The sequence below is a fragment of the Acetobacter oryzoeni genome (assembly GCF_004014775.2).
Taxonomy (GTDB): Bacteria; Pseudomonadota; Alphaproteobacteria; order Acetobacterales; family Acetobacteraceae; genus Acetobacter; species Acetobacter oryzoeni.
The window spans coordinates 2657501-2715171 of record NZ_CP042808.1 but is presented as its reverse complement, the minus strand read 5'-3'; the positions used below and the strand labels follow the sequence as shown (position 1 = coordinate 2715171).

Sequence of the window (57671 nt, the reverse complement as noted above, 5' to 3'; positions counted from 1 at the left end):
GAAATTGACGCTGTTGGTCGCCACCGTGGCGCTGGCATGGGCGGCGGCAATGACGAGCGCGAGCAGACATTGAACCAGATGCTGGTTGAGATGGACGGCTTTGAAAGCAATGAAGGCGTGATCCTGATTGCTGCCACCAACCGCCCAGATGTGCTGGATCCGGCTTTGCTGCGTCCCGGCCGTTTTGATCGCCAGGTTGTGGTGCCAAATCCTGACGTGTCTGGTCGTGAAAAAATTCTGCGTGTGCATATGCGTAAGGTGCCGCTGGCATCTGATGTAGACCCACGCATTATTGCCCGCGGCACGCCGGGTTTCTCCGGGGCTGATCTTGCTAATCTGGTCAACGAAGCCGCGCTATCTGCCGCACGTCTGGGGCGCCGCACTGTTTCTATGCGTGAGTTTGAAGACGCAAAAGACAAGGTGCTGATGGGTGTTGAGCGTCGCTCTCTTATTATGAGCGATGATGAAAAGCGGCGCACAGCTTACCATGAAGCAGGGCATGCCATTACAGCTGTTCTGGTTCCCGAAAGTGAACCTATTCATAAGGCAACCATCGTTCCGCGTGGCCGTGCATTGGGCATGGTGATGCGCCTGCCAGAAGATGATCGCCTGTCCATGAGCAAGAAAAACGCATTCGCGCATCTTGTGGTGGCTATGGGTGGCCGTGTTGCGGAAGAGGTTATCTACGGTAAGGACAACGTCTGCAACGGCGCAATGGGTGACATTAAAATGGCAACCCGTGTGGCCCGCAGCATGGTGACCGAATGGGGCATGAGCGACAAGCTGGGCATGATTGCCTATGCAGATGATGATCAGAACGGTGGTTTTTTTGCCGGGGCTTCTCGCAACTTCTCGGAAGAAACAGCCCGTGAGATTGATGAAGAAGTACGCCGGCTTGTAGATGAAGCCTATGTGCAGGCTCGGAACTATCTGCATGATCACATTGATGAACTGCGCCGTCTGGCTGAAGCTCTGTTGGAATATGAAACTCTGAGTGGTGAAGAAATCCGCCAGATCATGCGTGGTCAGCCGATCGAACGTAAGGAAGAAGAAGAAAGTGGCCCGGTTAACCGGCGTTCTTCTGTGCCTCAGGTTGGTGGGCCAGATGTTCAGGGTTCGGATAAACCGGAAAATGAAAGCGGTGGACCAGCCCCTGTGCCTCAGCCAAGCTAACTTTTAGATCAAGATGTAGAGTGGAAAGAGGCGGCAGAAATGCCGCCTCTTTTCGTTTGAGAAGGGCTGATGAAATGACGTATGCGCGGCTGATTGAACCCTTGGGCCTTGTGTATGGCAACATAGCGCAAGAAGCGATCAAACAGGGTGACGCTTTACCTTTATGTGGCGGCCCGGTGGCATTTACGTTTGTGCGTTTGATAGAAGGCTATCAAACCGTGGGTTTAATGCCTGTGCAGAAACTGCCGCAGGACTGGGCTCCAGAGCTTGAGCGGATAACGCGTTCTGTACCGCCAGTGGGTTTGCCTACAGGTGCCCAGATCATGGGGATTCTGAATATCACGCCCGATAGTTTTAGTGATGGCGGTGAACTGGCAAGTATTGATCAGGCCGTTTTAAAGGCACACGAAATGGTGCGCAGTGGCGCAACCGTTCTGGATATAGGCGGGGAAAGCACGCGCCCCGGTTCAGCTACAGTAACGCCGGAAGAAGAATGGAAGCGCATTGGCCCGGTTCTTGCTGCCCTAAAGGCAGAACTGCCCAATGTGGCCATTTCTGTAGATACGCGAAATAGCTATGTCATGCAGCAAGCTTTGGCGGCTGGAGCACATATTATCAATGATGTGACAGCTCTGGTGTATGACGAGGCAGCTTTGCCGCTTCTGGCCGCACAAGATTGTGGCGTTGTGTTGATGCATATGCGCGGTACACCACAAACTATGGCGCAGCATGCTGTGTATGAAGATGTGAGCATAGACGTGGTGCGTGAACTTGCCCAACGGATTGAGATTGCCGTAAAAGGAGGCATTGCACGACATCGGATTATGATAGATCCGGGATTTGGTTTTGCAAAAAACTTCGAGCAGAATAAGGAGCTGTTGCGGCATATTCTGCTGTTGGCCAACTTGGGATGCCGGGTTGTATTTGGTGTTTCCCGCAAACGGATGATTGGAAATCTTACGGGGGAAACCACACCGCATTTGCGTGATGCTGGAACGCAGGCGGCTTCTTTCCCTGCTATGGCTTTGGGGGGAGTAATTTTGCGGGTTCATGATGTTAAAGGCATGATGCAGGCTGTAAACGTATGGCGGGCAATCTTTCAGAATTAAAAAAGTAAGTTTCCGGCTGAACAAGGTTTCTTCCAGCCTGAAACCGTTTTAGAAAATAGAAGAAAACCGCAAGAAGGCAGTTCCGTTCTTTGTGCAGGATGGGCTTTTTCTGTCTGAAGCGGACAGAATGGAATGAGCAGAATGAAGCGTTTTTTCGGAACAGACGGTATTCGTGGCACCGCTAATGTTGCACCGATGACAGTGGAAGTCGCCCAAAAACTGGGGCAGGCCGCCGGGTTGCATTTCAAGCGGGGAGATCATCGGCATAGTGTTCTGTTAGGAAAAGATACGCGGCTTTCTGGGTATATGATCGAAAGCGCCATGGTTGCGGGCTTTCTTTCAGCAGGTATGGATGTCACGCTGGTAGGCCCGTTGCCAACGCCTGCAATTGCTATGCTGACGCGTTCTCTCAGAGCAGATCTGGGCGTCATGATTTCCGCTTCTCACAATCCTTTTGGGGATAATGGCATCAAGCTGTTTGGCCCAGATGGCTTTAAACTTTCTGATCAGGATGAAACGGAAATTGAAGCCCTGATGGAAAAAGACCTTACCGCATATCTGGCAACGCCAGAACATATTGGCCGTGCATCTCGGCTGAATGATGCTGCTGGTCGGTATATAGAAAGTGCTAAAGCATCATTCCCGCGCAAATTGCGGCTGGATGGCATGAAGATTGTGATTGATTGTGCCAATGGTTCTGCCTATCGGGTTGCGCCAACCGCATTGTGGGAGTTAGGGGCAGAAGTCATCCGCATAGGGTGTGAACCTAATGGCGTAAACATTAATGAAAAATGTGGTTCAACTCACCCTGAAGCTCTCTGTGCCGCAGTTGTAAAACATCAAGCCGATTTGGGTATTGCTCTGGATGGCGATGCTGATCGCGTTTTGATTGCAGATGAAACAGGCCGTCTGATTGATGGTGATCAGATTCTTGCTCTTATCGCCCAGTCTTGGGCGCGAGAAGGTCGCATGGTCGGTAATGCCGTTGTCGCAACCGTTATGTCCAATATGGGGCTGGAACGGTTTCTGGAAAATCAGGGGTTGAGTCTGGAACGCACGGCAGTGGGTGATCGCTACGTTGTCGAGCGTATGTTGGAACGGCAGGCCAATATTGGTGGTGAACAATCTGGGCACATGGTGCTGACAGATTTTGCAACGACAGGTGATGGGCTGATTGCTGCTTTGCAGATACTGGCCGTACTTGTTCAGGATGGTCGTCCAGCGAGTGAAGTTTGCCGGCTATTTCAGCCATTTCCCCAAAAGTTGAAAAACGTTCGATACAAGGGGGCCTGTCCACTTGATATGGACGAAGTAAAAACCCGTCAGGCTGATGTAGAGCGTAAGCTTGCTGGCCGAGGGCGTTTGGTGTTGCGTAAAAGTGGTACGGAACCTTTGGTGCGCGTTATGGCAGAAGCGGAAGATGCGCAACTGGTTGACGAGGTTGTTGACCAGATGTGTGATGTACTTGAGCAGGTGCGTGTTCCTGCCTAAAATCTAATCTAGAGAAAGGGGTTTTGAAAATTCTTTTCTCTAGATTTTTCCTTTGCGAGATTTTGGCAGTGCCGAGCTATTTACACGCCACTTTACAATCTAAAAATTTCTGTGCTCTTGAATTTGAAAAATGTATCATAATCTAGGGTTGATTTCATAATTTAGGCACTGCTTCCAGCAACATGCTGATGGGATTCATGTAAGCTAGATATTGATTGTGATTGTTTGTGGGGTTTGCCCATAACAGGCATGGGTGTACAGGCTTTGGAGATTTGAGGATCATTTAGAATATAGCCTCTTCCCCATACAGTGGAAATCAGATTTCCTACCCCTGCTGCCTGAAGTTTTTTGCGAAGTTTACAGATAAAAACATCTATAATCTTCATATCTGGCTCATCTCGCCCTCCATAAAGATGGTTAAGGAAGGTTTCCTTGGTTTGGGCAATGCCTTTGCGCAAGACAAGCAGTTCAAGAATGGCGAATTCTTTTCCGGTAAGATGAATGGGCTGATTGTTAACCGTTACAGTATGGCTGTTGAGGTTAACTGTAAGATCGCCAATTTGTGCAATAGGATGGGCATAGCCATGGGCACGCCGTAAAATGGCTTGTATGCGGGCTATAAGTTCAGTCGAATCAAAAGGGTCTATTAAATAATCGTCAGCGCCTGCAGCAAAAGCTCTAGTTTTCACCTCAGAAGTGTTGACGGGTGAGATGATAATAACAGGTGTTGTGAGTTTTAAAGATCGTAATGTGGTAAGGATGTCATACCCATAAATATCGGGATGTTGTAGATGAAGAATGACAAGACCATAATCATAATTTCTGAGTAGCTCTACAACTTCCTGATCACACTGAACCATGTCCACTGAAAAAGTGGTTTTTGTTAATGCCGAAAATATTGCCTGACTGGAGGTAAAATTATTTTCTAAAAGTAAAATACGCATGGTGGAACCTCATTATGGTTCAGAGAATCAGAAATGCATCCTGTGGTTGCATTTTCTTGTTATTACTAAACCTATACGTGTTTCAAAAAGAAACAAACATTATTTCGTTGAGAGCTTCTTTTTTGTGCAAGCCAATTATGCGGTAAGCGCATATCTATAGATATATAATAATTAAGTGAAGATTAAGAAATTGATAAAAAACGTTAGGTTTTATTGTTAATTTTTTGGAAAAATTCTTCATTAACAATCAAATCTAGAGAAAGTTTGTTTGGTTTGTGATGAATACACTTCTTTGTGAACTCGGGATGGATACAACGCACACCTCTTCTTTTGTGATTGAAGGCAAAGCGCTGGGCTGAAGGATGGAGAAAGCTAAAATGGCCAGAAAGATGATTCTGCGAGACGAAGACGCAACAATAAGGTTGGCCATAAAACTGGCAGAGTATGCGCAAGCAGGAGATGCCATTTTGCTTTCTGGTCCGCTTGGGGCTGGAAAGAGCTTTTTTGCGCGTGCCTTTTTGCGTGCGTTTTGTCGTGCCCCTCATTTGGAGGTTCCGAGCCCAACTTACACTTTAGTGCAATCTTACGAATCTCCTTCCTGCGTTGTATCGCATTTTGATTTATGGCGTCTGGGTGGTCCTGACGAACTGGAAGAACTCGGATGGGATGAAGCACGAGAAGGCGTAGTGCTTGTTGAATGGCCGCAAAAATTGGAAGATCTGTTGCCCGAAGATGCTTTGAAGCTTGAAATACGTGTTCTTGCTGATGGACAGCGCCAAGCCAGATTGGCCGGATGGGAAGATCGATTGAAAGAGGCAGATATTGCTGGCGTTGGAACAGACGTATGAAACTTGCAACAATTCCCGCCCATCTTCCTTTTCTTGATCAACTGGCTTTCCGTTGGATCAAAGCTGCAAACCATGACGTAGAAGCAATAGGTGAAGGCATTATTGTATTGCCCGGCAGGCGTGCCGCGCGCGCGTTAACAGAAGCCTTTTTACGCCATATGGATGGTCAGAGTGTATTGTTGCCGCGGATAGTACCGATTGGTGCGTTGGATGAAGCAGAATTAGGGTTGTCTGCTGGTATGGGTGGCGAGCTGGCTTTGGATTTGCCCCCTGCAGTTGCTGGTATGACCAGGTTGGCTGTGCTGGCTCGGTTGGTTTTGCAGGCAGATAAAGCATTTGGCACACGGCCAACGCTGGATCAGGCATGGCCTTTGGCAAAAGCTCTGGCAGAGCTGATGGATGAAGCGGAGTGGTCTGGTGTCAATTTGGCGGCACGCTTGCCCGAAGCTGTGCAAGAGAATTTTGCAGAACATTGGCAAATTATTTTAAGATTTCTAGAAATTGTAACACAGGCATGGCCAGAATGGCTGAAGGAAAACGGGGTTATGAACCCTGTGGCCAGACAAGTTGCATTGCTTGAGGCACAGGCAGATTTATGGCGCAAACTCGCTCAACAAGGTGATAGTACACCTATATGGGCGGCTGGGTTTACGCATGTTATGCAGCCTACAGTAAAAGTGTTGCAAGCTGTTCTTGAATGTCCTGCGGGCAAGGTTGTATTGCCTGGTTTGGATATGATGATGGCAGAAGAAACCTTTGTTTCATTGCCAGACAGTCATCCTCAGGCAGGTTTGAGTTCTTTACTAAAAAATTTGGAAATCACACGAAATAAAGTGCAGGTTTGGGAAGGTGCAGGAAGTGGATCTGAACGAGCATCTATTCTTGCCCGCGTTCTTCTTCCTGCCGAAGCATTGGGTGATTGGTCATGTCCTGGTGATGTTAAGTTAGAAAATGTTTACAGATTAGATGCTGCTGATCAGCAGGAAGAAGCTGTTGCAATTAGTATGATCATGCGTGAGGCTATTGAAAAACCGGCGCATCGTGTGGCTCTTGTAACGCCAGACCGTGTTTTGGCTGCGCGTGTGGCAACAGAACTGGCACGTTGGGGTGTGCTGGCAGATGATAGTGCTGGTTCATCTTTGGTTGATACACCTGCGGCTGTTCTATTACGCCTTGTTGCGCAAATGGTGGATAGTAAGTTCTCACCAGTTTCTCTTTTAAGCGTTTTAAAACATCCTTTAGTTGCGTGTAGTTTTTCATCTGGTGTCTGTCGTGCAACGGCCCGTCTTTTAGAGCGGGCTGTTCTGCGCGGTCCAGCACCGCCGCCTGGTTTTGCTGCTTTATGCCAAGTGGTGGAAAATGCTTTAAACAACCCCAATGAAAGAGCAAAAGCTAAACAAGAAAGAGGCATTACAGCGGATCGGCCATTTGGCCCGGTTGCATTGTCTGTTTTTATGGAGCGTTTGGCATTTTGTTTGGAACCAGTTCTTGGGTGGGAGCATGATGCCGTAGAAGCACGCGCTCACGGGGATTTAGAGCAGCATTGCGCGCCCGTGCCAGATTTGCTGGCAGCATTAATTGCAACAGTAGAGCGTTTGGTTGCTACTGATGAAGAAAGTGCATCAGAGCGTTTGTGGCGTGGTGAAGAAGGCAATATGCTTGCCAGCCAGTTGACAGAACTAATGCTGGCAGCGGAGGTTTTGCCGCCGCAGCCTCCTGTTGTTTTAGATGGTTTGTTAACGGCGGTTCTGGCTCCAGAACGCGTTGCCATGCGCCGGGGTGGAGATCCTAAATCTTTACATCCTCGTGTTTTGATCTGGGGCTTGTTCGAGGCGCGCTTGCAAACGGCAGAAACCGTTATTTTGGGCGGTCTTTCTGAGGGTGTCTGGCCGCCCGTAGTAGATGCTGGCCCGTGGATGAGCCGACCCATGCGAAAAAAAATGGGGCTTCCATCGCCAGAACACGCCATAGGTCAGGCAGCACATGATTTTTTTGCAAGTGCAGCAGCAGCTGGCACGGTTGTTCTTTCCAGCGCACGGAGGCGGGAAGGAGCGCCTGTTGTACCTGCTAGATGGCTTACGCGGCTGAATGCTTTTTTGGCGGGACGAAATGGCCATATTCCCAACCATCCTGCTTTATTTTGGTTGAATAAGCTGGATCAGCCATTAGGCCCGGCAACGCCTGTAGCACCACCGCAACCTGTACCGCCAGTTTCGTTGCGGCCACGCCGTTTGAGTGTGACAGAAATAGAAACGTGGGTAAGAGATCCATATGCCATTTACGCAAAACATATTTTGCGACTTGAAGTTTTTCCGGAGTTAGAAGAGGCCGCAGATGCATCTGATTACGGTATGATTGTGCATAAGGCGTTGGAGCGTTGGGTAAAGACATATGGCGTGACATGGCCAGAAAATGCAGAAAAGAAATTATGTGATTTGTTCCGTATAAGTTTGCAAGAACACGTTTTGCGTCCGGCATTGCGTGCATGGTGGGCGCCCAGATTAACGCGTATTGCCCAATGGGTGGTGCAGGCAGAAGAGAAGCGGCGTAGCGAATATGGAACGCCGCGTGCCATTCTTACAGAAATTCGCGGGCAAGTGAGTATTATGGATGCACCTGCCGGCAGGTTTGACATTGTTGGTCGCGCAGATCGTATAGAATTAAATGCTGAAGGGCATGTTATTGTGCAGGATTACAAAACTGGCACATTACCATCAACTAAAGATGTTTTGGCCGGTTGGAGCCCACAGCTTCCGCTTGAATCTGCCATGATTCTTCGTGGTGGGTTTAAGGAAGTTCCTGACCATTCAAGAGAAATATCAAATCTTATATACTGGCGCCTGACCGGTGGAGCAGTGCCAGGAGAAGAAGTGGTTGTGCAGGCACGTGATGCGCTTAGTCTTACAGATCTGGCTGAACAGACTTGGGAAAATCTATTATTGCGAATAGCAGCATATGATCAGCCAGATCAGCCCTATCTTTCTCACCCTCATCCTGGCAGGGAACCACGTTTTGCAGATTATGCACGTCTGGCACGTGTGCCCGAGTGGAATGCCGCACGTAAGGAGGATGAGGAATGAGTATATCTGCACAGGAAGCTTTACAAAAAGCTATCGCTCAGGCCAATGCACAACAGGCTTTGGCATCAGATCCCTCAGCTTCTGTTTTTGTGTCAGCTTCTGCGGGAAGCGGTAAAACCAAATTGTTGATTGATCGTCTTTTGCGCTTGATGTTGCCGCGTTTGGCAGAAGATGGTTCCATTCAACCGGGAAGTTCACCAGATCGTATTTTATGTCTTACTTTTACCAAAGCAGCAGCAGCGGAAATGTCCATTCGGTTGCAAACACGCCTTGGACGTTGGGTAACATTTTCGGATGAAGCGTTAGATGAAGAGCTGGCTAGTTTGTATGTGCCCTGTACAGATGAAACAAGGCGACGTGCGCGGGCGTTATTTGCAGAAGTTCTTGATCTTCCAGGAGGTATGCGTATTGGAACAATCCATGCGTTTTGCCAATCTTTGTTGCGACGTTTCCCTTTAGAAGCTTCCATGAACCCGCATTTTACGGTTATGGAAGAAACAGATGCATCCCTAGCCTTACAAACATGTGTGGAATCTATTTTAGGTCAGCAAAAAGAAGGGATTATTTCCCCATTAGCAGGTCAGATATCTTTAGGTGATTTTATTTTTATTTCAGGGGTTTTGAGAAAGGATGAGAGGTCAAACTCTTTATTAAATCTCATTGTACAAGACCCTCATAAGGTTGAATCTGTATTATGTCAGATTTTAGGTTTATCGTCTGATATATTGCACGGGAGTGCCTCTGAGTTTCTTGAAAAATTATGTTCTGATTTTCCAGAGGAAGGGAATTTAAAAGAAGGTTTTCAGATCCTTTCCAATGAAGGATCTGAAGCAATAAAAAGAAATGCTTTCTCGCTTTTGGATTGGCTTTCCTTGCCTGCATCTGAGCGCGCAGCGCAATGGCTTGTGTGGCGAAATGGCTTTCTCACAAAAGATGGAAAGTTGCGTGCTGTTGGTTTGATTTCTAAAAAACTTTCTGAAAAATACCCTGATATTGCGCTCTATATTCAAAAAGAAGGTGAACGTATTAATAAGGTAGATGAGCAACTGCGGGCCAGAAACCTTGTTAAGATGGGAAGCGCATTACTTAAAATGGCTGCTGCTGTTTCTAGTCTGTACACATTACAAAAAGCGAGGCATGGCCAAATTGAGTATGATGATCTTATTGAGCGTGCATTAGGGCTTTTGCGCGAGCCCGGTGCGGCTTGGGTCATGTATAAGCTGGATGGGGGCATAGATCATTTGTTGCTGGATGAAGTGCAGGACACTTCTCCCGAACAATGGCGTATTGCTGGTGATCTTACAGAAGAATTTTTTTCCGGTCTTGGTAGACGGGATGAAGATGAACCGCCGCGGACCATTTTTGCCGTGGGGGACTATAAGCAATCTATTTACGGATTTCAGGGAGCAGATCCAGATTCCTTTCGTGAATGGAGACAAAGATTCAAAAAACGTGTTCAAGAGGCCCATTTGCTATGGCGTGAACCTGAATTAACGGTTTCGTTTAGATCAACAGAACCAGTTCTTAAACTTGTTGATGCTGTTTTTGCAGATCCAGAGGCAGCCAAAGGCGTGGTGGAAGAGCCAGGCCAAGTTATGGAACATATTACAGCCCGCCCCGGAAAGGGAGGGCGTGTAGAATTATGGCCATTGGTTGAGGCTGAAGAGAATGAAGATGCTATTAGTCCATGGGAGCCCGCACAAGGTAATGCAACACGCCAGAGCCCACGCCAGAAGTTAGCCGATGCCCTGGCAAGATATATTGCCAAGCAGTTAAATCAAAAACCTGTGTCAGGACAAAAACCTTTAACAGCAGGTGATGTTCTAGTTCTTGTGCCGCGTCGCTCCCCATTCGTGGGTATGCTTGTGCGTGCTTTAAAAGGTCAAAATATTCCTGTGGTTACGCTTGTGCGTACGGGGTTGGCCGAGCATTTGGCTGTGCAGGATATGTTGTCTTTATGTGCGGCTCTTCTATTACCACAAGATGATTTAACATTAGCTTGCGTGCTCACATCTCCATTGGGGAATATCTCAGATAATAGCTTGATGGCTTTGGCGACGGGGCGTGAAAAAGGAGAGCCATTGTGGTCAGCACTGCGAGAACGTCATGCAGAACAATCAGATTGGAAACAGGCTTGGAATTTTCTTAATGGTTTGTTCCGACAGGTAGATTATTTAACACCATATGAGTTTCTTTCTGCTGCATTAGGGCCTGGTGGGGCCCGTGCACGTTTTCTTGCGCGTTTAGGGGCCGAAGCAGCGGAGCCAATTGATGAACTTCTTTCTGCAGCAATAAGATATCAGGATCAGCATCCACCTTCTTTGCAGGGTTTTCTGCATTGGATGCGTCATTCAGAAGAAACCGTAAAGCGCGAAGCAGAATCTGGTGGAGATTCCGTAAGAATCATGACAGCGCATGGTTCTAAAGGATTGCAGGCACGTCTGGTAATTTTGCCAGATACAGTTGGTCTTCCTCGGTTTGAGGACAGATTGTTTTGGGCGCATGATAAAATACACAATATAGATGTGCCGTTGTATGTGCCACGTAATGCTTTGTCAGTGGGTTTAACGCGTAATCTCAAAGAGGTTATGCGTGGTCGTGTGGTAGAGGAATATAATCGCCTGCTTTATGTGGCACTGACACGTGCGGCAGATCGGTTAGTTGTTTGTGGCTGGAAGCCAGGACGCAACGTGCCTGCAGAAAGTTGGTATGAAAGGTGCCGAATTGGTTTTGAAAAAGCCGGTGCAACAGAAGTAGATTTTCAGGAAGGTGAATGGTCTGTATCCATGCTTCTATTGGAAGAAGCGCCGCAGGAACAAACCGTTGCCAAGCAGTCTGCATCGGATTCTATTGAGAGCCCTCAGGAGGTAACCACATTGCCGCAATGGATGGGATCAGCCCCGTTGTGGAAACCAGTTTTGCCAGAAGCAGAAAGCCCGCTAGCGCGCCCGTTGGCACCAAGTAAACCAGATGATGCCATGTTGGGGCCGCTTCCCCCTGTTCGTTCACCGCTGGATATTGCTGCCGTAACGCCAGCCAAGGCGCGTGAAGCTGCTTTTCGGCGTGGTAATCTGGTGCATTCTTTGCTGCAGTTTTTGCCGGCCTGTCCAGCAGAGCAGCAACCTGCCATGGCGCATCAATGGTTGGCACGACCAGCAAGTGGTTTGTCATCACATGAAGCTGCCGAACTTGCACAACAGGTTATTGCAGTTTTGCGCCTGCCTGAACTGGCAGATCTGTTTGATCCGTCTGCACGGGCAGAGCAGCGTTTGGCCGGTGTGGCAGGCGGGCAGGTTATTGTGGGGCAGGTTGACCGTTTGCGTGTGCTGCCCAACAAAGTGCTGGTGTGTGATTTTAAAACCGGCCGCCATGCACCGCGGAGAGTGCAGGATACACCCGTTTTATACCTCCGGCAGATGGCGGCTTATCGTGCCCTTCTGCAAGGTATATGGCCCGATCGGCCAGTTGTCTGTGTTCTGGTCTGGACAGAAATGCCACGTGCAGATGTTCTGCCAGATGCGTTGCTGGATAAGTACGCCCCCGGCATTTTGCCTGAGGCTGTATCTTGACCGCAGCAAGCGCAACCTTAAGTGTTAGGAAGAGTTGGGTAGAAAGCCGTTTCAGCTTGTTACCCTGTATTGGTAAAGGCAGTTCACGGCATGCAGGCGCGTGCCGGAGAGTTTAAGGAACCAGAAAATGAGTGAACACACGCTTGCTGTCAGCGATTCCAGCTTTGATAAAGATGTTCTCAAGGCGTCTGGCCTTGTGCTGGTAGATTTCTGGGCAGAATGGTGCGGCCCTTGCAAGATGATTGGCCCAGCGCTGGAAGAAATTGGCAAGGAATTTGCCGGTAAGGTAACCGTTGCCAAAGTGAATATTGATGATAACCCAGAAACACCAAATGCGTATCAGGTGCGCAGCATTCCTACGCTTATGCTGGTGCGCGATGGTAAGGTTGTAGATAAAAAAGTGGGTGCCCTGCCCAAAAGCCAGTTGAAGGCATGGGTTGAAGGCGCTCTGTAATCAGAGCTTCAATGTAGCCTGAAGTTTAAGGGTAAACTGCAAGCTTCAGGCTTGTTTTCCGTAGGGGCATCTGGCCTGTAGGTTCTCATAAAACTTGGCAGATAGGTTCAGCCAGCGTAATGCAACGCGTGCTGGGCCATATATTTGTCCCTGCAATTTGTATTGTGCAGTCACAGGGTTCAAAATGAGCTGGATCACCGAATATGTTCGTCCCAAAATTCGCGGCCTGCTGCGTCGGGATGTGCCGGATAATCTGTGGACGACCTGTGACTCATGCAGCCAGATGATTCTGACCAAAGAGCTGCACAAGGCATTGAATGTGTGCCCCCATTGTGGGCACCACATGCGTGCACCGGTTATGGACCGTCTGAAATGGACGTTTGATAACGGGGATTTCACCCGTATTGAGCTGCCTTCTGCTCCGGTTGATCCGCTAGGGTTCCGCGATCAGAAAAAATATACAGATCGCCTTAAGGATGCGCGCGCAAAAAGCCATCTAGACGAATCGCTGATTGTGGCCCACGGCACCATTGGCGGCCATCAGGCTGTTGTTGGCGTCATGGCGTTTGAATTCATGGCAGGCACCATGGGGGCTGCGTTTGGTGAGCGCTTTGTGGCCGCAGCGCGTTTGGCCATTCTTCAAAAGGCTCCTCTGGTTATCTTCACCGCTTCTGGCGGCGCACGTATGCAGGAAGGCGTTATCAGCCTGATGCAGATGCCTCGTACCACTGTAGCGGTTGAAATGCTTAAAGAAGCCGGGCTGCCTTATATTGTGGTGCTTACCAACCCAACCACAGGTGGCGTTACGGCCTCCTTTGCCATGTTGGGTGATGTGCAGATGGCCGAACCCAATGCGCTGATCGGTTTTGCTGGGCCGCGTGTTATTCAGGATACGGTGCGTGAAAAGTTGCCAGAAGGCTTCCAGCGGTCCGAATATCTGCTGGATCACGGCATGCTGGATATGGTGGTGCAGCGTAAGGATGTGCCCGCAACATTGGCCCGTGTGATCGGGCTGCTGATGCACGCACCAGCAGATGTAAAAGCACCGCCGCCGCGCCCGCAGGCACCTGCTCCCGCCGCCGCAGAGTAATCCTTTCATGACAAAAGCAGCAGCTTCCAGCCCCACAGCAGAATTCACGGGCCGGACAGGCGCGGTGTTGGAACGGCTGAATAACCTGTATCCGGCACTTATTGATCTTTCCTTGGGGCGGTTGGAAGCACTGCTGGCAAAGTTGGGGCACCCGGAAGAAAAGCTGCCCCCAGTTATCCATGTTGCTGGCACAAACGGGAAGGGCAGCACGTGCGCCACTCTGCGTGCTATTGGTGAGGCCGCAGGCTGGCGTGTGCATGTGATGACATCCCCACATCTGGTGGATGTGACGGAGCGATTCCGTATCGCCGGTAAATTGGTGAGCGAATCGGAACTGGTTGCCACGCTGGAAGAAATTGAGCGGGTGAATGACGGCGCGCCCATTACCGTATTTGAAGTTCTGACAGCCGCTGGCTTTCTGCTTTTTTCCCGTCATCCGGCTGACTTGGCGATTATTGAAGTAGGGCTGGGTGGCCGGTGCGATGCCACCAATGTGCTGCGTAAACCTGCTGCGTGTATTGTCACCTCAGTCTCGCGTGATCACGAGGCGTTTCTGGGTGACACGCTGGAAGCTATTGCCGCAGAAAAAGCCGGTATTTTCAAGCCGGGCGTGCCTGCCATAACAGGCAATCAGCCAGAAGCGGTTATGAAGGTTTTGCAAGCGCAGGCAGATAAGGTGGGTGCACCGCTTTATCGGCGTGGGGTTGAATGGTCGATTTCTCCGCAGAATGGTGCGGAGTCGAGCACGGCTGAACTGACGTTTACAGATAAGGCCGGGGAACTCACATTGCCGCAGCCCGCATTGGTGGGGCCGTGGCAGGTTGAAAATGTAGGCCTTGCTGTAGAAGCATTGCGTGTTTCCGGCCTGTATGTGCCAGAACAGGCATGGCAGGGCATTAGCCGCGTGAACTGGCCTGCACGTATGCAGCAACTTCACGGCAAGTTGGCCTCTCATCTGCCTGAGGGGTGGGAGCTCTGGCTGGATGGTGGCCATAACCCCGGTGCTGGCAATGCTCTGGCGCAGGAACTGGCGCATTGGAAAGATCAGCCCCTGCACGTGCTGGTGGGAATGAAGCAGACCAAGGATGCCACGGGTTTTTTAAACCCGGTGCTGCCGTTTGCGTCTAGCGTTTGGGCTATTTGTGAGCCTCAGCAGCATTTGGCATTGCCGGTAGAAGCTATTGTGGAGGCTTCTGGTGGAAAGGCTCAGGTAGGGCCAACGCTGGTTGATGCGCTTGATGCATTGGTAGTCCAAAATCCACAACCGCGTGCAAGAGTGCTGATTTGTGGCAGCTTGTATCTGGCTGGTGTTGCGCTCAAGCAGGATGGATGGGTGGCCGCGTAAAACCGCTTACCTGCTATTTACCGCCAAATTTTTCAGTAAGAAAAAGTGGTGCCCCCAGTAGGATTTGAACCCACGACCTACCGCTTACAAGGCGGTTGCTCTACCACTGAGCTATAAGGGCACTGATGCGTATTTCGCAGGGGCAGAATTAAGCTGAAACCACCCCCACTCGTCAAGACCTGTTTTTGTGTTGATGAAAGGTTTTTTGGGGGCGCAGGATATTGCATCCAAACCGCTGCTGGCGCATCTAGGCTGCATGCCGCACTCTCATCTTCCTCCTCACCCAGTTCTATCCCTGCACGATAGCCAAAGTCGTGCCACGGTGCCGTTTACGCCTATCGATCCGGCACATGTAAAAGTCTATTACTGTGGACCAACAGTGTATGACTTGGCCCATATTGGCAATTTGCGGGCCATGCTCACGGCAGATGTGCTGGTGCGCCTGCTGCGGCATGTTTATCCGCGCGTGACATTTGTGCGGAACATCACAGATGTTGATGACAAGATTACCGCACGAGCCCGAGCGAATGGAGAGGATATTGGCTCTCTAACCCAGCGTACCACGGAAGAGTTCCATCAAGATCTGGCATCCATGAATGTGCTGCCGCCGGATATAGAGCCACGGGCCACGCATAATATTGGTGAAATGCAGGCCATGATTGCGCGGCTGATTGAAAACGGCCACGCGTATGAGGCCGAAGGACATGTGCTGTTTTCGGTCGGTTCGTTCCCGTCCTATGGCGCACTTTCTGGCCGCAACCCAGAAGAGCTGGAAGCTGGGGCTCGTGTAGAGGTTGCCCCCTACAAAAAAGCGCCGGGTGATTTTGTGCTGTGGAAACCATCGGACGCAGACCAGCCAGGGTGGGATAGTCCTTGGGGCCGTGGCCGACCAGGCTGGCATATTGAATGTTCTGCCATGTCTCATCGTTACCTGGGAGATAGCTTTGATATTCATGGTGGTGGATCAGACCTTCTGTTCCCGCATCATGAAAACGAACGTGCCCAGAGCCTGTGCTGCTTCCCTCATGGCAAGTTTGCCAATTACTGGGTGCATAATGCCATGCTGCTGGTTGAGGGTGAGAAAATGTCCAAGTCTTTGGGCAACTTCCTCACCATTAGGGATGTGCTGGCACAGGCTCCGGCAGAAGCTCTGCGGCTGTTGCTGTTGGGGGCACATTATCGCTCCACCCTGAATTATACGCAGGCCGGTTTGCAGGAAGCGCGTAAAACGCTGGATCGGTTCTACCGTGCCCTTGCTGCTGGGCCTGTGCCAGAAACAGATGTGCCGGAGGGCGTGATGCAAGCTCTGGCGGATGATCTGAATACACCTAAAGCCATTGCAGAACTGCACGCTCTTGCAGCGCAGGCTCTGGCCGGAGACAGACAGGCCGCAGGTGCCCTTAAAGCGGGTGCAGGCATGCTGGGGCTTTTGCAGAGTGACCCCGAACAGTGGTTCAAAGGCGATGCCTCTGATGAAGATGCGGCAATTGAAGCTTTGATTAACGAACGTCTGGCGGCCCGCAAAGCGCGGGATTTTGCAAAGGCAGACGCACTGCGTGATCAGCTTCAGGCTCAGGGCATTGTGCTGGAAGATACTAAAGACGGCACAAGCTGGAGGCGGGCATGACCGGTCGGGATGGGGGCGCCCCTCTGGAGCCAATAGGCAATACGCCTGTTGTTATTCTGGTGCGCCCGCAAATGGCGGAAAATATTGGCACTACAGCGCGCGCCATGGCCAATGGCGGCCTTTTTCATTTGCGGCTTGTCAGCCCGCGGGATGGATGGCCGCAAGAACGCGCATGGCGTGCTTCTTCCGGGGCAGACCGGATTCTGGAAGCTGCAACAGTGCATGAGAGTGTAGATGATGCTGTGGCAGACTTGCACCATGTGTATGCAACATGCCCACGCCCGCGGCATATCATCAAGCCTGTATTAACGGCCCGAGGTGGTGCGGCGGAATTGCGCGCGGCAACAGGCCGCGGGCTAAAAGTGGGCCTGATGTTTGGCCCCGAACGTGCTGGACTTGATAATGAGGATATGGCGCGGGCTGATGCGCTTATTCGCTATCCGCTCAACCCGGCTTTCATGTCGCTTAATCTGGCGCAGGCCGTCATGATCATGGCGTATGAATGGTGGATGGCTGAGGATCAGACTCCCCCGCGTGAACTCATGACGAATGAGACCCATGTGGCGACCAAAGGGGAGCTGGAGAACTTTCTGCAACATCTGGAGCGTGAGCTGGATGATTGCGGTTTTCTGCGGAATGAGCAGAAGCGCCCCGGTATGGTGCGTAACCTCCGCCACTTTTTTACACGTGGTGAAGTAACAGAGCAGGAACTGCGCACGCTACATGGCGTTGTACGAGAACTGGCGCATCCACGCCGGAAAGACTGATAAGTTTTTAAGGGAAATATATCTGCTGCCAGCCCATAAGAAGCGGCTGGCAGCAGTAAAGCGGCTTTTTAGTCTGCCGCCAAAGGCATATTGTGATGCGCCATGGCCTTGGTTACGTGGTCTTCCACCGCGTTGGTGATCTTATCTACCTGTTTGGCAAAGATATGATCTGCTTCGGGGAAAACCCGGTAATCAACCGTCACACCTTTTTGGGTGTTCAGCTTATCCACCAGTTTATGAATGGCAGGCTCTGGGGCCATGTCATCCTTGCCGCCGGCAATCATCAGGCCGCCGCAGGGGCAAGGTGCCAGAAAGCCGAAATCATAATGCGCGGCAGGTGGTGCAATGCTAATCCAGCCGGTAATTTCCGGGCGGCGCATCAGCAACTGCATGCCAACAAAAGCACCAAAAGAATAACCGGCAATCCACAGCCCGCTGGCATTGGGGTTAACCATCTGCATCCAGTCTAGCGCTGCGGCAGCATCTGAAATTTCGCCAATACCGCCATCAAACCGTCCCTGAGAACGGCCAACCCCGCGCGAATTGTAACGCATGACGGAAAAGCCCATCTTTTCGAACGTGCGATACAGCGCATAGGTAATGCGGTTGTTCATGGTGCCGCCGTGCAGCGGGTGAGGGTGCAGCACGAGGGCAAGCGGGGCGTTGGGCTCGTTTGAATGGTGATAGCGCCCTTCAAGACGACCATCAGGGCCGGCAAACATAACCTCTGGCATTCGGGTTCCGCTTGATCATGGAAAACGTCCGTGGGCATGACGTTTCCGGGTTCTGTAAACAGGTCTGGTTAAAAACGATGCCACGTTCCTAATCAGGCCATGCGGGGCAGAGGCCGCGCAGTTAAATGTTCAACACACCTTTCTTTTCCGTTTGTGGGGAGAAAACGGAAAAGAAAGGTCTTTCAGGTATATGGTGTCTCTGATGTGTAGAGAAAATAGCAGAAGATGTTTTCTGCCGTTGACCTGAGAGAAGACACAGGCATAATCATGCACCAAGATTCCGTGGAGATCGTAATGCGTGGGGGAAGTCTTTTCTCCCAGCGTGATGGGGCATGCTGCACCTCGTGGTGTTGACCATGCGGCTTTCTATAGCGGCTGTGGTGCCAAGATTTCCACATAAATCGTTATAATGGCTGTTTTTAGCCCTTTTGGGTATGGCATGTCTGTGTGGCAGGCGATCTGATTCGGGGCATCATGACAAGCAGAACAGAAAGAAACAGCAGTGGTTCAGATGTGGTCTATCTGGACGCCAATGCAACAGAGCCCTTGCGCCCCCAAGCGCGGGATGCGTTGCTGGAAACTGCTGATTTAACAGGAAATCCATCTTCCGTGCATCGCGCAGGCCGCAAAGCCCGCGCTTTATTGGAGCAAGCCCGTAATACGGTTGCACGTTATCTGGATGTAGCGCCGCTAAACTGTATTTTTACATCAGGCGGCACAGAAGCTAACGTGCTGGCCATGAGGGGACTCGGCCAAGGACGCCGATTCCTGATCGGCCGTACAGAGCACGATGCTGTACGCAAAGGTGCGCCAGAAGATGCACAAGTGGCGTGGTTGGATGTAGATACCAACGGTCAGGTGCAGTTGGATAAGCTGGAACAGGTGCTGGCACAGGACAAAACACCCGCCTTTGTGTGTTTGATGCTGGCCAATAATGAAACAGGTGTCCTGCACCCGATTGATGATGTGGTTTTGCTGTGCCGGAAGTATGGCGCGCATTTGCATGTTGATGCCGTGCAGGCTGCCGGACGTTTGCCACTTTCTGTTGAAAACAGCGGAATCGATAGTCTTGCATGTTCAGGCCACAAAATGGGTGGGCCAAAAGGGGCAGGGGCTTTGTTACTGCGTGGTCCGGCACCTGCGCGTGTGTTGCCGCTATTTGAGGGCGGAGGGCAGGAGCAGGGCCGCCGTGGCGGAACACCGCCGCTGCCTGCCATTGCAGGACTGGCTGCAGCCTTGGGAGCTGCATTGGAACAGCCACGAGATCTGGCCCCGTTGCGGAATAGTGTTGAACAGGCGGCAGTGGCTGCAGGTGCAAAAGTGTTTGGGGCAGACGTGCCACGGTTGAGTAATACCACCTCTCTGGCATTGCCGGGCAAGCGCGCACAGGCGCAACTCATGCGGCTGGATCTGGACGGTATTTGTGTTTCGGCCGGTTCTGCCTGTTCTTCCGGTAAAGTGGCGTTTTCACACGTGTTGGAAGCCATGGGGGCAGGAGATCTGGCCGGGCAAGCTTTACGTGTTTCCTTGCCGTGGAATGTGACAGAGCAGGATGTTGCCCGCTTTATCGAGTCTTACACTCGTATGGCACAAAGCTCGGCATCTATTGGGCTTGTGGATTCTGTGGTGTAATTTCGGGCATGGCTTCATCCATTTATTTTGATCATGCAGCCACCACACCGTGTGATCCGCGTGTACGTGCAGTATTGCTGGACGTTCTGGACCATGAAAATGGTAACCCCCATAGCACAACGCATGAAGCCGGAATGCGCGCGGCAGACAGGGTGGCCCATGCACGTCATCAGGTTGCCAGCTTGATAGCGGCAGATGCCAAGGAAATCATTTTTACATCGGGCGCTACAGAAGCCAATAATCTGGCCATTAAAGGGGCTGCGCGCCACTTGGCCGGACAGGGTAGCCCGCGTAAACGCATTATAACTGTAGCAACAGAGCACAAATGTGTTCTGGAAAGCGTGCGGGATCTGGCGCAGGAAGGGTTTGAACCTGTTGTGCTACCAGTGGATACTAACGGCCTGCTTGATCCATCTGTGTTGCAAGAGGCGTTAAAAGTGCCCACAGCCCTTGTTTCCATTATGGCCGCTAATAATGAAACAGGCGTGCTGCAAGATATGTCTGTTCTGGGCCGTTTGGTGAATGAGGCAGGCGCTTTACTGCATTCTGATCTGGCACAAGCCGCGGGAAAAATTCCTGTAGATGTGCACGCTTGGGGTTTGGCTCTGGCTTCTGTTTCCAGCCACAAGCTGTATGGCCCCAAAGGTGCTGGGGCATTGTTTGTGCGGCGTCGGCCACGGGTGCGTTTGGCAGCGCTGTTTTCTGGCGGAGGGCAGGAACGTGGTGTGCGTTCTGGCACTGTCCCCGGTTTTCTGGTGGCTGCGTTTGGCGAAGCCTGCCAGATTGCAAAGCAGGAGCTGGATACCGGCTTTGAGCATTTATCCATGTTACAGCGCGTTTTTCTAAATAAGCTGGATGCCGTATTGCCGGGGTGTGAGGTTAATGCAGCATCAGCCCCACGTTTGCCGGGTATTTTTAATCTGCGTTTGCCCGCAGAGGTTCCTGCGCTGGATGTTGTGGCGGTTATGCCTGATCTGGCTGTTTCTTTGGGTTCGGCCTGTTCTTCGGCAGAACTGGCCCCATCTTATGTGCTGGAAGCAATGGGATTGAATAGAGAAGAAGCGGGAAGAAGCTTGCGTCTGTCTCCCGGACGTTTTACCTCAGCCGCCGAAGCAGAACGCGCGGCAGACAATTTGGCGCAGGCTGTCTTGCGGGTGCGCAGTGTAACGTAAGTTACCAGGTTGCAGCCCAACAGAACGCCATACCCCCACATGCCGCAATGAAACAGCCTTTGGCAGGATGGAAACCAATGCCCCAGATGACATTTGTTGAACAGGACGGAACAGAACACAAAGTGGATGCGCCGGTTGGCCTTTCCGTGCTGGAAATTGCCCATAAGCACGGCATTGACCTTGAAGGCGCATGTGAAGGTTCTTTGGCCTGTGCAACATGCCATGTGATTGTAGACCCAACTTGGGCACCCAAGCTGGCAGCCCCTACGGATGATGAAGAAGATATGCTGGATCTGGCTTTCGGGCTGGAAAAGACATCTCGCTTGGGTTGCCAGATTGTCATGACAGAAGCGCTGGATGGTTTGGTTGTACGCCTGCCCAGCAAGGCCTGAAGCCGTTTTTAAAAGGATATAGCGCTCATGCGTATACTTGTTGCCATGTCTGGTGGGGTGGATAGCTCTGTTGTAGCTGCCCGCCTTCTGGAGGAAGGGCATGAAGTTGTGGGTGCTACCTTGCAGCTTTACGATTCGCGCGGGGCTGCAAAAAAAGGTGCGTGCTGTGCGGGGCAGGATATTCGTGATGCCCGCGCAGTGGCGGATCTTCTGGGCTTTCCGCATTACGTTATTGATGCGGAACGCCGCTTTAAGGATAGCGTTATAGAGCGTTTTGCGGATGCTTATGCATCAGGTGAAACGCCAGTGCCCTGTGTGGCGTGTAATCAGGGCGTGAAGTTTACAGATTTGCTGGGCCTTGCGCGTGAAATTGGCGCAGATGCCATGGCAACAGGCCATTACGTCCGCCGCGTAGAAGGGCCAGATGGTGCAGAACTGCACCGCCCATGTGATGAAGACCGGGATCAGAGCTGGTTTTTGTTTGCCACCACGCGGGATCAGCTTGAGTTTTTGCGTTTTCCACTGGGCGATATGCCAGACAAGGCAGCCGTCAGAAAAGAAGCCGAGCGCTTTGGTCTGGTGGTTGCAGGCAAGCCCGATAGTCAGGACCTGTGCTTTGTAAGCGATGGCTCCTACGTGGATCTGGTGGAAAAAATGCATCCCGAAATGGCAGGTCCCGGTGAAATTGTGGACCAGCAGGGGCAGATTGTAGGGCAGCACGAAGGCGTTATGCGGTTTACCGTGGGGCAAAGCAAAAGGCTGGGGAATGCCGCGCGCCTGAATGGCGAACGCCAGATGGTGGTTGGTGTAGAACCAGGCCGCAGGCGCGTGATTATTGGCCCGCGGGAAAAATCCTTTGTTACAGCGCTTTCTGTGCGGGATGTGAACTGGCTGGTAGATGCACCGCCAGAAGGCTTAGTGTGCCGTGTGCAAATGCGCGCGCGTGAGGAGCCTCGGGCTGCCCGCGTGGTGCCCACACCAGATGGCGCCATGGTGTATCTGGAAGAACCAGCCATGCCCGCACCCGGGCAGGCCTGTGTATTCTATCAGGGCACACGTATTCTGGGTGGTGGGTTTATCCGCCGTATGGAAGAAACTGTTCCAGCGTAAACTCTTAGGTAAAGGGCACGAATGATGGCTGATGGTCGGCTTGTTATTGGTACACAGCGGTATTCTTCGTGGTCTTTACGGGGCTGGCTTATGGTCAAGCTGGCGCAGCTGAATGTTGATATAGACGTTGTGCCATTGGCAGGTGGTGGCAAAACCACAGTGCTGAAAACACTGTCCCCCAACGGGTGCGTGCCGTATCTGGCGCATGAAGGTGCGGTGGTGTGGGATTCGCTTTCAATTGCGGAATACTGCGCAGAATATCAACCTGCTCTTTGGCCATCCGAACGATGTGAACGTGCGATAGCGCGCTCCATATCAGCCGAAATGCATTCCGGCTTTCGTGGTGTGCGTTCTGCTCTGCCTATGAATCTGGGCCGAGATGCCCGCCCCTTGGCTGAGCCTCTGGCGGAAGATGTGCTGAAGGATATCTCCCGGATTGATGCGATTTGGACAGATGCCAGAACCCGTTACGGGGTTGATGGTCCATATCTGTTTGGTGCATCTTTTGGGAATGCAGATGCCATGTTTGCCCCGATTGTCTGCCGCTTTCTATCCTACGGTGTAACGGGACTATCTGATGTTGCCCGCGCGTATATGGATGCCGTGCGTCAGCACCCACTAATGCAGGAATGGTATCAAGAGGCAGCGGATGAACCAGCAGAGTGGCAGCTGGATATGTATGAATCCATCCCCTGATACGGTGTGACGTTCTGCAGTATGCACCACAGAGCGTATGATGCCGGAGGGGTAAAATGGCGCACGCCTTACGGATTCTAACAGTTTTACCTCCCCGAGAAAGATTTGCACCGCAACAGGCCGGGGCCATTGCGTTATTGGTGCACCGCACAGCGTTAGAAGGTGAAACCGTTATAGGGTCATCTCTGTCTGTTCCAAGTTTTCAGGGCGTTGCTTTTCAGCCTGTGCCTTCCGTTTTGCACCCATTGGGGCGGATAGGCCGATATATTGCTGGGGTGGCCAAAAAAATTCGGCAGCTTCAGCCGGAACTTGTTGAAGTTCATAATCGGCCGGATATTGCATTGGGGCTGCGCAAGCGTTTCCCAAATCTTCCTGTTTCTTTGGTGCTGCATAATGATCCAAGCGGCATGAAAAAGGCACGCACAGCAGCAGAACGAAAAATACTGGCCCGCAAGGTGGCGGTGGTTGCTGTATCTGAATGGGTGCGAAAGCGCTTTAACAGTTCAGATACAGCAGCAGATGTAGATGTGTTGCCCAATTGTCTGGACTTTTCAGTTCTGCCTGAGGCTCCTTCAACGCGCGAGAATCTGTTGCTGTTTGCAGGCCGTGTTGTAGCGGATAAAGGCGTGGATTCCTTTGTGGCTGCGTGTGCTGAGGTCTTGCCTTCCCATCTAGCATGGCGTGCTGAAATTATTGGTGCAGACAGATTTGGCCCGGATTCTCCGCAAACGCCTTTTTTAAAGCAGTTGCGTGTGCAAGCGCAGGCAGCCCATGTGGCAATGGCTGGATATCAGCCTCATCATAAAGTGCTGGAAGCCATGGGGCGGGCGGCCATTGTGGTGATACCCAGCCGTTGGCCAGAACCTTTTGGTATGGTGGCATTGGAGGCCATGGGTATGGGGGCTGCAGTGGTTGCTTCCCCCCATGGTGGTTTGCCAGAAGTGGTTGGAACTGCCGGGGTATATGCTAACCCGGATGATGTGCCTGCTTTGGCAGATATCTTGCGGGATCTTATGAATGATCCGCAAAAACGTAGCCAAATGTCTGTTGCAGGGTACCAGCAAGCCCGCAAATTTGATGCGGAAATCATCCGTAAAAAGCGGCAGCTTTTACATGAGGAAATTGTAAAAGCATGGCCGCAAAAAAGAAAATAAACGCCTCTTCTTCTAAAGTTTGGTTTCTCTGTCAGGTGCCCACCCACACGCTTGCAAAGCCGCTTTCATACCAGATCTTGGGGGCGCAATTGCTGTAATGGGTGGAGAAAATGGCAGGATCAAACTTCTGGCCAGAAGGTGCAATCCATCTGGGTGCGGAGTGCCGTAAAGAGGATCACCCACAATAGGCCAGTTCATGGCGGCGCAATGTACACGGGCCTGATGTGTGCGCCCTGTTTCAAGGGTGAGTTCCAGCCAGCATAAATCCTTACTGCGGCCAAGAACCTTCCAGCGTGTAGCAGCTGCTGCGCCAGAAGGAGATGCCATCATGCGCCAGCCCTTTTTAGAGGACTGTTTTTCAAGTGGTAGGTCTATGCGGCCAGTCTCTGCCTGTGGGCCGGTTTGTACAACTGCCCAGTAGGTTTTTTGTGCTGTTTTAGTGGCAAAGGCTTGCTGCAAAGCCAAAAGAGGCTGTTTGCGTAAGGCAATGGCCAAGCAGCCTGATGTATCGGTATCCAGCCGATGAGCCAGCCAAGGTCCATCCTTGCGGCGAGAAAGTAGGGGAAACCAGTCTTCAACGCTTGGGCCACCGGCAGGGCCTGCATGTACAGGCAGGCCTGCTGGCTTGTTCAGGATAACCAGATGATGATCCTGATAAAGGATAGGGGGCAGGTGGGCAGAAATGTTTAGTCCTCCCTATTGGCGCCAACCAGTACCTTGCGGCGGCCAACATGGTCTGCCCGGCTGATAATGCCTTCTTTTTCCATCTGCTCAATCAGCTTTGCTGCACGGTTATAGCCGATGGAAAGCTTGCGCTGAATGAAGGAGGTGGAAGCTTTGCCTTCAGTAGTCACAATAGAAACGGCTTCATCATACATTTCTGATTCGCCGTTATCACCGCCTCCAGAACGGCCAGAACCACTGTTGGAGGATGCTGTTTCATCCACAGGTTCTGCCAGCACGTCATCATCGTAAACAGGTTCTCCCTGTTCCTTCAGGAAGTTAACAACCTGTTCCACTTCGCTATCAGCCACAAACGGACCGTGCACGCGGGTGATGCGGCCGCCACCTTGCATGAACAGCATATCACCCTGGCCCAAAAGTTGTTCAGCACCCTGTTCGCCCAAAATGGTGCGGCTATCAAACTTGCTGATAACCTGGAAGGAGATACGGGTGGGGAAGTTGGCTTTAATGGTGCCGGTAATCACATCCACAGAGGGGCGCTGCGTGGCCATAATAACGTGAATACCAGCAGCACGGGCTTTTTGGGCCAGACGCTGCACGCAGGCATCAATTTCTTTCCCGGCCGTCATCATCAGGTCAGCCATTTCGTCAATAATCACGACGATATAGGGCATGGGGTCTAGCGTAACAGATTGTTCCTCAAAAACCGGGTTACCGGTTTCGGGGTCAAACCCTGTCTGCACGCGGCGTACAACCACTTCACCATCGGCACGGGCCTCTGCTGCACGGGCATTATACCCAGCAATGTTACGCACCTGCATGTGCGCCATGGTGCGATAACGGCGGTCCATTTCGCGCACTACCCATTTAAGGGCGTTTACGGCTTTTGGCGGTTCTGTCACCACCGGTGTGAGCAGATGCGGAATGCCATCATAGATGGAAAGTTCCAGCACCTTGGGGTCAATCATGATCAGGCGGCATTCATCGGGGGAAAGCCGATAAAGCAGCGAAAGAATCATGGCGTTAACACCAACGGATTTACCCGAACCCGTGGTGCCAGCTACTAGCAGGTGCGGCATACGCGCCAGATCACTAAATACCGGTTCACCAGAAATATCTTTACCCAGAGCCAAAGGAAGCTGGCCTGGCTCATCCCGCCATGTGGGCTGATTGAGGAGCTCGGAAAGATAAACTGTCTCACGCGTTTGGTTAGGCACTTCAATGCCCATCACGTTGCGGCCCGGCACAGTGGCAATACGCACACTCAGCACAGAAAGAGAGCGTGCCACATCGTCTGAAAGACCAATAATGCGGGCAGAGCGAATGCCCGGTGCAGGCTCCAGTTCATAGAGCGTCACAACAGGGCCTGCGCTCATGCCCACAATTTTGCCCTGCACACCGTAATCGGCCAGTACCTGTTCCAGAAGGCGTGCCGTGGCATGCAGTGCTTCTGGGGAAGGGCCCGTGCGTGTATTGGCTGGAGCGGGTTTGAGAAGGCCGAGAGACGGCAGTTCCCAACCACCTTTACGTACAGTGACACCAGCACGCACCGTAGCGCTTGCACTGCTTTCCTGATTTGCACTGCCAGAAAACAGGCGGCCCAGAAGGCCAGATTTGGCTGGTTTTTCTGCTGCTGGCGGCGGAGGGGGCGCTTGTGTGACAACTGGGGCCGGCGTGGCTGTAGGCGCTGGATCAGGCGTATGATGTGCCAATTCCATGGAAGAAGATGCCATAGGTTTTTTGCTGTCTTCTTCATGATGCAGCACTAAAGCTGTGCCGGAAGATGCTGGTGTAGATATTGGTGCCGCGCGGGGGATATCCTCTACTTCTGGCTCATCATGAGAAAAGAGAGACTGTGAGGATGCCTGAGGTCGGTTCTTATAAAAATCAGCCGTTTCCGTAGGGGTATAGGTATCTGTCTGGGGTTTGCGGCTGGCATAGTAACGCACGAAGCGCACCCCAAGTTTTCCCGGCAAGCGAAGCAACATAAGTGTTACGCGCCAGATGGCAAACCACTCCTCTCGCCGTAGGCCCGTGGCTAAAGCCATCAGCAGAAAAGCCAGTAGCAGCCCAAGCAGCCACAGCACCATGCCACCGGCTGGGCCAATGGCCGCCATACCCGCAGCAATAGATGTTTGAGCGATGGAATGGCCAATGCCCCCGCCAATGCCAGCTTGGGTTGGCCAGTTAATGGCAGGTAAAGCTGTAAAGAGCAGGGGAATAGCGGCCAGCAGCGCGCCAGAAACGGGCAGCAGGCACAAAATGGCTACAACACGCATGGCAAATACAGGCCAAGATTCGTGGCCCAGTAGCCGGTGGCTCATAAACCGCCAGCCCCACGCAATCAAAATCAATGCAGGCAGAATCGCCGCCAGCCCTACGCCCTGTAACAGCGTATCGGCAAAAAAGGCTCCGCTTATACCTAACAGGTTGGTAGGTGGTTGGCCTGTTGCTGTATTGAAGGATGGATCATTGGGATTATAGCTGACAAGCGCAGCCAATAAAGCGCAGGCCAGAACGCATAGCGCCAGCCCACCACCTTCCTCTAGGCGCAAACGCAACGTGCTTTTGTGTGAGGATGGGGGATACTGATCGGATTGCGTAGGGCTTATGCGCGCCAAGGGTGTTGATCCTGACTCCAGAAGCCGAAACACATTTCCTGCATGTCGGAAATGTGTTTGCGGGTGATTGATGAGAATGATTCGGTTTTAACTGTAGCGGTAATCTATCGTGAACAGCTTTATAGCAGAAGCACCGGACGATGGTTTTGTTAAGGAATATGCAGAGAAAATGCAGATATTGCGCACATAATTTTGCTCATAATGCGTTATTTATGTGCAGTATGGTGAGGGGAGGCCGCAGAGCCGCCTTAAAAATATCAGATATTCATTCAGCCCAGAAGAAACCACAGCCTGAAAATAATCTGTTCTGGCCAAGTATATCTACGCAGTTTAGGCGAGTGTTTTAGCATACACCATCTGCGCCATCTTCCTATTAAACCTAATTGTGACAGCACTTTCTGTAACGCATCTACAACATGGCTATTGGGTGCTGAAAGATAAGTTTGTTTGGCAAGATATGCCAGATTATCCCGAAAAATGGACATAAATTGCCAAGGCCCACGCCGCAGAGCAGCTAATGCGCGTTGCATAAATAAAGCAGGTGCCCCTACAGCATTATTTTCATGCTGGCGATAAAACAGTGTTGGCTGATTGTCTGTAATCACTATGCCATCTGCACCAGTAACAGCCAGATAAGCCCACCAATCATGCAAAATATGCTTTGGCGGGGAAAGGCTGTCTTGTAAGAGATGGACCGCGGGCGGGGAAAGCATAATGGTGCAGCCCGTAGCAATATTTTGCGTTAATGCCATTTGAAAGCACGGGTTTGGCGGTAACGGCGGTGAAATGCTGATTGGGCGCAATTTGGTGTCTGTCAGGCGCTGCCGGGAACAATAAAGTGCAGGTTTTTGCGTGACTGCCAGGGCTTTAAGCCCACGTTCCAGTTTATCGGGAAACCAGACGTCATCTTGATCACAAAAGGCAACAAAGTAGCCTTCCGGGGTATCTTGCAGAAGTGTGGCGTAAGAACGCACGACTCCCATATGTGTGTGGGGGGAAGTAATTTGCCTGCAACGTTGAATACCAACATCCAGCGCAAACTGCTGCATGTAATCTATGCTTGCATCTGTAGACCCATCATCTCGCCACAGCAGAACCCAGTTTGTATGCGTTTGCTGTTTGAGGGATGTTAACAGGTCATTTAAAAAAGTAGCACCATTGTAAACGGAAAGTAAAACGGCAACAGGAATGGGTTCCTGATGTTGGGGAGGGGCCATTCCGTGTTGCACGTTTGGTGTTTGCACCTAACTGTTCACTTCTGCGTTCTGCTAGGCGGATATTGATAAAGATAACCTCTTTGGGGCCGCCTATTCCCCGTAAGAAGTGTCAGGAAGATGGGGCAGAGAAGATGTGGTGCACCACTTTATCCACGCTTTCCTGCCATTGCGGCATTTGAATGCCAAAAACGCGCGCAAGTTTACTGTTATCCATGCGAGAGTCTGCCGGACGTTTGGCGGGTGTTGGCCAATCTTCTGTGCGGATGGCTGTAATGGTGGGTTTGGCTTGGCCATATTCAGACGCCTTTTGCAGCGCTGCTTCTGCCAGACCATGCCATGTTGTTTCACCAGTGCCACAGGCATGGTAAATGCCTGCGTATTCATCTTTCCAGCCGGTTTTTTCAATAGTGGCCAAGATGGAAAGAATGGCCTGTGCCAGATCATCGGAACAGGTAGGGTTGCCGCGCTGATCCCCCACAACTTTCAAGGCTGGGTTTTTGGCACCAGCATTCAGCATTGTGCGCACAAAGTTTTTGCCGTGCGCTGAATAAACCCAAGAAGTGCGCAGAATAATGCTGCGTGGGTCTGCTGCCAAAATGCGTTGTTCCCCTTCAGCTTTAGTGCTGCCGTAAACAGTCTGGGGGGAAACTGGGTCTGTTTCCACATACGGCGTGCTCTTGTCTCCAGCAAACACATAATCTGTGGAAACATGGATAAAGGGAATGCCACGTTCTGCACACAGCTGTGCCAGCAGTTCTGGCCCTGTTGTGTTGGCTCGGGCAGCGGCTTCGGGTTCGCTTTCTGCCAGATCAACAGCTGTCCATGCTGCGGCATTTACCACAGCAACAGGTTTAATGGCGTCTAGCGTTGTCTTCAGTGATTCAGGGCGGTCAAAGTCAAAATCCGGGCGGCCAACACAATGGATACGCGGCCCCCCAAGATTTACCAGAGATGTTGCAAGCTGGCCTTTTCCGCCAGTTACCAGAACAGGGCCACCAGTTTCAGACAGAATGCTCATGTTCAGCCTTCTTTCCCCGCATACTGAAACCACCCTTTGGCAGCTGAAAACTCTGGGGCCAGCAAGTCTTTTTCAGACAATACAGCGTCCTCGGCCTTAACAGGCCAATCTATGCCAAGTTCTGTGCTGTTCCAGATAACGGCACGTTCAGATGCTTTGCTGTAAAGAGCGGTGCATTTGTATTGCACTTCTGCATTTTCAGTCAGAGTGCAGAAGCCGTGCAGGAAGCCCGGTGGAATCCAGAGCTGAGACCAATTTTCTTCGGACAGTTCGGCCGCAACCCATTTGCCATAAGTGGGGGAGCCTGTGCGGGCATCTACGGCAACATCCCAGATAGCACCACGCGTGCAGCGCACTAATTTGCCCTGTGCAAACGGATCAAGCTGGCAATGCAGGCCGCGGATAACACCTTTCTGGCGGGAAAGGCTTTGGTTATCCTGCACAAAAGGTTCCGTAATGCCTGCTTCACGCATGCGTTCGATATTGTAGGTTTCTGAAAAGAACCCACGATTGTCACCAAATCGTGGTGGCGTCATCAGAATAACATCGGGAATGGCAAGGCGTTCGGATTTCATGCGCGGGAAACTCCTGCGTTGCTACGGGAAAAGAACACAGCAAGCCTTAACGGCCTGCTCCTTCAGATGAGGCCAAGTTAAACAGCACCCGGCCCAGTTCTGTTTTGCCCATGCGCTTGGCATGCTCTTTAAGATGATCTGCAGAAATATATCCCATACGGAAGGCCACTTCTGCCGGAGAACCTACAAGCATGCCCTGTCGGGCCTGAATGGTGTGCACAAACTGGCTGGCTTCTAGCAGGCTGTCGGGAATACCGGCATCCAACCATGCGCAACCACGTCCCAGACGCTCAACTTGCAGGTTGCCATCTTCCAGATAAAAACGGTTCAGATCTGTAATTTCTAATTCACCACGTGCAGAAGGTTTCACCTTTTTGGCAAAATCCAGCACGCGGTTATCATAGAAATACAGGCCAGTTACGGCCCAGTTTGAAGGTGGATTAGTGGGCTTTTCTACAATATCAAGCGCACGGTCTGTTTCATCAAAGGAAACAACGCCATACCGCTCGGGGTCACGTACCTGATACGCAAAAACAGTTGCACCTTGAGGGCGTGCGGCTGCTTTCTGAAGGGAAGCGCTAAGGTGATCAGCAAAAATCAGGTTATCACCTAGCGCCAATGCGCAAGGTGCACCTTGCAACCAGTCTTCAGCAATCAGGAAAGCCTGTGGAATACCATCGGGTGAAGGTTGGACGCGATATTCAAAGTTTACACCAAACTGAGAACCATCACCCAGCAGGCGCTTAAACTGTGGCAGATCCAGCGGGGTGCTGATGATCATGATATCCTTGATGCCTGCCAGCATGAGCGTGGAAAGCGGATAATAGACCATTGGCTTATCATAAACGGGCAGCAACTGTTTGCTGGCGGCCAGTGTCATGGGGTAAAGGCGCGTGCCGGATCCGCCCGCCAGTAGAATGCCCTTCATGGGGGTAGGAGTAGCAGGTTTGTGAGTCATGGAGCAGTGGTTCCCAGTCTCTGGCCTGTATAGCGGCGGGCGCGAATGTTTTCCCACCATGTGCGGTTGTCCAGATACCACTGGACAGTGCGGCGGATGCCGGCTTCAAAATTATGCTTGGCTTTCCAGTCCAGCGCCTGCTCGGCGTGGGAAGGGTCAATTTCGTAACGGAAATCATGTCCGGGGCGATCTGTTACATAACGGATCAGCCGTTCACGCGGGCCTGCTGCATCGGGGCAAAGCTCATCCAGAATGCGGCAGATTGTCTGCACAACTTCCAGATTGGTACGCGGTTGGCGTGCGCCAATAGCGTAGGTTTCGCCCGGTTTGCCTTTTTCAACAGCTTTCACCAAGGCTTCGGCGTGGTCTTCCACAAAGAGCCAATCCCGCACATTGTCGCCCTTGCCATATACGGGCAGTTCCTTGCCCTCAATGGCGTTGATGGTGATCAGCGGGATCAGTTTTTCAGGGAAATGCCAGATACCGTAGTTATTTGTCGTGTTGGTGACAAAAGTGGGCAGCCCAAAAGTGTGATACCATGCCCGAACCAAGTGATCGGAAGAGGCTTTGCTGGCAGAATACGGGCTGCGCGGGTCATAAGGCGTTGTTTCGGTGAATGGCGGATCATTGGGACCAAGCGCACCAAACACTTCATCTGTAGAAATGTGGTGGAAACGGAAGGCTTGTTGCGCTTCCTTATCCAGTGTCATCCAGTATTTGCGGGCGGCCTCCAGCATGGAGTATGTGCCCACTACATTTGTCTGGATAAAGACCCCAGGCCCATCAATGGAGCGATCAACATGACTTTCCGCCGCCAAATGCATAACTGCATCTGGTTTAAAGCTGTTGAACAACTGTTCCAACGCAGGTGTATCTGTGATGTTGGTCTGTGAGAACGTATAGCGTTCGCTCTCTGGAGCGTCCTCAACTGTTTCAGGTGAGGCTGCATAGGTCATGCAGTCAACATTCAGGACAGAATGTGAGGTATTGTGTATGATGTGGCGAATAACGGCAGACCCGATAAACCCACAACCACCAGTTAATAAGATGCGCATGCTATGTCGTTCTTCAAGACCAGAATGATATAATTGCCTGATAATAGCTTATCAGTCATATGGGATAAGAAAGCAATTCTCCAGCATTCTTATGTTTTTTCTATACAAAGATGGATAGAGAAGGATATCTCATCTGTTAGACAAAAATATACACAGTCTGAGTATGGTAGAACTTCTATAAATGAGGGTATTTTTAATTCAATGACAGGAACCCGCCAAACAGATCCGATGCAGTGGGTGCATATGGTTCCGGAGCTGGCATTTCTGGCTGATTCCTCTTTTGTTATTGGAAAACCAGAGCAATCAGATCCGTTTGTTTGTGAGAAGCGTAACGGAGTATGGGGGCCTGTTTTTGGGAAAGCGTTTCTGGATAATAAAGAGACAGCTTGTTTTTATGCATGCATGGCGCTGGAGATGGTTTTTCTGCTGAACAGCCTACCCACGCATAATGTGAAAAAATATTTAAATCGTATCTGGGTGGCTTGTGCACGAAGTGCTGCACGTAAGTGGAAGGCTTCAGGCGGGGCTGTAAAGAGCAATCCTGAAACATGGATTGAAGTGCTGGCAGCAGATACATTGCCAGACATGGAATGGTTGCAGAAGGTATGCCAGCAACAGGTATCTTCTGTGTTTCCAGCCATAAATGGCCCACAGGTTTTTTCTGTCCAAACAGAAAATGATGATGATTTTTGCCTATGGGTGCAGCGCGTGTGGCCCTATCTCGGATCATCCGATGTGCTGATGGCCGAAGGCGGGGATGAAAGACTCGGGCTTGATCCGCAAACTCATCAAAACCGTTATGGCTGTACCTATCGTCCTTCACCAACTGGCGGGCAGTATTCTTCTTCCACGGCATCATCTCCCTCACTACATGCGTTTAATGCAGTGGAACGATGTCGGTTAGAACTGGTGCGGGATATGTTGACGCAGCCCCCAGAAAAGCCGTTGCTTGCGTTGGCAGAGGGTATCAAGGCCTTTTTGGCGCAATACTATGGTGTTGAAAAACCCGACAACTGTATTTTAGCGTCATCAGGCACGGATTCTGTACTGGCTGCGTTGGCTCTTTCTTTAATTGTTAACCCAGCTGTAGGTGTGGTGTTGGCCGGGGTGGAGGAAACCGGCAGCGGTGTGCCATTGGCAACGCAGGGGCGGCATTTTGCCAACACAACTGCATTGGGGTTCCGTGTTCGTAAAAGCGAGAAAATAGCAGGTTTTCCCGCAGGGACGCAGTTGGTGACAGCCCCGCTGCGCACCGAAAACGGCAAACTGAATTCTCGGCAAAATATTTTCCATATTTGCCAGCAGCAGATTCATAACGCCGTGCAAGCCGGACAACGTGTGCTGCTCTATTTGCTGGATACCTCAAAAACCGGTCAGCTTGTTCCCGATATGCAGGTGGTGCAGGCACTATGCCATACATATCCGGGCCAGATTGATGTTGTAGTCGATGCGTGTCAGGCGCGCCTGATGCCGGAGCGGATAAAGGCCTATTTGCAGCAAGATTGGGCTGTTATGGTTACGGGGTCCAAATTTTATACAGGCCCGGCATTTTGTGGGGCGCTTTTATTGCCAGAAACATGGCGGCAACGGTTGGATGATGCTGTGTTGCCATCGGGGTTGGTGGCCTATTTCAATCAGGCAGAATGGCCAGCCTGTAATGCAACGGCTTCTTTAAACAATGGGTTTAATTTGGGGCTATTGCTGCGCTGGGTTGGTGCTTGTGCCGAAATCAGACATTTCGCCAATGTGCCTGCTTCAGAAAAAATGAGTCGTTTGGAGCAGTTTCTGAGTGGCATACGCCATATTCTGGAACAGGATCAGACAATAGAACTGTTGCCAGATGCCTTGGTAAAACGGGATGCCTTGCCCAACGCGTGGGATCAGCAGCAGACCATTTTTTCTTTTCTGATACATGCTGGGGGCAATAGTGGCATGACCCCCGTTCTAAATCTTGCGGAATGTCGTCAACTGCATGTGTGGTTAAAGCAGGATATTTCTGGCTATCTGCCGTTTGGCTGCCCAGATACAGCGCATCAGATTATGGCCAGAAGTTATCAGCTCGGGCAGCCTGTTGCTGTGCCCTATGCTCGGGTGTGCGGACAAATGGCCGGTGCTTTAAGAATTTCTGTAAGCGCACGCCATATTTCTGGCTCAGATATGCCTGCGGGCATGGCGTATCAAACGTATCTGGAGCAGGAGATACAAAATGTTCAGTATGCGCTGGAAAAAATTTCGCTGATCCTGCGCTATTGGCCGTTTTTACAGAAGGCGGAGGAAAAGCCTGCTTCTGGTCAGCTAGAAAACATGGTGGATGTTGAGGCCGAAGCATTGCTCCCTGTTGCATTGTAGGGGTAGCCATTTCGGCTCTTGCGTCGTCGGTTGGCTGGCCGCACAACACATTCTATGAATGAAATAAGAGACCTTCCCAAAGTTTTACCCTCATCTCAGGATCATTTTCTGGATGGCCCCAAATTGGCACCGGGTATTACGCGCTTCTGGCTGATCCGCCACGCATTGGTGGAAGAAAACGCCCGTATGTGCATGTACGGCGCAATGGATGTGCCTTTGTGCCCAGATAGCCTTATTGCACAACGGCCGATGTATCGGGCACTGGCAGAACGTTTGCCCAAGCCTGCGCATTGGCTTGTAAGCCCGTTATCTCGCACACAACGCACAGCGCAGGCCGTGCAGGAAGCAGGATATGGCCCAGCCAAGCTGACAGTGGAGCCAGATCTGATCGAGCAGAACCTAGGCTCATGGCAGGGTCTGCCTTATGAGGAGTTGCCGCAATATCTTAATCTTGCGCCGCATCCATTCTGGGCTGTTGGGGCAACGGAATGCCCGCCCGAAGGCGAAAGCATGATTGATGTTTGCGCACGTGTTGGCCGCTTGCTGGACAGGCTGGCAGATAAATATGCACACCAAGATATTATAGCGGTAACGCATGGTGGCGTGGTGCGTGCGGCTTTGGCCCATGCCCTGCGGATTCATGCCGAAACGGCACTTCATTTTTCCGTGCAGAATCTGGCGCTGACCATCTTGGAACGTTTGGAAGTGGGCTGGCGCGTTGTCACTGTGAATGAATTGCCCGGTGTATAAGCCGGGCCCAGCCAAGATTGCTGCGGAAAAGCTCACCATGCCGGGTTTACGTGGCGGTTTAACTTCCTATGTTTTGTGTATGAGCCATTACGGTATGGCCATTTCTTCCTGAAGGGTTGTCGTGCATGTCTTCTTCCTCTCAGCATCCGGGTGCTCTCGCCGTTACGGACCAGCTGTTTTTTCATCGTCCCGATGCGCAACTGCATAAAGATGATGCGGAAAAGCTGACAAAAACGGCATTGGCTGGAATGGAGGATGGTGAGCTTTTTCTGGAATACAGAGAAAGCGAAGGCATTGCTCTGGATGATGGTGTTATCCGTTCGGCATCCTTTAATACAAGCAGTGGGTTTGGTTTGCGCGCTGTATTGGGGGAAGAAACAGGTTTTGCTCATTCGGATGAACTCAGCCGTTCTTCCTTGCAGCGTGCCGTAGATGCCGTAAGTGCCGTGCGTGCAGGGCGCTCTGGCCAGATGGCGGCACCGCCACGGGCTACCAACCAGCGGCTTTATACAGATGCCAACCCACTGGGTGATAGTGATTTTGCTACCCGCTCTGGCCTGCTTTCAAAAATAGATGCTTATGCACGTGGCAAAGATAGCCGCGTGGTGCAGGTTATGGCCTCCCTTTCGGGGGAATGGCAGGCTGTGCAGATCATGCGGGCCGATGGCACACGGGCGGCAGATTTGCGCCCATTGGTGCGGCTGAATGTATCTGTTGTGGTGGAACATGATGGCAAGCGCGAAAGTGGCAGTTACGGGCTGGGTGGCCGGTATGAAATTAACCGCTTGCTGAATGAAGAAACATGGCAGGGCGCTGTGGATGAAGCTTTGCGGCAGGCATTGGTTGCGTTGGAAGCCCAGCCTGCGCCAGCCGGTGCCATGGAAGTTGTGCTGGGTGCCGGTTGGCCCGGCATTTTGCTGCATGAAGCTGTTGGCCATGGGCTGGAAGGTGATTTTAACCGCAAAGGCACGTCCGTATTTGCTGGGCGTATTGGCAAGCGTGTGGCGTCCCCCGGTGTTACGGTGGTGGATGATGGCTCTCTGCCCGATCGGCGCGGAAGCCTGACCATAGATGACGAAGGCACGCCCACAGGCCGCACGGTATTGATTGAAGATGGTATTTTGCAGGGATATCTGCAGGACAGGCTGAATGCTCGCCTTATGGGTATGGCCCCTACGGGGAATGGCCGCCGCCAGTCTTACGCACATATGCCACTGCCGCGTATGACCAACACCATTATGCAGCCCGGATCTGCAACCACGGAGGAAATGATTTCTTCTGTAAAGCGCGGCTTGTATGCGGTGCACTTTGGCGGTGGGCAGGTGGATATTACCTCGGGTAAGTTCGTATTTGCAGCATCCGAAGCCTATCTGATCGAAAATGGCCGCGTAACGGCCCCCGTAAAAGGTGCAACCCTGATTGGAAGCGGGGCGGAGGCCATGACGCAGGTTTCCATGATTGGGGGTAATCTGGAATTGGACCCCGGCATTGGCACCTGCGGTAAAGCCGGGCAGGGCGTGCCAGTTGGGGTTGGCCAGCCCGCTCTTAAAATGACCGGCCTGACAGTGGGCGGCACGGCTTAAGGATTTTTTCAGCCAAATGCTGTTGGGCTGAGTGTTTCTGTTCTCTGCTCTCTCATGCTAGAGCGTCTGTCTGCTGGTTCTGCCCTGCAGACAGGGGCCGGAGAGAAGGGACAGGATAAATGGTCGAGAACGGGTTTAAGAGTTCTTTCATGCGGGAAGCCGCTGCACGCGGCTTTATTTTTCAGTGCACGGATGCCGATGCGCTGGATGCGCTGATGGCAGAAAAATCCGTGGCGGCCTATATCGGGTTTGATCCTACGGCAGATAGCCTGCACGTAGGCAGCCTTATTCAGATTATGATGTTGCGGCTGTTGCAAAAACACGGCCACCGGCCAATAGCGCTGGTGGGTGGTGGCACAGCCCGTATTGGTGATCCATCCTTCCGGGAAGAAGCCCGGCGGTTGATGACGGAAGATATCATCCAGACCAATCTGGCTGGTATTGAAGGCTGCTTGCGTCAGTTCCTTACCTTTGGTTCTGGTGCATCTGAAGCAGCGCTTGTGAACAATGCAGATTGGCTGGACAAGCTGGCCTATATTGACCTGCTGCGTGATGTGGGCGTGCATTTTTCCATCAATCGTATGCTGGCGTTTGATTCCGTTAAAAACCGCCTTGAGCGCGAGCAGGGGCTGACGTTTCTGGAATTTAACTATTCCATTCTTCAGTCCTACGATTTCCGTGAACTCAATCGTCGCATGGATGTGGTGTTGCAACTTGGTGGGTCAGACCAATGGGGCAACATTATTTCCGGCGTAGAACTGGTGCGCCGTACGGATCAGAAAAGCGTTATGGGGCTGACAACGCCGCTGCTTACAACGTCATCTGGCGCCAAAATGGGTAAGACAGCCAACGGTGCTGTATGGCTGTCTGAAAAACGCTTGCCGGTGTTTGATTACTGGCAGTTCTGGCGCAACACGGAAGATGCAGATGTAGGCCGTTTTCTGCGCCTGTTTACCGAGTTGCCGCTTGAAGAATGCGCGCGTCTGGAAGCTCTGCAAGGTGCGGAAATTAACGAAGCCAAGAAAGTTCTGGCCACAGAAGCCACAGCTTTGTGTCATGGGCGAAATGCCGCTTTGGCTGCAGCAGAAGCGGCCCGTCAGACGTTTGAAGAAGGCCGCGTAGCTGCGGCAGACCTGCCGGTGCATGAAGTGGCAGAAGCCGATATGGCCGCAGGTATTCCGGTTTTTCGTCTGTTTGCAGAAGCAGGACTGGTGAAAACAAACGGAGAAGCCCGGCGTTTGGTACGTGGTGGCGGGGCACGTCTCAATAATGACGTGATACAGGATGAAAATAAGCTGATTACACAGCAGGATATGGTTGATGGTGCCGTCAAACTTTCTGCTGGCAAAAAACATCATGTTTTGGTGAAGGTTGGGGCTTCAGCCTGATAGACCGATAAGGAGGCTACCGTGAAAAAACTGGCGTTAAAACTGTCTGCTCTGGGGCTGTTATGCAGCCTGAGCGCATGCGGTGGCCCCTATTATGGAGATGGTGGCCTGTATTATCCTTACGGATATTCAGGCTATGGCCCCGTATATGATGATTATTATGGTTACGGCGTTTGGGGCGGCGGTGGCCGCGGCCCGCGGCCGCCGCGCCCAGGTTTTGGCCCGCCGGGGGGGCGTCCCGGTGGGCATGGCGGGGGTATTGGCCCTGGGCCACGCCCAGGTGGTGGTGGCGGAGGTGGTCGCCCACCTGGTGGAGGAGGCCCCGGTGGCGGGCCAGGAGGCGGTGGTCGTCCCGGTGGCGGTGGTCCCGGTGGCCATGGTGGACCCGGCGGCCCCGGTGGTGGCGGTCACAGATAATCTTGCTACGGCAGCATTTTTCAAAGTTTGAAGAGTGCTGCCTTTTTACCGGAAACGGTTTTTTGCTTACCTAATCAGTTCTGAACAGATGGGTTTTATCGTTTCTCTGCGCAGGGGCTGATGACGTGCTGTACCCTAAAAAAATAGCTTATGTAATTAACTCGCTAGAAGGTGGCGGCACAGGAGCTATGGTGCCCTCCATTACCGGTTTCTTTCGGGCGCGTGGGTGCGAGGTTGGCGTATTTGTGCTGACCCCGCGTGATAGGCGGGCAGAGCCGGCACTCCAAGCGGCAGGGCTGGACATACACATTAGAGAAGGTGGAGAAAGTGATCACCTTCAGGCTTATTTATGGCTGCGCCGTAAACTGGCAGCATGGCACCCAACCCAGATTTGGACATCCTTAACCCGCTCTACTCTGATTGGGCAGCAGGTTGGGCGCGGTTTGGGAGTGCCGGTTATCAGCTGGCAGCACAACGCATTTTTGAAACCGGTCAATATCCGCCTTTTGCGGGCCGCCAAATCTCTTTCAAAACTGTGGGTGTGTGATTCGGAATGCGTGGCAGATATCACGCGTGAACGGCTTAAACTTCCCGCAAATAAAGTTATGTCTTGGCCGGTTTTTCAGGCCTCGCCGGATATTAAGCCAGCAGAGCCTTGGAAGCCGGGAGAAGTAATTCGCGCAGGTTCACTCGGGCGGCTGCATATCGCCAAGGGATACGATATTCTATGCACAGCTCTTCAGCGCCTGCAGGCTTATACATCGTTGCCAGCGTTTGAAGTGACGATAGCAGGAGAGGGGCAAGAACGTGCCCATCTTGAGCAGATGGCAAGAGCATTAAAGCTGACGAATATTCGTTTTTCAGGCTTTGCGTCTTCGTCTCAGAACTTTTTGCAGACTCAGCATCTTTATCTTCAGCCTTCCCGGCGGGAAGGATTTTGCATTGCTATGCATGAGGCCATGCAGGCAGGTTTACCTGTAATTGGCAGTGATGTGGGGGAAATGGATCGGTCTATTGTAGAAAACGTAACTGGGTGGAAGGTGCAACCTGAAGACCCAATTATGCTGGCCGATACATTGGCGGCAGTGCTTGCACAGCCAGAGAGGCTTTCTGAAGTTGGTCAGAATGCCAGACAATTTGTGTTGGAAAAGTTCAGCAAAGAAAAGTTTTTTGAAAATGGCGATGCCATTTTCCGGCAACTGGCACGGCAGATTTAAAATACCTCAAACGCAGTAGGCCAAGCTGGCCACGTTTAAAGTGGCAAACACATTTCTACTTTGCGCAAGGCAGAGCAAAAAAGCGATTCTTGCAAAATGTAGAGGAGAGACTGGTGCTGCTGGACAGGATTGAACTGTCGACCTCTCCCTTACCAAGGGAGTGCTCTACCACTGAGCTACAGCAGCATAGTCTGCGGGCGTTCTAGCTGTTCGCGCGGAACGCCGCAAGACCAGATACGGTAAAAAAGACGAAAAAATTAATCGTCCCGGTGGGTTTTTTCCATGCGCTCGTGCTGTTCTTGCGCTTCAATGGAAAGTGTGGCAATCGGGCGTGCTTCTAGCCGTTTCAGGCCAATGGGCTCACCCGTTTCTTCACAGTAACCATATGTGCCGTTTTCAACCCGCTGCAACGCAAGGTTGATCTTGCCAATCAGCTTGCGGGCACGGTCTCGCGTGCGCAGTTCCAGTGCGCGGTCTGTTTCTACGCTGGCACGGTCAGTAATGTCAGCTTCATGGATGCCACCTTCAGAAAGGCTGGCAAGTGTATCTCCTGCTTCTTTAAGAAGGTCGGCGCGCCATTTAAGCAATTTCTGCCGGAAGTACTCCGTCTGAAGAGGGTTCATGAACTCTTCATCTTCAGAGGGGCGATAATCTGGCGGTAAGGTAATCATGTCTGTCGTCAGCCTTTGCAATGACAGGCAGCCTGCCTTGAAAGAATGACGCGGCTTATAGCGGCATCCCGCTCACCCGCCAACAATTTTATGGGGCAAAAACGCAGAAAAGAGACACAGGATAAAGTAAGAGTAAGAAAAGACTACATTTAAAATGAGTAATGAAAAAATATTTTAAGAAAGTTTCCTGCTGTATAAACACTTTCTTAACACAATTATGCACGTTTTTGTGAGCTTGATGCTGCGATAAGCCACCCAACAAACATAAAAATCCACCCCGCTGTGGGGAAAGAAAAAACAGCACTGGTGGAAGTAATGGGCCACAACAGAATGCAACAGGTCACAAACAGCATGGCCTGCTGCGGATAATGCTCTACATCTAGTGCGCGCCACCCCGTGCGCAACCATTGAAAAGCCAGTCCTATAAACACCATAAGCCCCGGTAAACCGGCTGTTGTGGCAATTTGTAGGTAATAGTTGTGGGGATGAATATTACAGCCCCGATCCGTATCATTTGTAAGTGTTTCTATGCCCAGAAAAGAGAAGGCGTGGGTTTGAATAGGGACATGGCAGAAATTTCTAAAGCCATCCATACCCAGCCCCATCCAAGGATGTTGGGCAACCATGGTGATGGCAGAGCGGAAAAGCTTGCCATAATCGCTTTGGGCGAAATGATGCAGTTGGTCTGAAAATTTTAGAACCAGCTTGGCGTAAACGGGCGGAGAGATCACTGGTAGGCTGGCAATTAACCCACCCGCACAAGCAAGAATGAGGCCAAAGGGCAGGCGAAAACGGGGGAAGATAAACGCTGTAAGAGACAGGCCAAAAAAGAGCAGCACACAGCTCATACGTTGGCCGATCAGCACCATGGTTGTAACGCCAAGCAACAGGAGCGCACAGCCAAGCCCCCAAGATTTCAGCTTATTGTGGCGTAACAGGCGTAAAACGCTCGGCATAATACCGGGAAAAAACAGCATCAGCAGCGTAAAACCCGCGCGGGGCTTTGTGAATGGGCCTGTCAGGCTGCCATCACCCCAGCGCGGCATACCCATCATATTTGTGCCGGTTAGATACTGTTGCCAGCATTGGCTTATCAACCACAAGGCTGCCAGTAAGCAGATTCGCTCCAGCCAGATGCGCCGTGCTTTGGTGGCAAGAAGCCAGCATTGTAGCGCCACACAAAACAGGAAAAGCCGCGGCAGGCAGAGTGCCTGCACCCATGCTCCTGTAAGACCAACATGCACGGAAGAAAGCAGGCATAGCCCACAAAATAATGCGGCTAGTTTAAGCCAAGGTTGTTTAACCCATTGCCAATTTTGCAGCAGGCAACAGTGCAACAGAAATAGCCCACCAATAACAGAAGCAAATGTGTCTGAAAGAGCGCGGCTATAGAATAGAAAAAACGGGAAGATGCTCAGACACACCAAGCCTGCTGCTGTTAGATATCCAGCCAGCTTGACACGGAGTGGGGAGGAAACAGCAAGGGGCATGTCTGGAATGGATAAGGCTGGCTACCCGATAGTGTATAGCCAGCCTCCAATCAGTTTGAATGATTAGAACGGGATTTCGTCATCAAGATCGCCGTTGCCTCCAGATGCATCCCAGCCGCCGGAGCTATTGCCACCGCTGCGTTGTGCTGGTTGCTGGCGTGGTGCAGATGATGGGGCGCCATAACCACCGCCGCCACTGTTATAACCGCCGTAGCTGCTGCCGCTTCCGCCACCAAAGCCGCCGCCTTCACTTTCGCCTTCGCCACTATTGCGGCTATCCAGCAGCACCAGCTCACCACGGAAACGGTCAATAATCACTTCCGTTGTATAGCGTTCCTGCCCACCCTGATCTGTCCATTTACGGGTTTGCAGGGAGCCTTCCAGATAAACTTTGCGGCCTTTGCGCAGGAAACGTTCGGCCACATCTGCCAGACGTTCATTGAAAATGACCACACGATGCCATTCTGTGCGTTCACGTCGTTCACCAGATGCGCGGTCATTCCATGTGTCACTGGTGGCCAGAGAGAAGGAAACAATCTTTGCACCGCTCTGGCTGGAACGCACTTCGGGGTCCTTGCCTAGATTGCCGACCAGAATAACCTTGTTAACGCTGCCAGCCATAAATGCCGTTACCTTCTATTTGCGTAAAATCCGTTTTCGTTCTGCCTATGTAGCGCACTGGCCGAACAGGTGAAAGCTTAAAGCCGCCAGATGGAAAATCGGGCAGCACCATGCTGGCGTTCTGCCAGAAAAGCAGGTGTGTTTGCTGTTTGCGTCGCTTCTTCCTCGTTGGAAAAAGGCAAAGGTTCCTCACACCCGGTTTCAATAACTGCAATGGCATTGGGGGCAATCCAGCCTTTGCTTTGCAAGGCATTGAGGGCGCGCTCAGGCAGATTTTGATGATAGGGTGGGTCCAGAAACACCAATCCAGCCGGGAAAGTGCTGAGAGGTGGTGATGTCACATCCCGCGCAATTACGGTGCAGCTTTCTTCCCACTTGCAGGCCTGAATGTTGGCCCGTAGCGCGGCGAGAGCAGGGCGGCTTGTTTCGAAGAAAGTTGCATGGTTTGCCCCGCGAGAAAGGGCTTCCAGCCCCAGCGCGCCGGTGCCAGCAAAAGCATCCAGCACATGTGCTTCAGAGATAAGCGTAGGCCCACCCCAAGGTGCATGCAGCAGCATATCAAACAAGGCCTGTCGCACCCGGTCTGCCGTGGGGCGTGTGGTCTGTCCCACTGGGGCTGTTAGCAACCGCCCCTTGCGGCTGCCAGCAATAATCCGAACCATTAGTCTGCCTGTTTTGCAGGTGCACGCCGGGCTGGGGGAGCCTTTTCTGTTGCTTTGGGCAACTGATCACGCAACACGCGGGGAGAAACTTCTTCCAGTTCACGGCGCTGCAGGGTGCCGAGCTGGAAAGGCCCATAGCTAGTGCGTATCAGGCGGCTGACATGCAGGTTCATGCCCGCCATCACCTTACGGATTTCGCGGTTTTTGCCTTCCTTGAGGGAAACGGTCAGCCACGCATTGTCTCCCTTGCGCGAATCCAGAACAGCATGAATGGGGCCATAACGCACACCATCAAACACGCTGCCCTGAGCCAGACTTGCCAAACGTTCTTCATCCACTACGCCAAATACACGCACGCGGTAGCGGCGTAGCCAGCCGTTGGAGGGAAGCTCCAGCCTGCGGGCCAGTTCACCATCATTGGTGAGCAGCAGCAGCCCTTCACTGTTCAGATCAAGCCGCCCAACGCTGATAACGCGTGGCATGCCTTCTGGCAGGGAGGCAAAAACCGTTGGCCGGCCTTCCGGGTCTTTATGTGTTGTTACCAAGCCATCCGGCTTGTGGTAGCGCCACAAACGTGTGCGTTCTGGGGCAGAAACGGGCTCCCCATCAACCTGCACAATATCGCCATTTGTTACAAAGGTGGCAGGGTGTGTGACCGGTTGGCCATTCAGGCGGATACGGTTTTCCTCTATCATGCGTTCCGCATCACGGCGGCTGGCAACGCCACTACGGGCCAGCCATTTTGCTATGCGTTCCCCTCGGGTTTCCTGCGTCACGCTGAATCTCCTGCTGCCTGTATGAAGGCTTTGAAAAGTGCTTTGTCTGCTGGGTCTATGCCAAATTCCGGGTGCCATTGCACCCCAAGGCAGAAAGAATGTGTGGGATCTTCAATCCCTTCAATAATACCATCTTCTGCCACGGCGTTAATAATGCCACGCCCCGGTGTTTTGACAGCCTGATGATGTGAGGAATTAACACCAATATGAGTGCGGTTGGCTGTGCATCGGGCCAACAAGGTATCGGGTGTTATTGTCACACTATGGCTTGCTTCATCCCGTGGGTTTGGTTGCTCATGCGGAAGGGCCGATGGGCATTCTTCCGGGATGTGCTGGATCAGGCTGCCACCAAGGGCCACGGCTATAAGTTGCATGCCACCGCATATTCCCAAAATTGGCATATCACGTTGTAGGGCTGCGGTTAGATAAGCAGCTTCAGCCTGCGTGCGGCGGGGGCGCAAGTTTATGGTGGGGTGAACTTGTGTTTCCCCATACAAGGTGGGGTCAATATCAAACGCGCCACCTGTTATAATCAATCCATCCAACAGGTGCATATAATCAGCACAAAGCTGCGGGAACAAAGGGAGCGCAATAGGTAAGCCGCCCGCGGTGGAAACGGCAGACATATAATTTTCCCGCATGGCATACCATTTGAAGCGGGAATAACGGCCTTCGCCACCCTCTTCCAGATCAAGCGTAATACCAATAACGGGGCGTTTTTTCATCATATGCCACTAATCCTGAAAGAACGGGGGAGGGAGAGGGGTAAAGACCGTTCTTTCAGGGGGTATGTAGCAAAGAATGAGCGCGGGAAACAAAAACCCGTGCAGTCAATTCGTTTCTGGCCTGTCTGTTAGCGGGACAGAAAGGAAGGAATACTGATAGGGAGCGTTTTGGTGGCGGTAGGAGGTGGCGCCAAGGTTGCTGGCTCATAATTGACACCATCTGCGATGGCGAGACCAAATCCTATGGCCGCAGCAGCCAGAATGAAAGACAGGCTATGCATGTTTCTGACCCTCCTCGCTCGGGTTTGGTATGATTGCCAAAGAGCAATCCCACAAGGCATCCTCACGCTCTGTTACAGAACGGATTAAGGCTCCTTTAAGGCAGGATGACAAAAAAGCATGCACGATTGCAAGAAAAATCTGGATTTTTTCTGCCATATAAAAGCGAAAAAAACCTGAACGTTTCGGATTGAAAAGAGTAACATTTCGTGAGCACACGGCATGACTAAACAAAACGGCATGGCACTTGCGTTACAGCAGGCTCAGCTTGCTGCTGAAAATGGAGAAGTGCCCGTAGGCGCCGTGCTGCTGGATGGCAATGGAAATGTGCTGGCACAGGCAGGCAACCGGGTAGAAGAACTGCACGATCCATCAGCTCATGCTGAAATGTTGGTCATGCGTGAGGCCGTGCAGCAGCGGCAGGGGCAAAAGCTGGCAGATTGCACTTTATTTGTCTCGCTCGAACCATGTCCGATGTGTGCGGCGGCTATGGCGCATTTTCGGCTGGGGAGGGTGGTGTTTGGTGCGTATGACCCCAAAGGGGGGGGCGTAGAGCACGGAGCACGCTTGCCCCATCGGCCTGAAACCTTACATCGTATGGAAGTTATAGGTGGGGTAAGGGAGCAGGAAGCTGCTGAAATGTTGAAAGCTTTTTTCCAGAAATTACGCAGCCGATAACATCTTGTGAAATTATGAAGATACGGCTTTTTTTTCTTGGTTAAGAAACCATGTTAGCGTTGTAGGCGTAAGGCACTGTAAACTCTGGGCAATCTGTGGTGGCTGCCGGAGCTGGGTGTTTGGACCGTCCGGGAATTGTCCTGTCGGGATAAAACAAGGAACAGTCGAAGTCGTGATGTCGGGAAAATCTGTGACAAAAGTTTGGGCGCGGAACAGACGCCGTAATTGGATGTCAGCCCTTCTGGCAAGCTGTGTATTGGTAACAGCTGCCGCTCCATGGTGCAGCACGCCAGCACGCGCAGAAGCTGATAGTGTTATTAAGCCCAACACCCCTACTTCTCAGCGGATTCCAGATTTTGTCAGTCTGGTTAAGCAGGTTAAGCCGGCTGTGGTGTCTATTACATCCATGATCCGGGCAGATGCCGTGGAGAATGACGGCGGTGGTATGGGTGGAATGCCTTTTCCATTCCCGTTTCCTTTCCAGATGATGCCGCAGCCATCGCACCAGACGATTGAGGCCAGAGGCTCCGGCTTCCTGATTTCAGCCGATGGGTATGTGGTCACCAACAACCATGTGGTGAAAGGCGCCACCAAGGTTACGGTGACACTGGATGATGGCACAACGCTGCCCGCTAAAGTGGTGGGGCGTGATGGCAAAACCGATCTGGCACTGCTGAAAGTTACAACCTCCGAAAAATTGCCCTTTATTGAATTGGGCGAATCGGATGATGTGCAGCCCGGTGAATGGGTTATTGCCGTTGGCAACCCGTATGGTCTGGGCGGCACGGTGACGGCTGGTATTGTTTCTGCCCGTGGCCGAGATATTAACGAAGGCCCTTACGACAACTTCATTCAGGTTGATGCGCCCATCAACCGCGGGAACTCTGGTGGTCCGCTGTTTACGCAGGATGGTAAGGTTGTGGGGGTAAATACCGCTATTCTTTCACCTTCTGGCGGTGGTTCCATTGGTATCGGGTTTGCAATTCCATCGGATACCGTGCGCAATGTGGTCGAGCAGCTTCGTAAAACTGGCCATGTGGTGCGGGGCTACTTGGGCGTAAACGCACAGGTTATCTCCCCCGTTATGGCGCGTGCGCTTGGCTTGCCTGCCCCCGCTACGCCCGGAGCGCCGCCAATTGGGGCGTTGGTGGCAAGCGTAAGCCCCGGGAGCCCGGCTGAAAAAGTTGGTCTCAAATCGGAAGATGTGATTACCGATTTCAACGGGCAGAAGGTCAGCAACCCGCATGATCTGGCTGTGCGCGTGGCGTCTATGGCCCCGGGTAAACAGGCGACAATTGGCTACTTGCGAGGCGGTAAAGCCCAGACAGCTACTGTCACCATCGGAGATCTGAAAACAGCTTCCAGTGATGGTAATAGCGGCAGCAATACAGATGTCGCACGTGGGCAGCGGCTTGGTATTGCCTTGGCTCCTCTTTCTCGCGATGTGCGCCAGCAGTTGGGGCTTTCAGCAGATGTGCGCGGCGTTGTTGTAAGCGACGTTGATCCTGGTTCCCCGGCAGATCAGGCTGGGATTCGGCCGGGGGATGTTATTCAGGCGGTTGGTAGTCAGGCCGTGGATTCCCCACGTGCAGCAGTTGCCAGCGTAAAGTCGGCATTGGCTGCCAAAAAACCGGTGCTATTGCGGGTTCTGCGCGATAATCAGTCCCTGTTTATCGCGATCTCTCCAGATGGCGGAAATAACGCACCATCATCTGATGACAGTGGTGATGACGACGATAACTAAAAGGCTCTCGTAGTCTGAAATGTTGAAAAGGCTGGTCCAGAAATGGGCCAGCCTTTTGCTTTTAAAAGCTAAACAGATTTCAGGCCGTAAGCGATGTCTTGCAGATTAGGTAGAGACAAAATGCGAATGCAGTGATTTTCTGTGCCAGAAATAATTTTATCACGGCGGAGGGCGCTGATGGTGCGGCTTACCGTTTCAATCGTCAGGCCAAGATAGTCTGCAATATCTACCCGAGTCATGGGTACAGAAGCTGTGGTTTCTGCATCAGGGTCGTGCGGGTGTGTGCGATGATATTGCTTGATGCGATCTAATAGAAAACTAGCCACTTTTTCCTTGGCTGTTTTACGCCCCAAAAGCAGCATCTGCTCCTGCGCATCAGTCAATTCATTTGTAACGGCTGAGAGCAGATGACGGGCGAATCGTGGGTATTCTGCCAATAAATTTTCTATCTGTGTATGTGTGCAGCGGCATAACAATACGCTGCTTACGGTTTCCGCCCCAAAGGAATAAGTGCGCGAGTTGCTAAGGCCAACAAACTGTCCTGCATCTGCAAAGCCAGTAATCTGGCGGCGGCCATCAGGAAGAGATTTAAACAGCTTAACTGTGCCATTGATAACGTTGAAAAAGGCAGATGCAGGCGTGCCCTCTTCAATCACGGCTGTGCCTGGTGGCAAAGTAATCTGGCGTGTTGCATGCGCCAGAACCGCCACATCCTGATCTTCTATGCTGCTGCAAAGATTATAATCGCGCACCTTGCACATCAAACACCGGGCGGACTCGGTATCTGTGCGCCCAGTGCGTTTGCCAGTGGAGTGGAGTGCCTGAGCAGAAGGAGAGGGTGGCATGGGAGCAGAATCCGGAAAGCCCGGTACCTTCAGCATTATGGCGAACGTGCTGGACCGGAAAGAAAAAAGAATGTGTTGCGTAAATATTATGTCATTGTTGATATAAATCAATAATGCGCAGATGTCTGGGGCAGATTGGTTACAATTTACCTTGGATATAGCCCTTAAAATGCGCTGTGATTAAAATGACACAGTATTGTCGCATATGAGGCGGAGATGCCTGATATTTGATCTAAATCAAGGCCGGAAGAATGGGCGCATGATTTTTCCCGCTTCAGATATCGTTCTCTAGCGCAGTGGAAAGACACACAGGCATGGTCAAGTTCCGTTCCCTATTTACGGCAGTGGTGGCTGGTGTTGCCGCTCTGGCCGGCACCGCCAAGGCTCAGACAGCAGCTCCTAACGCAGCATATGTGAATGCACCGGTCATGCAGCGCATTCCCGATGCACCAAAGCCGGGCGCAGGGCATTGCGGTCTGTTTGAAACCTGCGCCAGCACCAAAATTGGTCTGGGCCGTGGTGACTTCATGATCCGTCTGTCTGGCGTGGGTGTTCTGCCGCAGGACCGTGATAGCAAGGCTTGGCTGACTGCTCCGGGCCTTGGTCTGAACCATATGCCGCTGAGCCACACGCATCTTTCCACCACTAATCAGGCCATGCCGGAACTGACGGTGGAATACTTCATCACAGACAACCTGTCTGTGGATCTGATTGCCACCAGCACCCGTCATGAAGTGGCTGCTCTGGGTAGCGATGTGCCTTCACTGGGCGGCCCCCGTAAGCTGGACGTTGGTAGCGCATGGGTTCTGCCCCCTACGCTGACATTTGCTTGGCATTTCCGTCCGCATAAGCGCTTCAACCCGTATGTGGGTGTGGGTGCAACGGCTATGTGGTTCCACAACATGAACGGCAACCGTGGTTCCGCTCTGGGTCTGACCAAACTGAACGCTGGCTTCACCGGTGGTCCTTCTGTGAACGTTGGTTTCGATTACCAGATCGTTGGCAACTGGTTCTTCAACGCAGACGTCAAGCAGATGTTCGTGCGTATGCATGCTTGGGTTGAAAACCCAGCAGAAAGCCTGAAGGTGAAAGCACACGAATCTCTGGATCCGACAGTGGTTTCCGCTGGTATTGCTTACCGGTTCTAAGAGATATTATGGGCGCGGTATCTGTATCTGATCTGATTTCCCGCTACGGTGGGAATCTGCCGCGCTATACAAGCTACCCGACCGCAGCCAGCTTTACGGAGGCGGTCGGCCCCCAACAGGTTGCAGGCTGGCTTAAAGCTTTACCTGAGAATGAACCTGTCTCCCTCTATTTTCATGTTCCTTTTTGCGATGAACTCTGCCGGTTTTGCGGATGCAATACATCCGTTATGCGGCATGAGGATGGGCGCCTAGCTTACGGTGACCTCCTGCGTGAGGAAATGCGCCGTATTGTGGCCCTTGTGGGGGAACAACGCACAGTAAGGCATGTGCAGTTTGGTGGCGGCACGCCTACCACCTTGCCTCCGCATGCCTTGCGGCAGATCATGCGTTCTATCCGAACATTCTTTCAGGTTGATCCGCAGGCTGAATTGGCCATGGAGCTTGATCCACGGCATGTGCCGCAGGATTATCCGGCTTTGTTGGGCGATCTGGGTTTTACACGCATCAGCCTTGGCGTGCAGGATCTGGAACCTCGGGTGCAGGAAGCGTGCGGACGCCATCAGTCCTTTGAACAGACAGAAGCCAGTATTCAGGCGGCGCGTGCTGCGGGTGTATCTGGCGTTAATATTGATCTGATTTACGGCTTACCGTACCAGACGGTTGAAAGCGTGGGTGAAACCGCGCTGAAAATTGCATCATTACGGCCAGACCGGTTGGCAGTATTTGGATATGCCCATGTGCCGTGGAAGCAAAAACGGCAGCGTTTGATACCGGAAGCATCCTTGCCAAAATCTGATGAAAGATTGGCGCAACGGGCGGAAATAGACAGAGTTTTGCAGGCGCAGGGGTATCAACCCATAGGGTTGGATCATTACGCTTTGCCAGAAGATGGTTTGGCTCAAGCTGCGCAAGCAGGCACACTGCATCGTAATTTCCAAGGTTATACAACAGATTCCTGTCCTGTTTTGTTAGGTATGGGGGCTTCTGCCATTTCCATGCTGCCAGCTGGGTTTGTTCAGAACATTACAAGTGTGGCGGCTTATGCGCGGGCAATGGCTGAAAGTGCAGATTCCCTCCCCGTAGCGCGTGGTGTTGCTTTTACCGAAGATGACAAACTGCGCGGAGCCATTATCGAACGCATTATGTGTGATATGGCCGTTGATCTTGCGGATGTAGGGCAAGGGCAGGATTTTTCTGAAGAACTTGCACAACTCCATCCGTTTGAGCAGGATGGATTGGTAAAGATTGAAGGCCAGAAAATCAGCGTTACAATGTTTGGGCGGCCTTTTGTAAGGCACGTAGCTGCAGTGTTTGATACACGGCGACGCGCTTTGCAGCAGCAGGCCCAAGGTGCTGGGCAAGGTGCTTCACCACAGTTTTCTGCTGCCCTTTAAGTAGAACCAAACCTTGATTGTGCCAGTATTTTGGCGCAAGTAAGGAAAGCTTCCCATGAAAGGGAGCTATGCAAGACAGCCATAGCGGTGTCTTTTACCCAGCCGATATTCTGTGACAGCTGAAGGATCGGACGCCATGAGTCCTGATGCCACTGCTCCCGATCAGAGCGTGACGTTTTCTCTGCCCAATCTGCTGGCGCAAACGCCAGTGGCCTCTGACCCTTTTCCACATTGGATGCTGGAAAACGTGCTGGAACCAGATGCCTGTGCGGCATTACTGGAATGGGATCCGGGCGAGTCGGCTATTGCAGGAGATGTGGGCGGTCGGCGTGAAACGCGGAACAAGTCTCGCGTGTTTGTTGATCCAGCCGTTCGACAACAGGATGAACGCCTAAACCGTATGGCGCATTTGCTGGATAGCGATGCCATGCGGCAGGCTTTTGAACGTATCTGCAACGTGCAGTTGGATACGGCAGCACTGCGGCTGGAATTATGTCTGGATTCGGATGGTTTTTGGCTGGAACCACATACAGATATCGGCGCTAAAAAACTTACCCTGCTTATCTCTCTTTCCACCGGAGAAGGGGCCGATGAACTGGGGACAGACCTGATGACTCCAGATGGCCAATCAGTTGTGCGAGCTTCAGGGGCGTTTAATTCGGCGGTGCTTTTTATTCCGTCAGATAAAACCTGGCACGGCTTTGTAAAGCGGCCCATTAAAGGTACGCGCCGTACCTTGATTGTTAATTTTGTTGATCAGGACTGGCGTGCAGTGCACGAACTGGCGTTCGGGCCGCGTTCTGTTCAGCACTGATTTTTCTGACATGGCTGTTTCTGGCAGAACGGGCCTACGTGCCCGTTTTTGCAATTCTGCGCCAAATCGGGTTTAGGGAAGCAGCATATCTTTAAACGGGGATGAAACGGGAATGAGCGAGCCTGTGCGGGAATCGATGGAATTTGATGTCGTTATTGTTGGGGGTGGCCCTGCTGGGCTGGCCGCGGCAATTCGGCTACGCCAGCTTTCTCCAGATCTGAGCGTTTGCCTGATTGAAAAAGGCAGCGAGATCGGAGCGCATATTGTTTCTGGGGCCGTGATTGAACCCCGCGCACTGGCAGAGCTTATTCCTGACTGGAAAGAACGTGGTGCACCGCTGAACACACCGGTGACATCAGAAGATATGCTGTATCTTACCGAAACCGGCAGCCTGCGTGTTCCGCTGCTGGATAAGGTTATGCCGCATATGGCAAACCACGGGAACTATATTGTCAGCCTTGGGGAAGTCTGCCGTTGGCTGGCGACGCAGGCAGAAGAACTCGGGGTGGAAATCTATCCGGGTTTTGCGGGTGCGGATGTCATTATCGAGCGCAACCGTGTGGTTGGTGTTGTGACTGGTGATATGGGTGTGACCAAGGAAGGCACACCCGGCCCTAATTATCAGCCCGGTATGGAACTGCGCGCCCGTTATACCCTGTTTGCAGAAGGGTGCCGTGGCTCCCTGACCAAGCAGGTGATGGCGCATTATGATCTACGCAAAGATGTAGACCCGCAGACATACGGACTTGGCATTAAGGAAGTATGGGAAATTCCGGCAGAAAAACATCGCCCCGGTTTGGTGCAGCACAGCTTTGGCTGGCCGCTGGATGACAGCACCTATGGTGGCGCATGGTTGTACCACTTTGGTGAAAATCTGGTGTCCTACGGCTTTGTGGTGGGGCTGGATTACGCCAATACGTGGCTTTCTCCGTTTGAAGAAATGCAGCGCATCAAGTTGCATCCGGCATTCCGCCAGCATCTGGAAGGTGGGCGTCGCATCTCTTACGGTGCGCGTGCTCTTTCTGAAGGGGGGTTGCAGGCTATTCCGCGTCTCACTTTCCCCGGTGGTGCACTGATTGGGGATTCCGCGGGCTTTCTGAACGTGCCTAAAATCAAAGGCACGCATACAGCCATGAAGTCTGGCATGCTGGCAGCAGAAGCTGTTGTGGAAGCCATGAAAACCGACCGTGTTGAACCCGGTGCCTTTACAGAAAAGGTGCGGCGTTCTTGGTTGTGGCCAGAACTGCGCTCTGCCCGTAATATTCGTCCGGCTTTTGCGCATTTTGGTGCCAAGGGTGGTGCTGTTTATGCAGCCATTGATGCCATGCTGCTGCGTGGCCGTGCGCCGTGGACATTGCACTTTAAGCATGAAGACAGCGATACCCTTAAACCTGCCTCCCTGTCTGAAAAGCCTTTCTATCCGAAGCCAGATGGCAAGCTGACATTTGATCGTCTTTCCTCGGTCTTCCTGTCCGCTACCAATCATGAGGAAGATCAGCCGGTGCATCTGCGCCTGCGCAACCCCAGCCTGTGGAAACCGGTGAACTGGGATGTCTTCCGTGCGCCGGAAAGCCGTTATTGCCCCGCCGGTGTGTATGAAGTGGCAGATGAAGCCACAAACCCACATTTGCAGATTAACGCGCAGAACTGCGTGCATTGCAAAACGTGTGACATTAAAGATCCTGCCCAGAATATAGACTGGACCACGCCAGAAGGTGGTGGTGGGCCTAATTATCCGGCCGGTATGTGAATTTGGAGTAAAGTACGGTAAGGCTGCGTCCGAACCATCCTGCGTCTGCAAGCGAAAGAAGTCATGAAGATACTTGTACCTGTAAAGCGGGTTGTTGATTACAACATCAAACCGCGTGTGAAGGCAGATGGCAGTGGTGTTGATACCACTGGCGTCAAGATGTCCATGAACCCGTTTGATGAAATCGCGGTGGAAGAAGCTGTGCGCCTGCGCGAAAAAGGTGCGGCTTCCGAAGTTGTTGTGGTTTCTGTTGGTGTTCAGAAGGCGCAGGATACACTGCGTACGGCCATGGCTATGGGCGCAGATCGCGCCATTCTGGTTCTGTCAGAAGAAAGCCCCGAACCGCTGGCCGTAGCCAAAGTGCTGCGCAAGCTGGTGGAAAAGGAAGAACCGGGTCTGGTTATCCTGGGCAAGCAGGCCATTGATGATGACATGAACGCCACAGGCCAGATGCTTGCTGGTCTGCTTGGTTGGGGGCAGGGCACGTTTGCCAGCAAGGTAGAAATTGCTGATGGCCATGCACGTGTCAGCCGTGAAATTGATGGTGGCACGGAGGAAGTTTCCCTTACGCTGCCCGCTATTATCACGGCCGATCTGCGCCTGAACGAACCACGCTATGCTTCTTTGCCAAATATCATGAAGGCCAAGAAGAAGCCGCTGGAAACCATTGAAGCCGCTGAACTGGGTGTGGACATGAAGCCCCGCCTGAGCATTGTTTCCGTGGCAGAGCCGCCGGAACGCAAGGCTGGCATCAAGGTTGGTTCCGTTGGGGAACTGGTGGAAAAACTGCGTAACGAAGCAAAGGTGATCTGATCATGACCGCTCTTGTTCTTCTGGATCATGAAGAAGGCCAGATCAGAAAGGCCGCTCTATCTGCTGTAACGGCAGCCGCCCAGTTGGGTGATGTGCATGTGCTGGTGGCGGGTGATGCCTCCATCGCACAGGCTGCGGCTGCTGTGCCCGGTGTTGCCAAGGTGCTGCATGCAGCAGATGCACGTTATGCGCACGAACTGGCTGAACCTCTGGCTGCTTTGATTGTTTCTCTGGCAGGCCAATACGATCATATCGTTGCTGCTGCGGGTGCTACGGGCAAGAACGTGCTGCCACGTGCAGCTGCTCTGCTGGATGTACAGCCTATTCCAGATGTTATCCGCATTGTGGATGCAGAAACATTTGTGCGCCCCATTTATGCGGGTAATGCTCTGGCCACTGTTAAGTCTTCAGATGCCAAAAAGGTGCTGACGGTGCGTAACGCTGCTTTTGATGCTGCTGCATCTACAGGTGGCAATGCTCCGATTGAAGCTGTGGACGCGGTAGATGCCCCTGCAGTTTCCAAGTTTGAGACTGTTCAGCTGTCTGATTCCGAACGCCCAGACCTAGAAACGGCCCGTGTGGTTGTGTCCGGTGGTCGTGGCATGCAGAGCGAAGAAAAGTTCCATGCTCTGGATCCACTGGCAGATGCCTTGGGTGCAGCTATTGGTGCTTCTCGCGCTGCTGTGGATTCTGGCTTTGTGCCGAACGAATATCAGGTGGGGCAGACAGGCAAGATTGTTGCGCCTGAACTGTACATGGCCTTTGGTATTTCCGGCGCTATCCAGCATCTTGCCGGTATGAAAGACAGCCGCGTGATTGTGGCAATCAACAAAGACCCAGAAGCTCCCATTTTCCAGGTTGCTGATTACGGAATGGAAGCAGATCTGTTTGAAGTTGTACCGCAGTTGGTTGAAGAGCTGAAGAAATAAACCTTCGCTTTTAAACTATTTGCTTAAGCAACCCCGCATACATCCATGTGTGCGGGGTTTGTTTTTTAAGTGGATATTTATACGCCGTAAGTGGCCAGAAACATGCTTACAGAGGTATGAATAACTTTTTCTTCGTCCTCAGCCATATTGTCATACGGCATGTTAAAGCGCTTTCTATGTGCGATCCGTGTCTGACAAAGCGAGAAAAACTGTTCTGCGGCAAAAACAGGGTCATCCGTTTTTAATGTGCCGCGCTGGGTTTGCTCGCGAATCCAGTTAGACAGAGTTTCAATGGCAATCCGCGGGCCGTGAGACCAAAAGATGGTTGCAAGCTGAGGAAAGTGCGGAGCCTCAGAAACAATCATTCTGTAAAGCATCAAGCTTTCGGGCTGGGTAATCAACTGCACCATGGCACGGGCTACGGCGGTCAGAGTTTCTTTGGGGGAAGCTTCTTTTTGCACCGGAGCAAGTGCTGGGGGAAGTTTTTCCCGACAGCATTTTTCTACAAAAGCTCCAAAGAGATCCGCTTTATTGGTGAAATAATTATATAAAGTACCTTTAGAAACACCAGCCTCCCGCGCAATGGCGGACATACTGGCGCCTTCATAACCGTGTTCTGCAAACACGTTATAGGCCCCTTTTAAAATCTGCTCTCGCTTTGCTTCTGATTCCCCAGTGCAGGCAGAAGTAAGGGAGGAAGGGGAGGAAGATTCAGACATCAGGATTTCAGACTTTAAAGATCAGGCGATTGACGCACAGAGGAAAGAAGGTAGGTTACCATGCTGACCGAACTGGTCGGTCAGTGCAAGGGCTGGTATTTTCTATCAGGCATATCATTTTCGGTGAGGGTGAACGGGTGGCAAAACGGAATGCACAGCGCACAGGCGCGTTGGCGCTGGTTTTCATGCTGGCGGGGTGCATGGTGGGGCCAGATTATAAGAAGCCAGATACATGGTCTCCCTCTCAGTGGCAGCGTGCGGCAGATAAAGATACATCACAGTTGTTGAGTGTCCCCACAACGCAGGCGCCCGATCCGCAGTGGTGGGCCATTTTTAATGACCCCGAACTGACTTCGCTTGAAAAACGTCTGGCAGACCAGAACCTTGATGTACAGCAAGCTACTGAACAATTTGCGGTTAGCCGTGGCCAATTGCTGTTGGCTGGGGCAGAGCGGTTTCCAGATCTCGCTGCCTCTGGCTCATATCGCAGGGCGCAGTACAGCAGTAAGCAACTGCAGCGCATTGTAGAGCGTATTGGCGAAAATGCCGCCGGAACAGGAATGGGGGAAATGCTTTCAGCCCAGTCCTCATCCATTTCCATTCCTTTGCTGAACCAATGGCAGGATGGGCTGCAGGCCAGTTGGGAGGTGGACCTGTGGGGGCGTGTACGCAGGCAGTACGAAGCTGCCAAGGCGTATATGAAAGCCACTATGGAAGAACGCCGGGGTATTCTGATCGCACGGCAGGCGGAACTGGCATCGGATTATATGACGCTGCGTAATTTGCAGGAACAACTGCGGATTACGAAAGAAAATCGCGATGCAGCTTCAGAAATCCTGCAGTTGAGTTCATCACGCTATAAAAGTGGCTTGGTCAGCGAGTTAGATGTGGATAGCGCTCGTTCTCAGTTGGAGCGGACAAATGCGCTTATCCCTCAGTTTGAGCAGCGCATCGCTATGCAGATCAATGCCATTAACCTGCTTATGGGTGCGCCGCCGGGTGGTTTGAATAACGAGTTGGAGCAAACAGCAGGCATTCCGCCTGTGCCGCCGCAGGTGCCAGTTGGCTTGCCGTCGGAATTGGCAGAACGCCGTCCCGATATCCGTGAAGCTGGGGAGGAACTTCATGCCGCTACCGCAGAAGTGGGGCAGGCTGAAGCTGATTTCTATCCAAAGGTCACGATTGATGCGGGCTTTGGTTTCCAGTCCTTCTCTTTCCGAGATATGGGCTTCTGGAGTTCCCGCATGTGGAATGTTGGGCCAGCCATTACCCTTCCTATTTTTCAAGGTGGGCGTTTGACGGGGCAGCTTCAGATGAAGAAGGCCTCTCAGAAAGCAGCGGCTTTGCGGTATCGTAAAACGGTTCTGAATGCATGGAAGGAAGTGGATAACGCA

50 protein-coding genes and 2 tRNA genes (2 of these 52 running past the window's edge) are annotated in these 57671 nt (G+C 52.1%); 32 read left to right on the top strand and 20 right to left on the bottom strand.

What is annotated here, in order from left to right:
* The 3 genes from ftsH to glmM all read left to right on the top strand — a co-directional run.
* Positions 1-1173 carry the 3' portion of an ATP-dependent zinc metalloprotease FtsH gene (gene ftsH / locus EOV40_RS12650; RefSeq protein ID WP_128106149.1) on the top strand. Its footprint begins 765 nt before the window's first position, so the window shows 1173 of its 1938 coding nt (coding positions 766-1938); its start codon lies beyond the left edge, outside the window; it ends in the stop codon at positions 1171-1173.
* 74 nt (positions 1174-1247) lie between these two features.
* A complete protein-coding gene (gene folP, locus EOV40_RS12645) occupies positions 1248-2282 on the top strand; it encodes a dihydropteroate synthase (protein ID WP_167506879.1) in 1035 nt (344 codons plus the stop codon).
* Between the two features lie 132 nt (positions 2283-2414).
* The gene (glmM, locus tag EOV40_RS12640) at positions 2415-3773 is read left to right on the top strand and encodes a phosphoglucosamine mutase (RefSeq protein WP_128106147.1); all 1359 of its coding nucleotides are present in this window, start codon (positions 2415-2417) and stop codon (positions 3771-3773) included.
* A gap of 161 nt (positions 3774-3934) precedes the next feature.
* Here the strand turns inward: glmM and EOV40_RS12635 are convergent, their stop codons facing one another.
* The gene (locus EOV40_RS12635; RefSeq protein ID WP_128106146.1) at positions 3935-4717 is read right to left on the bottom strand and encodes a response regulator transcription factor; all 783 of its coding nucleotides are present in this window, start codon (positions 4715-4717) and stop codon (positions 3935-3937) included.
* Between the two features lie 377 nt (positions 4718-5094).
* On the opposite strand from EOV40_RS12635, the gene tsaE reads away from it, so the two are divergent.
* The 6 genes from tsaE to EOV40_RS12605 all read left to right on the top strand — a co-directional run bounded on the left by tsaE (position 5095) and on the right by EOV40_RS12605 (position 15103).
* Positions 5095-5565, top strand: a complete 471-nt coding sequence (tsaE, locus tag EOV40_RS12630) for a tRNA (adenosine(37)-N6)-threonylcarbamoyltransferase complex ATPase subunit type 1 TsaE (protein WP_128106145.1) — start codon at positions 5095-5097, stop codon at positions 5563-5565.
* A complete protein-coding gene (addB, locus tag EOV40_RS12625; RefSeq protein WP_128106144.1) occupies positions 5562-8645 on the top strand; it encodes a double-strand break repair protein AddB in 3084 nt (1027 codons plus the stop codon). The genes tsaE and addB overlap by 4 nt, the downstream gene beginning before the upstream one ends.
* On the top strand, positions 8642-12214 hold the full coding sequence (addA, locus tag EOV40_RS12620; RefSeq protein WP_128106143.1) for a double-strand break repair helicase AddA: 3573 nt from the start codon (positions 8642-8644) through the stop codon (positions 12212-12214). The genes addB and addA overlap by 4 nt, the downstream gene beginning before the upstream one ends.
* Before the next feature lie 127 nt (positions 12215-12341).
* On the top strand, positions 12342-12668 hold the full coding sequence (trxA, locus tag EOV40_RS12615) for a thioredoxin TrxA (RefSeq protein ID WP_003623364.1): 327 nt from the start codon (positions 12342-12344) through the stop codon (positions 12666-12668).
* 184 nt (positions 12669-12852) lie between these two features.
* Positions 12853-13758: an acetyl-CoA carboxylase, carboxyltransferase subunit beta gene (gene accD, locus EOV40_RS12610; RefSeq protein WP_003623367.1), complete on the top strand. Its 906-nt coding sequence runs from the start codon at positions 12853-12855 to the stop codon at positions 13756-13758.
* Between the two features lie 7 nt (positions 13759-13765).
* A complete protein-coding gene (locus tag EOV40_RS12605) occupies positions 13766-15103 on the top strand; it encodes a bifunctional folylpolyglutamate synthase/dihydrofolate synthase (protein WP_128106142.1) in 1338 nt (445 codons plus the stop codon).
* A gap of 46 nt (positions 15104-15149) precedes the next feature.
* On the opposite strand, the gene EOV40_RS12600 is transcribed toward EOV40_RS12605, so the two are convergent.
* Positions 15150-15224, bottom strand: a tRNA-Thr gene (locus EOV40_RS12600).
* Positions 15225-15296: 72 nt separating this feature from the next.
* Between EOV40_RS12600 and cysS the strand changes: the two genes are divergently transcribed.
* Positions 15297-16730, top strand: coding sequence for a cysteine--tRNA ligase (cysS, locus tag EOV40_RS12595; protein ID WP_087651639.1), 1434 nt, complete (start codon positions 15297-15299; stop codon positions 16728-16730).
* Positions 16727-17497, top strand: coding sequence for an RNA methyltransferase (locus EOV40_RS12590; RefSeq protein ID WP_128106141.1), 771 nt, complete (start codon positions 16727-16729; stop codon positions 17495-17497). The genes cysS and EOV40_RS12590 overlap by 4 nt, the downstream gene beginning before the upstream one ends.
* Before the next feature lie 68 nt (positions 17498-17565).
* Here the strand turns inward: EOV40_RS12590 and EOV40_RS12585 are convergent, their stop codons facing one another.
* A complete protein-coding gene (locus tag EOV40_RS12585; protein WP_003623374.1) occupies positions 17566-18231 on the bottom strand; it encodes an alpha/beta hydrolase in 666 nt (221 codons plus the stop codon).
* Positions 18232-18678: 447 nt separating this feature from the next.
* Between EOV40_RS12585 and EOV40_RS12580 the strand changes: the two genes are divergently transcribed.
* From EOV40_RS12580 to EOV40_RS12555, 6 genes are all read left to right on the top strand, one after another.
* Complete coding sequence (locus tag EOV40_RS12580) at positions 18679-19863, top strand: cysteine desulfurase family protein (protein ID WP_128106140.1); 1185 nt, start codon at positions 18679-18681, stop codon at positions 19861-19863.
* 8 nt (positions 19864-19871) lie between these two features.
* Positions 19872-21035 carry a cysteine desulfurase family protein gene (locus EOV40_RS12575; RefSeq protein ID WP_128106139.1) on the top strand — a complete coding sequence of 388 codons (1164 nt, stop codon included), beginning with the start codon at positions 19872-19874 and terminating at the stop codon, positions 21033-21035.
* 77 nt (positions 21036-21112) lie between these two features.
* Positions 21113-21427, top strand: a complete 315-nt coding sequence (locus EOV40_RS12570) for a ferredoxin family 2Fe-2S iron-sulfur cluster binding protein (protein WP_050818828.1) — start codon at positions 21113-21115, stop codon at positions 21425-21427.
* 27 nt (positions 21428-21454) lie between these two features.
* Positions 21455-22537, top strand: a complete 1083-nt coding sequence (gene mnmA / locus EOV40_RS12565; protein WP_003623382.1) for a tRNA 2-thiouridine(34) synthase MnmA — start codon at positions 21455-21457, stop codon at positions 22535-22537.
* 24 nt (positions 22538-22561) lie between these two features.
* A complete protein-coding gene (locus tag EOV40_RS12560) occupies positions 22562-23233 on the top strand; it encodes a glutathione S-transferase (protein WP_167506901.1) in 672 nt (223 codons plus the stop codon).
* 56 nt (positions 23234-23289) lie between these two features.
* Positions 23290-24387, top strand: coding sequence for a glycosyltransferase family 4 protein (locus EOV40_RS12555; protein WP_128106137.1), 1098 nt, complete (start codon positions 23290-23292; stop codon positions 24385-24387).
* 12 nt (positions 24388-24399) lie between these two features.
* Here the strand turns inward: EOV40_RS12555 and EOV40_RS12550 are convergent, their stop codons facing one another.
* The 7 genes from EOV40_RS12550 to rfbB all read right to left on the bottom strand — a co-directional run bounded on the left by EOV40_RS12550 (position 24400) and on the right by rfbB (position 32515).
* Positions 24400-25020 (bottom strand): RluA family pseudouridine synthase, encoded by a 621-nt coding sequence (locus EOV40_RS12550; protein WP_208729345.1) that lies wholly within the window; start codon positions 25018-25020, stop codon positions 24400-24402.
* A gap of 53 nt (positions 25021-25073) precedes the next feature.
* Complete coding sequence (locus EOV40_RS12545) at positions 25074-27725, bottom strand: FtsK/SpoIIIE family DNA translocase (RefSeq protein ID WP_208729205.1); 2652 nt, start codon at positions 27723-27725, stop codon at positions 25074-25076.
* Positions 27726-27961: 236 nt separating this feature from the next.
* Positions 27962-28936: a glycosyltransferase gene (locus EOV40_RS12540; protein ID WP_208729203.1), complete on the bottom strand. Its 975-nt coding sequence runs from the start codon at positions 28934-28936 to the stop codon at positions 27962-27964.
* Positions 28937-29018: 82 nt separating this feature from the next.
* Positions 29019-29927: a dTDP-4-dehydrorhamnose reductase gene (gene rfbD, locus EOV40_RS12535; RefSeq protein ID WP_128106133.1), complete on the bottom strand. Its 909-nt coding sequence runs from the start codon at positions 29925-29927 to the stop codon at positions 29019-29021.
* A gap of 2 nt (positions 29928-29929) precedes the next feature.
* Positions 29930-30502, bottom strand: a complete 573-nt coding sequence (gene rfbC / locus EOV40_RS12530; RefSeq protein WP_128106132.1) for a dTDP-4-dehydrorhamnose 3,5-epimerase — start codon at positions 30500-30502, stop codon at positions 29930-29932.
* A gap of 46 nt (positions 30503-30548) precedes the next feature.
* Positions 30549-31460, bottom strand: a complete 912-nt coding sequence (gene rfbA / locus EOV40_RS12525) for a glucose-1-phosphate thymidylyltransferase RfbA (protein ID WP_128106131.1) — start codon at positions 31458-31460, stop codon at positions 30549-30551.
* Positions 31457-32515 (bottom strand): dTDP-glucose 4,6-dehydratase, encoded by a 1059-nt coding sequence (rfbB, locus tag EOV40_RS12520; RefSeq protein ID WP_128106130.1) that lies wholly within the window; start codon positions 32513-32515, stop codon positions 31457-31459. Before rfbB ends, rfbA begins: the two co-directional genes overlap by 4 nt.
* A gap of 201 nt (positions 32516-32716) precedes the next feature.
* On the opposite strand from rfbB, the gene EOV40_RS12515 reads away from it, so the two are divergent.
* The 6 genes from EOV40_RS12515 (at position 32717) to EOV40_RS12490 (ending at position 40219) form a co-directional block, all read left to right on the top strand.
* Positions 32717-34864 carry a GMP reductase gene (locus EOV40_RS12515; RefSeq protein ID WP_128106129.1) on the top strand — a complete coding sequence of 716 codons (2148 nt, stop codon included), beginning with the start codon at positions 32717-32719 and terminating at the stop codon, positions 34862-34864.
* A 54-nt stretch (positions 34865-34918) separates the two neighbouring features.
* Positions 34919-35614, top strand: coding sequence for a histidine phosphatase family protein (locus EOV40_RS12510; RefSeq protein ID WP_050818801.1), 696 nt, complete (start codon positions 34919-34921; stop codon positions 35612-35614).
* 125 nt (positions 35615-35739) lie between these two features.
* Entirely contained in the window at positions 35740-37197 is a 1458-nt protein-coding gene (gene tldD, locus EOV40_RS12505) for a metalloprotease TldD (protein ID WP_050818800.1), read from the top strand.
* Between the two features lie 119 nt (positions 37198-37316).
* Positions 37317-38585, top strand: a complete 1269-nt coding sequence (gene tyrS, locus EOV40_RS12500) for a tyrosine--tRNA ligase (protein WP_128106128.1) — start codon at positions 37317-37319, stop codon at positions 38583-38585.
* Between the two features lie 21 nt (positions 38586-38606).
* On the top strand, positions 38607-39002 hold the full coding sequence (locus EOV40_RS15150) for a hypothetical protein (RefSeq protein WP_128106127.1): 396 nt from the start codon (positions 38607-38609) through the stop codon (positions 39000-39002).
* A gap of 125 nt (positions 39003-39127) precedes the next feature.
* Entirely contained in the window at positions 39128-40219 is a 1092-nt protein-coding gene (locus EOV40_RS12490) for a glycosyltransferase family 4 protein (protein ID WP_128106126.1), read from the top strand.
* A 111-nt stretch (positions 40220-40330) separates the two neighbouring features.
* Here the strand turns inward: EOV40_RS12490 and EOV40_RS12485 are convergent.
* The 8 genes from EOV40_RS12485 to EOV40_RS15035 form a co-directional block, all read right to left on the bottom strand.
* A tRNA-Thr gene (locus EOV40_RS12485) sits at positions 40331-40405 on the bottom strand.
* 71 nt (positions 40406-40476) lie between these two features.
* Positions 40477-40890: an RNA polymerase-binding protein DksA gene (gene dksA / locus EOV40_RS12480; protein WP_003626519.1), complete on the bottom strand. Its 414-nt coding sequence runs from the start codon at positions 40888-40890 to the stop codon at positions 40477-40479.
* 215 nt (positions 40891-41105) lie between these two features.
* Positions 41106-42380: an O-antigen ligase family protein gene (locus EOV40_RS12475; protein WP_128106125.1), complete on the bottom strand. Its 1275-nt coding sequence runs from the start codon at positions 42378-42380 to the stop codon at positions 41106-41108.
* 63 nt (positions 42381-42443) lie between these two features.
* Complete coding sequence (ssb, locus tag EOV40_RS12470; protein WP_087651631.1) at positions 42444-43001, bottom strand: single-stranded DNA-binding protein; 558 nt, start codon at positions 42999-43001, stop codon at positions 42444-42446.
* A 77-nt stretch (positions 43002-43078) separates the two neighbouring features.
* Positions 43079-43663, bottom strand: coding sequence for a 16S rRNA (guanine(966)-N(2))-methyltransferase RsmD (gene rsmD / locus EOV40_RS12465; RefSeq protein ID WP_128106124.1), 585 nt, complete (start codon positions 43661-43663; stop codon positions 43079-43081).
* Positions 43663-44439 carry a pseudouridine synthase gene (locus tag EOV40_RS12460; RefSeq protein ID WP_003626510.1) on the bottom strand — a complete coding sequence of 259 codons (777 nt, stop codon included), beginning with the start codon at positions 44437-44439 and terminating at the stop codon, positions 43663-43665. Before EOV40_RS12460 ends, rsmD begins: the two co-directional genes overlap by 1 nt.
* Entirely contained in the window at positions 44436-45167 is a 732-nt protein-coding gene (locus EOV40_RS12455; RefSeq protein ID WP_128106123.1) for a gamma-glutamyl-gamma-aminobutyrate hydrolase family protein, read from the bottom strand. Before EOV40_RS12455 ends, EOV40_RS12460 begins: the two co-directional genes overlap by 4 nt.
* Before the next feature lie 125 nt (positions 45168-45292).
* On the bottom strand, positions 45293-45445 hold the full coding sequence (locus EOV40_RS15035) for a hypothetical protein (RefSeq protein ID WP_003626506.1): 153 nt from the start codon (positions 45443-45445) through the stop codon (positions 45293-45295).
* Between the two features lie 220 nt (positions 45446-45665).
* On the opposite strand from EOV40_RS15035, the gene EOV40_RS12450 reads away from it, so the two are divergent.
* Positions 45666-46121, top strand: a complete 456-nt coding sequence (locus tag EOV40_RS12450) for a nucleoside deaminase (protein WP_128106122.1) — start codon at positions 45666-45668, stop codon at positions 46119-46121.
* Positions 46122-46296: 175 nt separating this feature from the next.
* Entirely contained in the window at positions 46297-47865 is a 1569-nt protein-coding gene (locus EOV40_RS12445; protein ID WP_128106121.1) for a Do family serine endopeptidase, read from the top strand.
* Positions 47866-47933: 68 nt separating this feature from the next.
* Here the strand turns inward: EOV40_RS12445 and EOV40_RS12440 are convergent, their stop codons facing one another.
* The gene (locus EOV40_RS12440) at positions 47934-48746 is read right to left on the bottom strand and encodes a Crp/Fnr family transcriptional regulator (RefSeq protein ID WP_050818772.1); all 813 of its coding nucleotides are present in this window, start codon (positions 48744-48746) and stop codon (positions 47934-47936) included.
* Positions 48747-49024: 278 nt separating this feature from the next.
* Here EOV40_RS12440 and EOV40_RS12435 point away from each other — a divergent pair, with 278 nt between their 5' ends.
* The 6 genes from EOV40_RS12435 to EOV40_RS12410 all read left to right on the top strand — a co-directional run bounded on the left by EOV40_RS12435 (position 49025) and on the right by EOV40_RS12410 (position 55558).
* On the top strand, positions 49025-49858 hold the full coding sequence (locus EOV40_RS12435; protein WP_050818771.1) for an OmpW/AlkL family protein: 834 nt from the start codon (positions 49025-49027) through the stop codon (positions 49856-49858).
* 8 nt (positions 49859-49866) lie between these two features.
* Positions 49867-51252, top strand: coding sequence for an oxygen-independent coproporphyrinogen III oxidase (hemN, locus tag EOV40_RS12430; RefSeq protein WP_128106120.1), 1386 nt, complete (start codon positions 49867-49869; stop codon positions 51250-51252).
* Positions 51253-51388: 136 nt separating this feature from the next.
* Positions 51389-52066, top strand: coding sequence for a 2OG-Fe(II) oxygenase (locus tag EOV40_RS12425; RefSeq protein ID WP_128106119.1), 678 nt, complete (start codon positions 51389-51391; stop codon positions 52064-52066).
* A 112-nt stretch (positions 52067-52178) separates the two neighbouring features.
* On the top strand, positions 52179-53816 hold the full coding sequence (locus tag EOV40_RS12420) for an electron transfer flavoprotein-ubiquinone oxidoreductase (protein ID WP_087651629.1): 1638 nt from the start codon (positions 52179-52181) through the stop codon (positions 53814-53816).
* 63 nt (positions 53817-53879) lie between these two features.
* Entirely contained in the window at positions 53880-54629 is a 750-nt protein-coding gene (locus EOV40_RS12415; RefSeq protein ID WP_019088899.1) for an electron transfer flavoprotein subunit beta/FixA family protein, read from the top strand.
* A 2-nt stretch (positions 54630-54631) separates the two neighbouring features.
* The gene (locus tag EOV40_RS12410) at positions 54632-55558 is read left to right on the top strand and encodes an FAD-binding protein (protein ID WP_050818767.1); all 927 of its coding nucleotides are present in this window, start codon (positions 54632-54634) and stop codon (positions 55556-55558) included.
* Between the two features lie 77 nt (positions 55559-55635).
* On the opposite strand, the gene EOV40_RS12405 is transcribed toward EOV40_RS12410, so the two are convergent.
* Positions 55636-56277 (bottom strand): TetR/AcrR family transcriptional regulator, encoded by a 642-nt coding sequence (locus tag EOV40_RS12405; RefSeq protein WP_128106118.1) that lies wholly within the window; start codon positions 56275-56277, stop codon positions 55636-55638.
* 83 nt (positions 56278-56360) lie between these two features.
* Here EOV40_RS12405 and EOV40_RS12400 point away from each other — a divergent pair, with 83 nt between their 5' ends.
* Positions 56361-57671, top strand: partial view of an efflux transporter outer membrane subunit gene (locus tag EOV40_RS12400; RefSeq protein ID WP_087651628.1) — the 5' portion only. It continues 279 nt past the right edge of the window; only the first 1311 of its 1590 coding nucleotides appear in the window; its start codon is at positions 56361-56363; its stop codon lies beyond the right edge, outside the window.

Coding starts and splice junctions, on each gene's coding strand:
- folP (WP_167506879.1), top strand. CDS start 1,248: ATGACGTATGCGCGGCTGATTGAACCCTTGGGCCTTGTGTATGGCAAC.
- glmM (WP_128106147.1), top strand. CDS start 2,415: ATGAGCAGAATGAAGCGTTTTTTCGGAACAGACGGTATTCGTGGCACC.
- EOV40_RS12635 (WP_128106146.1), bottom strand. CDS start 4,717: ATGCGTATTTTACTTTTAGAAAATAATTTTACCTCCAGTCAGGCAATA.
- tsaE (WP_128106145.1), top strand. CDS start 5,095: ATGGCCAGAAAGATGATTCTGCGAGACGAAGACGCAACAATAAGGTTG.
- addB (WP_128106144.1), top strand. CDS start 5,562: ATGAAACTTGCAACAATTCCCGCCCATCTTCCTTTTCTTGATCAACTG.
- addA (WP_128106143.1), top strand. CDS start 8,642: ATGAGTATATCTGCACAGGAAGCTTTACAAAAAGCTATCGCTCAGGCC.
- trxA (WP_003623364.1), top strand. CDS start 12,342: ATGAGTGAACACACGCTTGCTGTCAGCGATTCCAGCTTTGATAAAGAT.
- accD (WP_003623367.1), top strand. CDS start 12,853: ATGAGCTGGATCACCGAATATGTTCGTCCCAAAATTCGCGGCCTGCTG.
- EOV40_RS12605 (WP_128106142.1), top strand. CDS start 13,766: ATGACAAAAGCAGCAGCTTCCAGCCCCACAGCAGAATTCACGGGCCGG.
- cysS (WP_087651639.1), top strand. CDS start 15,297: ATGAAAGGTTTTTTGGGGGCGCAGGATATTGCATCCAAACCGCTGCTG.
- EOV40_RS12590 (WP_128106141.1), top strand. CDS start 16,727: ATGACCGGTCGGGATGGGGGCGCCCCTCTGGAGCCAATAGGCAATACG.
- EOV40_RS12585 (WP_003623374.1), bottom strand. CDS start 18,231: ATGCCAGAGGTTATGTTTGCCGGCCCTGATGGTCGTCTTGAAGGGCGC.
- EOV40_RS12575 (WP_128106139.1), top strand. CDS start 19,872: ATGGCTTCATCCATTTATTTTGATCATGCAGCCACCACACCGTGTGAT.
- EOV40_RS12570 (WP_050818828.1), top strand. CDS start 21,113: ATGCCCCAGATGACATTTGTTGAACAGGACGGAACAGAACACAAAGTG.
- mnmA (WP_003623382.1), top strand. CDS start 21,455: ATGCGTATACTTGTTGCCATGTCTGGTGGGGTGGATAGCTCTGTTGTA.
- EOV40_RS12560 (WP_167506901.1), top strand. CDS start 22,562: ATGGCTGATGGTCGGCTTGTTATTGGTACACAGCGGTATTCTTCGTGG.
- EOV40_RS12555 (WP_128106137.1), top strand. CDS start 23,290: ATGGCGCACGCCTTACGGATTCTAACAGTTTTACCTCCCCGAGAAAGA.
- rfbD (WP_128106133.1), bottom strand. CDS start 29,927: ATGAGCATTCTGTCTGAAACTGGTGGCCCTGTTCTGGTAACTGGCGGA.
- rfbC (WP_128106132.1), bottom strand. CDS start 30,502: ATGAAATCCGAACGCCTTGCCATTCCCGATGTTATTCTGATGACGCCA.
- rfbA (WP_128106131.1), bottom strand. CDS start 31,460: ATGACTCACAAACCTGCTACTCCTACCCCCATGAAGGGCATTCTACTG.
- rfbB (WP_128106130.1), bottom strand. CDS start 32,515: ATGCGCATCTTATTAACTGGTGGTTGTGGGTTTATCGGGTCTGCCGTT.
- EOV40_RS12515 (WP_128106129.1), top strand. CDS start 32,717: ATGACAGGAACCCGCCAAACAGATCCGATGCAGTGGGTGCATATGGTT.
- EOV40_RS12510 (WP_050818801.1), top strand. CDS start 34,919: ATGAATGAAATAAGAGACCTTCCCAAAGTTTTACCCTCATCTCAGGAT.
- tldD (WP_050818800.1), top strand. CDS start 35,740: ATGTCTTCTTCCTCTCAGCATCCGGGTGCTCTCGCCGTTACGGACCAG.
- tyrS (WP_128106128.1), top strand. CDS start 37,317: ATGGTCGAGAACGGGTTTAAGAGTTCTTTCATGCGGGAAGCCGCTGCA.
- dksA (WP_003626519.1), bottom strand. CDS start 40,890: ATGATTACCTTACCGCCAGATTATCGCCCCTCTGAAGATGAAGAGTTC.
- EOV40_RS12475 (WP_128106125.1), bottom strand. CDS start 42,380: ATGCCCCTTGCTGTTTCCTCCCCACTCCGTGTCAAGCTGGCTGGATAT.
- ssb (WP_087651631.1), bottom strand. CDS start 43,001: ATGGCTGGCAGCGTTAACAAGGTTATTCTGGTCGGCAATCTAGGCAAG.
- rsmD (WP_128106124.1), bottom strand. CDS start 43,663: ATGGTTCGGATTATTGCTGGCAGCCGCAAGGGGCGGTTGCTAACAGCC.
- EOV40_RS12455 (WP_128106123.1), bottom strand. CDS start 45,167: ATGATGAAAAAACGCCCCGTTATTGGTATTACGCTTGATCTGGAAGAG.
- EOV40_RS15035 (WP_003626506.1), bottom strand. CDS start 45,445: ATGCATAGCCTGTCTTTCATTCTGGCTGCTGCGGCCATAGGATTTGGT.
- EOV40_RS12450 (WP_128106122.1), top strand. CDS start 45,666: ATGACTAAACAAAACGGCATGGCACTTGCGTTACAGCAGGCTCAGCTT.
- EOV40_RS12445 (WP_128106121.1), top strand. CDS start 46,297: ATGTCGGGAAAATCTGTGACAAAAGTTTGGGCGCGGAACAGACGCCGT.
- EOV40_RS12440 (WP_050818772.1), bottom strand. CDS start 48,746: ATGCTGAAGGTACCGGGCTTTCCGGATTCTGCTCCCATGCCACCCTCT.
- EOV40_RS12435 (WP_050818771.1), top strand. CDS start 49,025: ATGGTCAAGTTCCGTTCCCTATTTACGGCAGTGGTGGCTGGTGTTGCC.
- hemN (WP_128106120.1), top strand. CDS start 49,867: ATGGGCGCGGTATCTGTATCTGATCTGATTTCCCGCTACGGTGGGAAT.
- EOV40_RS12425 (WP_128106119.1), top strand. CDS start 51,389: ATGAGTCCTGATGCCACTGCTCCCGATCAGAGCGTGACGTTTTCTCTG.
- EOV40_RS12420 (WP_087651629.1), top strand. CDS start 52,179: ATGAGCGAGCCTGTGCGGGAATCGATGGAATTTGATGTCGTTATTGTT.
- EOV40_RS12415 (WP_019088899.1), top strand. CDS start 53,880: ATGAAGATACTTGTACCTGTAAAGCGGGTTGTTGATTACAACATCAAA.
- EOV40_RS12410 (WP_050818767.1), top strand. CDS start 54,632: ATGACCGCTCTTGTTCTTCTGGATCATGAAGAAGGCCAGATCAGAAAG.
- EOV40_RS12405 (WP_128106118.1), bottom strand. CDS start 56,277: ATGTCTGAATCTTCCTCCCCTTCCTCCCTTACTTCTGCCTGCACTGGG.